The organism is uncultured Amaricoccus sp. (assembly GCF_937891315.1).
Taxonomy (GTDB): Bacteria; Pseudomonadota; Alphaproteobacteria; order Rhodobacterales; family Rhodobacteraceae; genus Amaricoccus.
The window spans coordinates 1-45,544 of sequence record NZ_CALAGI010000158.1 but is presented as its reverse complement, the minus strand read 5'-3'; the positions used below and the strand labels follow the sequence as shown (position 1 = coordinate 45,544).

Below are 45,544 nucleotides of genomic sequence, written 5' to 3'. Positions count from 1 at the left end.
CGTCGATCAACCGGGACATGTTCGCCGCCAGCTACGCCGACGTGTTCAAGGGCGACGAGCGTTGGCGGAACCTGCCGACGCCGTCGGGCAACACCTTCGAGTGGGACGACGCCTCCACCTACGTGCGCAAGGCGCCGTACTTCGACGGCATGAAGATGGAGCCCGAGCCGGTGTCCGACATCACCGGCGCCCGGGTGATGGCGCTGCTGGGCGACTCGGTCACCACCGACCACATCAGCCCCGCCGGCCCGATCAAGCCGGGCACCCCGGCCGCGGACTACCTCGACTCACACGGGGTGGCCCGCAAGGACTACAACTCCCTCGGCAGCCGTCGCGGCAACCACGAGGTGATGGTCCGCGGCACCTTCGCCAACATCCGGCTGCAGAACAAGGTGCTCGACACCATCGGCCTGGAGGGCACCCAGGGCGGCTACACCCGGGACTTCACCCAGGAGGGCGGCCCGAAGGCCTTCATCTACGACGCCTGCATGAACTACCAGCGCGCCGGCATCCCGCTGGTCGTGCTCGGCGGCAAGGAGTACGGTTCGGGCTCCTCGCGCGACTGGGCGGCCAAGGGCACCACGCTGCTGGGCGTCAAGGCCGTCATCGCCGAGTCGTTCGAGCGCATCCACCGGTCCAACCTGATCGGCATGGGCGTGATCCCGCTGCAGTTCCCCGAGGGCGAGAGCGCCAAGACGCTGGGCCTGGACGGCACCGAGACGTTCGACATCGTCGGCATCGAGGAGCTCAACGCCGGCAAGACGCCCAAGACCGTCAAGGTCACCGCCACCAAGGAAGACGGCTCCACGGTGAAGTTCGACGGCGTGGTGCGCATCGACACCCCCGGTGAGGCCGACTACTACCGCAACGGCGGCATCCTGCAGTACGTGCTGCGCAACATGCTGAAGGCCTGACCACCTCAATGCCGAAAGTGAGCGAGGACCATCTGGCCGCACGCCGCCGCCAGATCCTCGACGGCGCCCGTCGCTGTTTTGCCGAGTACGGCTATGACAAGGCGACGGTGCGCCGTCTGGAGGAGACCACCGGGCTGTCCCGGGGGGCGATCTTCCACCACTTCCGGGACAAGGATTCGCTGTTCTTCGAGTTGGCGCGCGAGGACGCCGAGCGGATGGCCGACGTGGCCAGCCGGGAGGGCCTGATCCAGGTGATGCGGGACATGCTCGCCGCACCGGATCAGTACGACTGGCTGGCCACCCGGATGGAGATCGCCCGGAAACTGCGCACCGACCCGGCGTTTCACCGCGGCTGGTCGGAACGCTCGGCCGAGCTGTCGGCGGCCACCAGCGCGCGGCTGCGCCGTCAGCGCGACGCCGGGCGGCTGCGCGAGGACGTGCCCGGCGAGGTGCTGCAGACCTACCTGGACCTGGTGCTCGACGGCCTGGTCGCCCGGCTGGCCAGCGGCGACGATCCCGAGCAGCTGGGCGCGGTGCTGGACCTGGTGGAACAGTCGGTGCGGCAGCAGTCCTGACCGAGCGGCCGGGGCTCAGGCCAGCTCGATGAGTTCCTGGTAGTCCGCCGACCAGTGGTCCTCGGTGCCGTCGGGCAGCAGCACCACCCGCTGGGGCTCCAGCGCCTCGGCGGCACCCGGATCGTGGGTGACCAGCACGACGGCGCCGGTGTAGCTGCGCAGCGCGTCGAGCACCTGCTCCCGAGACGCCGGGTCCAGGTTGTTCGTCGGCTCGTCGAGCAGCAGCACGTTGGCCGTCGAAGCCACCAGCCCGGCCAGCGCCAGGCGGGTCTTCTCACCACCGGACAGGGTTCCGGCCGGCTGCTCGAGCTGCGGGCCGGTGAACATGAATGCACCGAGCAGCCCGCGCAGGTCCTGTTCGCCGGTGTCCGGGGCGGCGTGGCGAATGTTCTCCCAGACGGTGGCGTCGTTGTCCAGGGTGTCGTGTTCCTGCGCGAAATAGCCGATCTTGCAACCGTGCCCGGGTTCCAGCCGCCCCGCATCGGGGGTCTCGGCGCCGGCCAGCACCCGCAGTAGCGTCGTCTTACCGGCACCGTTGAGCCCCAGCACCACCACCCGGGATCCGCGGTCGATGGCCAGATCGACTCCGGTGAACACCTCCAGCGATCCGTAGGTCTTGGTCAGTCCCTTGGCCATCAGCGGGGTCTTGCCGCACGGGGCCGGGGTGGGGAACTTGATCCGGGCCACCTTGTCGGCGACACGCTCGTCGTCCAGGGAGGCCAGCATCCGGTCGGCGCGGCGCAACATGTTCTGGGCGGCAACCGCTTTGGTGGCCTTGGCGCCCATCTTGGCGGCCTGGGCGCGCAGCGCACCAGCCTTGCGTTCGGCGTTGGCGCGTTCCCGTCGCCGGCGCTGCTCGTCGGTGGCGCGGGCGTCGAGGTACTTCTGCCAGCCCATGTTGTACACGTCGGCCTCACCGCGGACGGCGTCGAGGAACCACACCCGGTTGACCACATCGGCGAGCAGTTCGACGTCGTGGCTGATGACGATCAGACCGCCGGTGTGGTTGCGCAGGAAATCGCGCAGCCAGCCGATCGAGTCGGCGTCGAGATGGTTGGTCGGTTCGTCGAGCAGCAGCGTCGTCGATCCCCCGGCCACCCCGGATTCCGAGGCGGCGAACAGGATGCGGGCCAGTTCCACCCGGCGGCGCTGACCGCCGGAGAGGGTGCGCAGCGGCTGGGTGAGTACCCGATCGGCCAGTCCCAGGCTGGCGCAGATCCGTCCCGCCTCGCTTTCGGCGGCGTAACCGCCGAGTGCGGAGAACCGCTCCTCCAGCTGCCCGTAGCGGCGCACCGCCTTGTCCCGGGCGGCCTCGTCGGCCACCTCGGCCATCAGCGTCTGCTGCTTCTCCAGGTCGGAGAGCAGGGTGTCCAGCCCGCGCGCCGAGAGCACCCGGTCGCGGGCCAGCACGTCCAGGTCGCCCTCGCGGGGATCCTGCGGGAGGTAGCCGACCTCCCCGGTGCGGGTGATGGTGCCGGCGTACGGCTCACCCTCGCCGGCGAGGATGCGCATGGTGGTGGTCTTGCCGGCGCCGTTGCGCCCCACCAGGCCGATCCGGTCGCCGGGCTGCACCCGCAGCGCCGGGCCGTCGGCGGCCAGCAGCGTGCGCGCACCGGCGCGGACCTCCAGGTCCGTCGCGGTAATCAACGGTAGGGCTCCATTACTTGTCGTCGGTGAAGACCGGTGCCCGGCCCTCGGCGCGCGCGGCGACCGCTTCCTCGAAGTTTGCGGTGAGCAGGCGCACGTAGAGCTGGCCCAGACCCTCGGCCTGCATATGTGCCTCCAGGCTACCGGCGTCCAGCCCCGACCATAAAGTTCGCTTGGTCAGTTCCACACCCGGCCGGGAGAACGCGGCGATGCGCTCCCCCATTGTGACGCACGCGCCGATCAGCTCCTCGCCCGGCACCACCCGCGACACCAGGCCGATGCGCTCGGCCTCGGCGGCGTCCACGTCGCGGCCGGTCAGCATCATCTCGAAGGCTCGGCTCGATCCGACGGCCCGCGGCAGCAGGTAACTCAACCCCAGTTCGCTGGCGGTCAGCCCGTTGTTGATGCCGGCGGCGCGGAAGTACGCCTCGGTGGACGCGAGCCGGATGTCGCAGGCCAGCGCCAGGCACAGCCCGCCGCCGATCGCCGCACCGTTGACCGCGGCGATCACCGGTTGGTGCAGCCGGCGCAGCCCCAGGATGACGTCGTCGAGGATCTCCATGGTGCGCAACCCGAATGTCGGGCGGGTGAGGCCCTGCACGTGCGGGACCGCTCCGGCGGACTTGTGGTCGGCGCCCGAGGAGAAGCCCCGCCCGGCCCCGGTCAAGATCACCGCGCGGACGTCGTTGTGGTTGCCGATGTCGCGAAGTACGTCGCGCAGCGGCAGCATCACGTCGAACGCCATGGAGTTCATCCGCTCCGGGCGGTTCAGGGTGATCCGGGCGACGCCGTCACCGGGCCGGTCGACGACGACGAATTCAGAGGCCGATGCGCTGGTCACCGACCCACGGTAGCGTGCCCTATTCGGACTGCTGCGCCGCGATGGCGGCGTCGATGTCGAACTCCTTGACCTTGGCGATCAGGTCCTCCAGCGCCGCAGGCGGCAGGGCGCCGGCCTGGTTGAACACCAGCTTGCCCTTCTTGAACGCCATCAGGGTCGGGATCGAACGGATCTGCGCCGCCGCGGCGAGCTGCTGCTCGGCCTCGGTGTCGACCTTGGCGAACACCACGTCGGGGTGCGCCTCGGACGCCTTGGTGAAGGTGGGCGCGAAGGCACGGCACGGACCGCACCAGGATGCCCAGAAGTCCACCAGAACGATGTCGTTGCCGCTGACCAGGTCGTCGAACTCGGCCGCGGTGATGTCTTTGGTAGCCACGTCTCTCCTAACACCGACGGGAACGGCGTTGTTCCCAGAGATATCATACCCCACGGGGTATATGCGGGAGAGGTGTCGAGAATTCGGGGCCCGAAGTCGCTAAACGGTGAAGCCCAGGGCCCGGAGCTGCTCGCGGCCGTCGTCGGTGATCTTGTCCGGGCCCCACGGCGGGTTCCACACCCAGTTCAGCCGGATCTCGCTGACCAGGCCCGCGCCCACCAGCGCGGTGCGGGTCTGGTCCTCGATGACATCGGTGAGCGGGCAGGCCGGGGACGTTAGGGTCATGTCGATCAACGCGATCTTGCCGGGCTCGCCCTGCTCGACGTTGAGCCCGTAGACCAAGCCCAGGTCCACCACGTTGATGCCCAGCTCGGGGTCCACCACGTCGCGCATGGCCTCCTCGACATCGACCAGCAACTGCTCTTCGGGCGTCAGGGTGCTCATTCGGCCGTCTCCTTTGATCGTGTCCGGGCTGCCAGCGCATGTTTTTCCCCGCTGGCCTGGGCCAGCGCATCTTTGAAAGCCATCCAGCCCAGCAGCGCACACTTGACCCGGGCCGGGTACTTGGCGACGCCGGCGAAGGCGACCGCCGGCAGGCCCGGGGCCCCCATCAGCAGGCAGGCGAAACAGGCGGGGGCGGCGAGATGGTCGTGTCCGCCCGCGCCTTCGGCGCCGCGACGGGCTTGGTCGCCGTGTCCGTGCGGCGGGGCGGCGACCTCCGCGGCGGCCGCGAGCGCGGCGACGGCGCGGCCGAGCATCATCCGCTCGTGCTGCGCCGGCGCGATCACGGCCGCGACGGCGATCAGCGCGGCGAGGACGCCGTTCAGCCAGGCCCAGGGCCGGGCCGAAGGTCGGACGATACGTGCCGGCGGCGGCAAGGCTGCACTCCCGCGCTCACTCTCTCTCGCAGCCATCCTGCCATTACCGGCTGCCCGTTTCCTTGCGATTCCGCAACGACCGGGAACCGCGCTCCATAGAACGATCCGGCTGGGTCACGCGGCCGTGAAGACGCGGCGGCCGGCCCGATCCCGCGTGGCGCGCAGGCAAGCGACACCCACGCCAGTCTCGGAGGATCAAGGATGACAATACGAATCGGACTGCCGCCCGGGGCGCGCTCGCGCCTGTGGCGACACTTCGGCCAGGCGTTCCTGGCCGCGCTCTGCCTGATGCTCGTGGCCTTCGCCCTGCCGCGCGCGGCGCAGGCGGAGACGCAGACGCATGGCCACGACGCCGCCGCGACCGAGGCGGCCGGACAGGCGGCTCCGGCCGCGGGCGGAGCCGCCGGCGCCGAGGCGAACGCCGGGGCGCCGACGGGAGGCGTCAGCTACCACGCACCGGTGACCTTCACCTTGAAGACCGGCATCGCCGAGGGGCGGATGGTCTATGTCGGGGTCGGCGGCGTCATCGACGGGCAGGTCAACCCGACGCTGACCGTCTACGAGGGCGAACTCGTCCAGGTGAACCTCATCAACGGCGAGGGTGCCGAGCACGACGTCTTCATCGACGGCTACAACGTCCGCTCGTCGCGGGTGATCGGCAAGAACGCCTCGTCGACCTTCTCCTTCCTCGCCGACAAGCCCGGCGATTTCGCCTATTTCTGCACGATCGCCGGCCACCGCGCCGCCGGCATGGAGGGGATGATCCAGGTCATCGCCGGCTCGCGCGAGGACGCGGACGCCGGCGTCGCCGACGTCGTGCGCGACCCCGGCGACGTGCCGCCGCCGATCGGGCCGCGCAAGCCCGAACTGGTCAAGGTCGAGCTCGAGACCGTCGAGCTGACCGGCAAGCTCGACGACGGGACGAGCTACGAGTTCTGGACCTTCAACCGCAAGGTTCCGGGGCCGATGATCCGCGTCCGCGTCGGGGACACCGTGCAGGTCACGCTGAAGAACGCGCCCGAAAGCGTGATGATGCATTCGGTCGACTTCCACGCCGCGACCGGCCCGGGCGGCGGCGCGCATGGGACGCAGACCGAACCGGGGGCGGAGAACACCGTCACCTTCCAGGCGCTGAAGCCCGGCGTCTATGTCTATCACTGCGCCACGCCGAGCGTCGCCCACCACATTACCAACGGCATGTACGGCATGATCATCGTCGAGCCGGAGGGCGGGCTGCCGCAGGTCGACCGCGAGTTCTACGTGATGCAGGGCGAGCTTTACACCGTCGAGCCCTTCGGGACGCACGGCCTGATGGAGATGGACTATGACAAGCTCATCTCGGAGAACCCGGAATACTTCGTCTTCAACGGCGCGGTCGGGGCACTGACCAAGCGGCATCCGCTCTATGCCAATCCCGGCGAGACGGTGCGCATCTACTTCGGTGTCGGCGGACCTAACTTCACCTCGTCGTTCCACGTCATCGGCGAGATCTTCGACAACGTCTACACCTTCGGCAGCATCACCTCGCCGCCGATCACCAACGTGCAGACGATCACCGTGCCGCCCGGTGGCTCCACCGTCGTCGACTTCAAGGTCGACCGGGCCGGCACCTTCGTCCTCGTCGACCACGCGCTGTCGCGTGCCGAGCGCGGCCTCGCCGGCTACCTGATCGTCGAGGGGCCGGAGCACGACGCGATCATGCACTCCGGAACCGCGGACGCGGCGCCGGCCGAGTAGGCCGGCCCGTCCCTCGGGGTCTGTCCGGGAGGTCGGCGGCGGAGGAGCAGCGGGGGCATTTCGTCGAGCCGAAGACACACCGGCCGGCGAAAGGACCCGATGCTCCGACCCGCCGGCTTTCCGGACAGGCATTTGAGGCGGAACCGGCGGGCCGCGGCCTTCGGGCGGCCCGCCAATCACCGCTCTTCCCCAATCGGGCAGGATCGGCTAACCGGGTATGACCAGCGCCCGGTGATGCCTTGTCCAAGCTCGATGAAAGCCTGCTGACCGGATTGCCCCCCTTCTCGCGCCTGTCGCGGGGAGAGGTGCGGGAGATCCTCGACCAGGCGACGCCGCGCCGCTACCCGGAGGGGGCGGCGGTGTTCCGCGAGGGGACACCGGCGGAGCGGTTTCATCTCCTCCTCGACGGCTTCATCCGGGTCGTGCGCACGACGCCGGAAGGCGAGCAGGTCATCGCGCTCCACATCCCGCCGGGCCAGCTCTTCGGGATCGCCCCGGCGATGGGGCGCGACACCTATCCCGCGACCGCCGTCGCCGCGGCGGAGTCGCTGGCGCTCGGCTGGCCGGTGCGGTTATGGGGCGACTTCAACACCCGGTACGACGGTTTCACGACCGAGACCTTCCGCACCATCGGCGCCCGGCTCGGCGAGTTTCAGACGCGGGTGACGGAGCTGGCGACGCAGGCGGTGGAGCGGCGGGTGGCCTCCGCCCTGCTGCGCATGGCGAACCAGTCGGGCCGCGCGACCGAGGCCGGGATCGAGATCGGCTTTCCCGTGACCCGCGCCGATATCGCCGAGATGACGGGCACGACGCTCCACACCGTCAGCCGGCTGCTTTCGGCCTGGGAGCGCGAGGGAATCGTGCAGAGCGCGCGCCGCCGCATCACCGTGACCGCGCCGCACCGGCTCGTGGTGCTGAGCGGGGCGGCGACGTAGCGCCGGCCGCGGCGCGAAGCTCGGCGCGGAACGCGGCCTCGTCCAGGCGGTACTCGGCACAGGTGTCGAGGACGGTGTGGAACGGCGCGATCGGGCAACCGACGCAGGCGGAGCGGTGGCGCCAGAACACCGGCGCGACGTCCGGCCAGCACCAGAACAGCTCGGCGAGCGACAGGTCGGGGTCGTCGATATTGGCGGTCATGGGCGCGCATCCTCCGTGCGGTCGAGCGTGCCCACGCCGACGGCCAGCTTCTTTGCGCTGGCGCAACGTTGCCGCCTCGCGCCGGCGTTACCCAGAGGGACTGCAACCACCGGGAGTAGGGAGCGGGATGTCGGAATTCCTCACCAAAGCACGGGCGCGGAATGTGTTCTACGGCGGGTCTCTGTTCTTCGCCGGGATCTTCGTGCTGCTGGCCTGGCAAAGCCACCACTACATCGTGACGAAATCGACCGTCGCGCTGCCGCTGACCGACGAGGTCATCCTCGGCAAGCACGTCTGGGAACGCGAGAGCTGTATCAACTGCCACACGCTGCACGGCGAGGGCGCCTACTTCGCGCCCGAGGTCGGCAACGTCACGACGCGCTGGGGCGTCTACGACGACCCCGACGCCGCCTTCGAGGCGATGAAGGGCTGGATCGAGGCGCAGCCCTCCGGCGCCGAGGGCCGCCGGCAGATGCCGCATTTCGCGCTCAGCGACGAGGAGATCCGCGGCCTGTCGGAATTCCTGCGCTGGGCCGACCATAACGACACGCAGGGCTGGCCGCCCAACGACGCCGGGTGAAGGGGAACGAGATGAAGTACCAGTCCCAGAAGGTCGCGCTGGCGTATTTCTACGTCGCGATGGGCCTCTTCGCGATCCAGGTGCTCGGCGGCCTCCTCGCCGGCTGGATCTACGTCTCGCCGAACACGCTCTCCGAGACGCTGCCCTTCAACGTCATCCGCATGATCCACACCAACGCGCTGATCGTGTGGCTGCTGCTCGGCTTCTTCGGCGGCACCTACTACCTGTTGCCGGAGGAGGCGGAGCGCGAGCTGTTCTCGACGAAGCTCGCCTACATCCAACTCGCGATTCTCGTCGTCGGCACCCTCGGGGCCGTCGTGAGCTACCTCGCCGGCATCCACGGCGGTCGCGAGTTCCTCGAACAACCGCTCTGGGTCAAGTTCGGCATCCTCGTCGCGGCGCTGATCTTTCTCGCCAACGTCTCGCTGACCGCGCTCGCCGGGCGCCGAACCGCGATCACCAACATCCTGCTCCTCGGGCTGTGGCTGCTGTCGCTGCTCTGGGTCTTCGCCTTCATCAACCCGGACAATCTCGCGCTCGACAAGATGTACTGGTGGTTCGTCGTCCATCTCTGGGTCGAGGCGACCTGGGAGCTGGTGATGGCGGCGATCCTCGGCTTCCTGATGCTGAAGATGACCGGCGTCGACCGCGAGGTGGTCGAGAAATGGCTCTACGTCATCGTCTCCTGCGCGCTCTTCTCCGGCATCCTCGGCACCGGCCACCACTATCTCTGGATCGGCACGCCCGCCTACTGGCAGTGGACCGGGACGATCTTCTCGATGTTCGAGGTCGCGCCGTTCTTCGCGATGATGAGCTTCGCCTTCATCATGGTCTGGAAGGGGAAGAAGAACCATCCCAACAAGGCGGCGCTGCTCTGGTCGCTCGGCTGCTCGGTCGTCGCCTTCTTCGGCGCCGGGGTCTGGGGGCTGCTGCACACCGTCCACGGGGTGAACTACTACAGCCACGGGACGCAGGTGACGGCGGCGCACGGGCATCTCGCCTTCTACGGCGCCTACGTGATGCTGAACCTCGCGATGATCAGCTACGCGATGCCGGTGCTGCGCCACCACGCGCCCTACAACCAGGTCCTCAACATGGCGTCCTTCTGGCTGATGACGAGCGGCATGGCCTTCATGACCTTCACGCTGACCTTCGCGGGCGTCGTCCAGACCCACCTGCAACGGGTGATGGGCATGACCTACATGGAGGTGCAGGATCAGCTCGGCCTCTTCTACGCGATGCGCTTCGCGGCCGGGTTCACGGTCGTGGTCGGGGCGCTCCTCTTCATCTACAGCCAGGTCGTGCTGCGGCGGGAGGTCATCAAGCCCGGCCCGGTCGCCGTTCCCGGTGAGTGAGGCGAGATGAACGCCGAAGCCCCGCGCCCCGCGATCCCCTTCTACCGCGCGACCACCGACGAGTGCGCCGTCTTCGAGGCGGCGCACCGCCACCGGCTGCCGCTGCTGCTCAAGGGGCCAACCGGCTGCGGCAAGACCCGCTTCGTCGAGCACATGGCCGCGCGCCTCGGGCTGCCGCTCTTCACCGTCGCCTGCCATGACGACCTCTCCGCCGCCGACCTGATCGGGCGCTACCTGCTGCGCGGCGGGGAGACGGAGTGGATGGACGGTCCGCTGACCCGCGCCGTGCGGGCGGGCGGCATCTGCTATCTCGACGAGGTGGTGGAGGCGCGCAAGGACGTGACCGTCGTGCTCCATCCCCTGACCGACGACCGACGGCGCCTCGTCGTCGACCGCACCGGCGAGGAGCTGGCGGCGCCGGCGTCCTTCATGCTCGTCGCCTCCTACAATCCCGGCTACCAGTCGATCCTGAAGAAGCTGAAGCCCTCGACCCGCCAGCGCTTCGTCTCGATCGGCTTCACCTTCCCCGACCCCGAGACCGAGACCGCCGTCCTCGTCGCCGAGACCGGCCTCGACCCCGCCCGCGCCGGCGGGCTGGTGCGTCTCGCCGGGCACATCCGCAAACTCTCGGGCATGGATCTGGAGGAGGGCGTCTCGACGCGCCTCCTCGTCTACGCCGGCACGCTGATCGCCGGCGGCATGACCGTCGACCGCGCGCTCGAAACCGCGATCGTCGCGCCGCTCAGCGACGAGCCCGAGACGCAGCAGGCGCTGCGCGACCTCGCCGCCACGGTCTACGGGTAGGCCGCGATGATCCGGCCGCTCGACCTGATGGAGCCGGAGGAGACGGTCGGCAACCTCTGGCACGACTGGGCGAGCCGCGCGCCGGCCGCCGCCACCGATGTCGCCGTCGCCTTCGAACCGCTCAGGCCGAGCATCGCCGCCGTCTTTCGCGGCCTCGGTGGCGCGGCCTCGACGGAGATCGTCGCGGCCCCCGCGACGAACCCCGGCCACCGCCGGCCGCTGGAGATCGGCGCCAAGCACGAGACGATGCACGTCGCCGACTATTCCGGCGACCGACTGCGCCTGCCGCCGGTCATCGACGCCTTCCCCTCGCGCGCGCTGAACCGCGCCGCCTATCTCTGGCTCGCCGCCCTCGCCGCCTGCGCCCGCCCGCCGGCGCCCGAGCCGGACCCGCTCCGCGCCGATCTCGCCGAGCTCGCAGCACTCGCCGTCGCCGCCGACACCGCGCGCCGCCTCTGCCCCGGGCTCGCCCCGGCCGAGGCCGCGATGGCGGCGGCGGTCCGCTCCGGGCGGCGGCGCGGTCCCATTCCCGCCGCCGAGGCCGAGGTCGAGGCGCTGGTCCGCGCCGTCCTCGGCGGCGGCGCGCCCGACCTTGTCCCGACCGACCTCGCCCCGACCGGCCGGGCGCCGCGCGGCTACCGCACCTGGGCGCCGGTGCCGATCCTGCTCCGCTTCGTCCGCCCCGAAGCCGGCCGCGCGCCCGCGGCCGACGCCGACGACCGGCCGGCGCCGTCGCTGCCCATCACGACGCGCAAGACCGGCAAGCGCGAGGAGCGCGACCAGGCGAATCGCAAGGACAGCTTCATCCTGCACCGATTCGAGTCGATCATGTCCTGGGCGGAGAGCCTGAACATCAACCGCGCCACCGATGACGATGACGCCGAGAACGCCCAGAAGGCGGCGGACGACCACGACCACATCACCCTCTCCGACCATGTGCGCCGCGCCGCCTCGCGCCTGCGACTCCACCTCGATCTCGCGCCACAGGACGCCGATCACGAGCGGCTGGCGGGGCGCTTCACCTATCCGGAATGGAACCACCGCGCGCGGGCGATGATGCCCGACCATACCTGCGTGCTCGAGGCCGAGGGCACGCCGGGGACCGGCTTCGTCCCCGACGCCCGCCTCGTCGCCCGCGTTCGGCGGCAGTTCGAGCCGCTGCACCCGCGGCGCGTGCTCCTCTCGCGGCAGATCGACGGCGACGACCTCGACCTCGACGCCGCGGTGGCGAGCCGGGTCGCGGTCCGCGCCGGCGCCACCGGCTCCGACCGCGTCTGGCAGGCGTCGCGCGCCACCGCGCGCGACCTGTCGGTGGCCTTCCTGATGGACTGCTCGCGCTCGACGGAAGCCGTCATCGGCGATGCCGCGGTGATCGACACCGCCCGCCACGCCCTCGCCGCGCTCGCCGCCGGCATCGACACCGCCGGCGACCGCCTCGGCATCTGGGGCTTCGCCTCGCTCCGCCGGGACCGGGTGTTCCTGACCCGCGCCAAGGCCTTCGACGAGCCGATGTCACCCGCCGTCACCGCCCGGATCGGCGGCTTCCGCCCCGACCACTACACCCGCCTCGGCGCCGCGATCCGCCACGCCTCGGCGATGCTCGGCGGGGAGACGGCCGCGCGGCGCCTCCTGCTCGTGCTGACCGACGGCAAGCCCAACGATCTCGACCATTACGAGGGCACCCACGGCATCGAGGACAGCCGCGTGGCGGTGCGCGAGGCCCGCGGCCTCGGTTTGTCGGTCCACGGCGTCGTCGTCGACGCCGACGGGCAGGACTGGTTCGCCCGCATCTTCGGCCGCGGCGGCTTCACGCTCCTGCCCGACCCCGCGCGCCTGCCCCGCGCGCTGCCCGAGATCTACCAGACCCTGACGATGGAGACCTGACCCCATGCGCCGCCTGCTGCCCCTCCTCGCCCTCCTGCCCGGCTCCGCCCTCGCCGAGGCCTTCACGCCGCCGGTGCCGGAGGCGCAGACCGACGCGGCCGCGGTCTCCTACGCCCTCGCCGCCCTCGGCCTCGTCCTCGGGCTCGGAGCCGCGCAATGGCTGATCGCCCGCCGCTGAACCCGGGGTGGCGCCTGCTCGCCATCATCTATCCCTTCGCCGCTGGCGCGGCGGCGCTGAACCTGTTCTTTCTGTCGCTCGTGGGAAGCTGGGTCGGCTGGCCGGTTCTCACCCCCGGCTGGTCCGTTGTCGGCGGCCTCGTCCTCGGCCTCCCCGCCACCTGGGCCTTCGCCCGCCACATCCGCGGCCTGATGGCCAGGGCCGACGAGGCGCCCTGAGGCGGCCTTTCGGCCGCGAAGCTTGATCTCGCACAATGACCGGCCCGCCGACGCGGGCGAGAAGCGGACATGGAACACCATGAGCGCCTCGCCGCCCTCGGCATCCTCGACAGCCGCGTGCCGCGCTACACGAGCTACCCGACCGCGCCCAACTTTTCGCCCGGCGTCGGCGCGCGGGAACAGGGCGACTGGCTCGCCGCTCTCGACCCCGCGCTCCCGGTCTCGGTCTATGTCCACATCCCCTTCTGCGAGCGGCTCTGCTGGTTCTGCGCCTGCCACACCCAAGGCACCCGGACCCTCGCCCCGGTCGAGGCCTATGTCGAGGCACTGGAAGCCGAGCTCGCCCTCGTCGCCGCCCGCCTGCCTCCGGGCACCCGCATGGGGCGCCTGCACTGGGGCGGCGGCACCCCGACGATCCTGCCCGCCGCCCTCGTGCACCGCCTCGCCACGGCGGTCCGGGCGGCGATCCCGCCGGCGGCGGACTTCGACTTTTCCGTCGAGATCGACCCGACACTGGTCGATCGCGCAAGGATCGTGGCGCTGGCCGAGGAAGGCCTCACCCGGGCGAGCCTCGGCATCCAGGACTTCGACCCGGCCGTGCAGGCGGCCATCGGCCGGCTCCAGAGCTTCGACGCGACCCGCCGCGCCGTCGACGACCTCCGCGCCGCCGGCATCGCCTCGCTCAACGCCGATCTGGTCTACGGCCTCCCCCACCAGACCTCCGCCCGGCTCGCCGCCACGGTGGAGCACGTCCTGACGCTCGCCCCCGAGCGGGCGGCGATCTTCGGCTATGCCCATGTCCCCTGGGCCTCGAAGCGCCAGAAGCTCATCGACGAGGCCGCCCTTCCCGGCGATGCCGCGCGGCTGGACCTCGCGTCGCTGGCCGCGGGCGCGTTCGAGGCGGCCGGTTACCGGCGCATCGGCATCGACCATTTCGCCCGGCCGGGCGACGGCCTCGACCTCGCGGCGCGCACCGGACGGCTGCGGCGGAACTTCCAGGGCTATACCGACGATGTCTGCCCGACGCTGATCGGCCTCGGCGCCTCGTCGATCTCGCGCTTCGCCGGCGGCTACGTCCAGAACGCGGCGGCGACCCCGGCCTGGCACGGGCGGATCGCCGAGGGCGAACTGCCGGGCGCCCGCGGCCACGCGCTCGACGCCGACGACCGGTCTCGCGCGCGGGCGATCGAGATGCTGCTCTGCGACTTCCGCCTCGATTTCGCCGCCCTCGGCCCCGATGGCGCGGCGCTCAGGACCGAGGCGGAGGCGGTCGCCGCTCGGTTCGGCGCGTTCGTGGCGCTCGACGCGGGCGGGCTGACGATCCGGCCCGAGGGGGTGCCGCTCGCCCGGATCGTGGCGAGCGCCTTCGACGGCTATCTCGCCGCCGGCGGGCGGTTCAGCCGCGCCTCATGAAGCGACCCGCTCGACGGTGATCCCGGGCAGCGCCGGCGCGTCCGCGGTCAGGGCGAAGCCGGTCGAGAGGGCGTCGGCCTCGGCCGCGGTCGGGGCGGTGACGGTGATCCGGGAGAAACGGGCCGGGGTGGCGCCGTTGCGCGGGTCGATTATGTGGGTGAAGCGGCCGGCGGGATCAAAGGCGAAGCCGCGCGGCGCCGAGGTGGCGATGGCGCGGTCGGTCAGCGGGACGACCGCGTCGGTGCCGGCGATGGCCACCTGCCACGGGCGCGGGCCGACACCGCGGATCTCGCCCATGTCGACGAGGGTCGAGGTGACGCCGGCGGCGCGCAGGCGGTCGGCGACGCGGTCGGTGATCCAGCCCTGGCCGATGCCGTTGAGCGTCAGCGCCATCCCCGGCCGGGTGAGGGCGACGCGGTCGGGGCTGGCGTGCACGGCGTCGAGACCGACGCGGGAGAGGGCCGCGTCGAGGGCGGCCGGGGCTGGGCCCTCCGCGCCGCCGCCGCCCTGGAAATGGGTGGCATAGAGCCGCCAGAGGGGTTGCACGGTCGGGTCGAAGGCGCCGGCCGTGGCGGCGTGGAAGCGGCGGCAGTCGGCGAGAATGGCGACGAGCTCGGGCGGCGGCGCGGCGAGGGCGCCGGCGCGATTGAGCTCGGAGAGCGCCGAGTCGGGGCGGTAGAGGCTGAGGATCGACTCCAGCCGGTCAAGCTCCACCACGCAGGCGGCGACGAGACGCTCGGCGGCGGCGCGGTCCGGATGGTGGAGGACGAGCGTCGCCGGGGCGCCGAGGGCGCGGCCGTGCCAGGTGACGACCTCGGCCGTGGCCCGGCCGGCGCGCAGGACGAGCGGCAGGCCGGCGGCGGCGGCGAGCAGGCCGAGGGCGCGGCGGCGGGTCAGGCGCTCAGTGGTCATGGGCGGCCTCCGCTTCCGGGACCGCGTCGGTGTCGGCATCGGCGGCGGCGATGATGGCGTCGGGCGGGACGGCGTCGAAGGCGTAGACCTCGCCGCCGTGGTCGCGGGCGAAGGCTTGCGCCGCGGCCTTGTCGGCGAAGGGGACGGCCTCGGCGCCGCCCATGCCGCTCTGGGCGTCGCTGCCGATGACGAAGCTCGCGGTTTTGGCGTCGGTCCAGTTGTCGACGCCGGGCTCGGCCCAGGAGGAGGCGGCGCCCATGTCGGTGACGTAGATCGCGGCGATGTCCTTCGGCTCCTCGGGGAGGAGGGTGAAGGCGAGGGTGTCGCGGGCGGAGGAGAACCAGACCGGCTCATCGACGCCCTTGAGCAGGATCTGGCCCTTCGGGCCTTCGTGCTCGGTCAGCATCATGCCGCAGTAGCGGCCGATCGCGGCGTCGGTGAGGGTGTGGGGCGCCGGCTTCTCGGCGTCCGGCTCGCAGGCGGCGAGCGCGAGGGCGACGAAGGCGAAGGCGAGCGGGCGCATCAAAGCTCCCTCCGGGCGAAGACGAAGGCGGCGAGGGCGAGCGGGGCCGCCGTCCAGGCGAGAAGGACGGCGACGAGAAGCGGCGGGGTCAGCGCGGTGTGGCCGGCGAGGGCGCCGATGCCGGTGAGGCCGCCGGTGCCGGCGGCGCCGAGCGTGAGCAGGCGATAGGCGTCGGTCGGGTTGAGGGCGAGCAGCGTGTCGATCAGGAGCGGCGGCAGCGCGTGCCCGCCCGAGGCCACGAGCAGGCCGAGAAAGGCCATGTCGTAGATCAGCACGAACAGCAGCCAGAGGCCGATGGCGATGCCGCCGGCGGTGGAACGCTGGCGGACGAGGGTGCTGGCGAGCAGGCCGAGGGCGAGGAATACGGCGCCGAGCAGGATCGAGGCGGCGACCATCGCGGCGAAAGCCCCCCACGCGGCGGCGCCGAGGTTCCAGCCGACGGCGAGCGCGGCCGTGCCGTAGCCGACGACGGTGGCGAGGGCGAGGATGGCGAGCTGGCCGAGAAACTTGCCGAAGATGACAGCGCTGCGCCGGATTGGATAGGTGAGGAGGAGGAGGAGCGTGCCGCGCTCGGCCTCGCCCGCGATCGCGTCGTGGGAGAGGAGGAGCGCGATCAGCGGCACGAGGAAGATCGTCAGGCTGGCGAGGCTGACGGTCACCACGTCGAGCCGGCTCGCGCCGACCGTGCCGGTCGGGGCGCTGCCGAGGAGGGCGAGGGTGAGCGCCAGCGCGGCGAGGAGGAGCGTCGTCGCGAGCACCCAGCGGTTGCGGATGCCCTCGCGGATTTCCTTCGCGGCGAGGGTGATGATCGTCGGCATTGCTCTCTCGCGGCGGGCGGCATGGGGGATTGCGTCGGTCATGACGGTCATCAGGCGGCCTCGCGGCGCAGGAAGTGGGCGTAGAGATCGTCGAGCGTCGGCTCGGTGACGATGATGTCGGCGATCGCGCCCGGCACGGCGAGGAGACGCGCGAGGAGCGCGAGCTTGCCGGCAGGCGCGACCTCGGTCTCGAGGCTGCCGTCCGGGAGGCGGCGCCAGCCGTCGGCCGGGAGGGGGGCGCCCGGGCGGACGCGGACATTCACGGGCAGCGCGGCGAGATGGCGCAGCTCGTCGAGGGTGCCGTCGGCGATCTTGACGCCGCGGTTGACGATGACGACGCGGTCGGCGCGGCCTTCGAGCTCGGTCAGGGCGTGGCTGGCGAGGAGCACGGTCGCCCCCTCGGCGGCGCGGGCGGCGACGATGGCGTAGAACTCGCGGCGAAGCGCGGGGTCGAGCCCGCTGGTCGGTTCGTCGAGAATGAGGACGCGCGGGCGGCCGAGCAGCGCTTGGGCGAGGCCGAGACGCTGGCGCATCCCCTTGGACCAGGTGCCGACGGCGCGATCGGCAGCGCCGCCGTCGAGGCCGACGGCGGCGAAGGCCGGGTCGAGATGGCGGGCGTCGAGGCCCTTCAGCCGGGCGTAGAAGGCGAGGGTCTCGCGGCCGGTGAGGGCGAGATGGAAGGAGACGCTCTCCGGCAGGTAGCCGACCTCGGCGCGGGCGGCGAAGCCGTCTCCGGCGGGGTCGGTGCCAAGCAGGCGCACGGTGCCGGCGCTGGGTCGCGAGAGGCCGAGCATCATCTTGATCTGCGTGGTCTTGCCGGCGCCGTTGTGGCCGACGAGCGCCACCACCTCGCCGGCGTGGAGTGCGAGGTCAAGGTCGCGCACGGCGACGATCGGGCCATAGGCCTTGGTGACGCCGGCGAGGGCGACGGTCTCGGTCATGGGGTGACCTCCGGCGGGGACATGAGCGGCGCGGAGTCGAGGACGCCGCCGGGAAGGGTGGCGGGGAAGCGCGACTGCGCCCAGCGGATCACCTGCACGGCCGGGCTGGTGACGAGGAGCCGGGCCTGCGGGGCGGTCCACATCACCCGGTCGATGATGTCGTTCGGGCGGTAGGCGGCATCGGCGATGCCGTCGCCGTCGAGGTCGAAGGCGGGGTTGTCCGACCAGTAGTTGCCGCGGCCGTCGGCGGACCAGTCGAGATTGCGGGTGCCGACGTATTTCACCTGGCTCTGGTTGCCGATGAAGGCGTTGCCGGCGACGGTGTTGCCCTCGGCCCCGGCGGTGAAATGGATGCCGATGGCGCAGCCCTCGAAGGCGTTGTCCTCGATCACGCCCTTGTTGGCGTTGAAGAGGAAGAGGCACTTCTCCGGGCCGACGCGGTCGCCGCCGGCGTGGATGACGGGGGGCGCCTCCGCGGATGCGCCCGAGGCCATGTCGTCGTCGGCGCCCTGCGAGGCGGCGAGCCAGCGCGCGGCGGGGAGCGCGCGGCCGGTGACGCGGTTGCCGCGGACCTGCGTGTAGTTGGAGGAATTGACCATCACCCCGAGGTCGCGGTCGCCGTCGGAGATATTGCCGAGGATCCGCACCCGGTCGGAGAACATGATCGCATAGCCGACGGTGTTGTCGATCGAGACGTTGCCCTCGATGACGCTGTCGGTGGTGTACATGTAGTGGATGGCGAAGCGGGTCTTCTCGAAGCGGTTGCCGCGGAAGATGTCCTTCTTCGAGACGCGGGTGAAGATGCCGTCGCGGCCGAGGCGGACATGGTTGCCCTCGATCAGCGCGCCGCGGGCGTTCCAGAGCATCACGCCGTTGCCGGCCTCGGCCTGGCGGCCGGCGCGGCCGGTGATGTCGTTGCCGCGGACCGTGACGTCGGGCGAGCCCTGGAGGACGATGCCGTGCAGGTTGTCGGCGAGGGTATTGCCCTCGACGAGCGCGCCCCTGGCGGCTTTGGTCAGGAACACGCCCGCGTCCATCGCCACGCGATCGGAGCCGGAGGCGCGGATGGTGAGGCCGGTGACGGTGGCGCCGGGGGCGTCGACGGTCAGCACGCTGCCCGCGCCGCCGCCGTCGAGGATGGCGCCGGGCTCGCCGCTGAGCGTCAGCGGGCGGTCGAGAGTGACGCGGCCGGCGTGGGTGCCGGCCGCGAGGACGAGCGTATCCCCCGGCGCCGCCGCCGCCACCGCCCGGCCAAGGTCGTCGCCGGGCGCGAGCGTGCGCGTCTCGGCGGCGGCGAGGCCGGGCAGGAGCAGGGCGGCGAGGAGGACGGCGCGGATCATGCGGCGGCGGGCTCCACCAGCATCCGGCCCTTCATCTCCATGTGCATCGCATGGCAGAACCACGAGCAGTAGTACCAGTAGACTCCGGGCTTGTCGGCCTTGAAGGTGACCGAGGCGGTGGCCTGGGGCGCGATCTCGAAGTTGATGCCGTAGTTGATGATCGAGAAGCCGTGGGTCAGATCCTCGATCTCGTCGATGTTGGTGACGACGACCGTCACCTCGTCGCCCTGCTTGACCGTGAAGCTGTCGAGGCTGAAGGCCGGGGCCGAGGAGGTCATGTAGACGCGGACCTTGTCGCCGTCGCGGATGATGTCGCCGGCGACCATGAGATCGATGCCGTCGGCTTCGGCCATCTTCACGGTCTCGGCGAAGAACGGATCGGCGCGGTCCCAGATCGAGATCGGGTTGATCTTGGAAGCGTGGACGATCGTCGCGTCATGCGGCTCGGCGAAAGTCGGGTTGTCGTGGACGAGCTTCATCTCGTCGCCCGAGATGTCGATGAGCTGGTCGCATTCGGGCTTGAGCGGGCCGACGTTGAGGAAACGGTCCTTCGAGAACTTGTTAAGTGAGATCAGCCACTTGCCGTCGGCTTCCTTGGTCTGGCCCATCGAGGAGTGGTTGTGGCCCGGCTGGTACTGCACGTCGAGCTTCTGGCGGATGGGATCGACCTGCTCGCCGGCGAAGGCGCGCTTGGCGTCCTCGATGTTCCACTTGCAGACCTGGCTGTCGAGAAAGAGCGTGGTATAGGCGTTGCCCCGCCCGTCATAGGCGGTGTGGAGCGGCCCGAGGCCGAGCTCCGGCTCGGCGACGACGGTGTCGCGCGGCTGGATCTTGTCGTCGAAGAGGTCGTCGAACTTGCGCACGTCGAAGACGGTGACGGTGGGCGAAAGCTTGCCGTTGGCGACGACGTGAATACCGTCGGGCGCGGTGTTGATACCGTGCGGGCTGTTGGCCACCGGGATGTAGCGAGTGAAGGCCGAGCCGTGGGTGCCGTCGAGCACGGGAACGCCGTTGATGATCTCGGCCTTGCCGGCGGCGACCGCCTCCTCGATGCGCTTGAGGTTGAAGACGACGACCCAGTCCTCGTCCGAGGCCATCATGTCGGCGAGCGTGACCCCGCCCTCGGAATTGTAGCAGGTGGCGAAGGCGTACTTGCCCTGGTAGTCGGCATCGACGTTGTCGAGGTTGCCATCGACCCGGATCTGCCAGGCGACCTCCATGGTGTCGCCGTCGACGGCCGAGAAGATCGACCAGTACTGTTTGGGATCGTCGAGGATCTTGCCGTCGTTGGGCAGCGGCACGCCGTCCTCGCCGTTCGCGAAGACATAGCCGGTGCGCGGATACTTCTGCACGCGCAGGCCGTGGACGGTGTGCTGGTTCGGGATCTGCACGATCTTGTCGCAGCGCATCACGTCGAGGCGGACCCGGCAGACCCGGGTGTTGGCCTTGTCGTTGGCGAAGAGATAGCGCCCGTCATAGGTGCCGTCGGTCTGCGACGGGTGCGGATGGTGCAGGTCGCCGTTCTGGTAGGTGCCGCCGCGGGGCGCGAGGAACTCGCGGGTCTCGGGCAGCAGGCCGTCGGTCAGCACGCGCAGGCTCTCGTTGGTCTGGCCCCAGCCGGTGGCGCTCTCGCGGTTGAAGACCGGGATGCGCATCAGTTCGCGCATGGAGGGCAGGCCGACGATGCGGATCTCGCCCGAGTGGCCGCCCGAGGTGAAGACATAGTATTCGTCGAGTTCGCCCGGCGCGACGTTGGACGAGCCCGCCGCCTCCGCCGCGCGGGCGGGGGTGCCGAGCAGGCCGAGGCCGCCGAGGCCGCCGCCGCCGGCGACGGCGACCGCCGCCGAGGAGCCGAGGATCTGGCGCCGGTTGAGTTTCAGGCTGTCGTCGGTCGACATCGTGGTTCCTTTCAGCTGGCGTGGGAATGGGCGGGTTTCGGGCGGGGACCGGGCGGGATCTTCAGGCCCGGTCCGCCCGAGCCGGCGATTTTGTCGCGGCGGGCCTTGACCACCATCATGTGCGGGCACCGCGTCTCGGAGTGGTAGAGCTCCTGACAGTGCATGCAGTAGATGCACTCGTTGACGTTGATGTTGCCCTCGGGGTGGATCGCCTGCACCGGGCATTCGTTGGCGCAGCGGTGGCAGGGCGAGCCGCATTCGGGCCAGCGCTTCAGCCACTCGAACATTCTGAGGCGTCCGGGGATCGCCAGCGCCGCGCCGAGCGGGCAGACATAGCGGCAGAAGAACCGCTCGATGAAGAGGCCGGGCAGCAGCCAGAGCAGCGCGATGCCGACGAACAGGAGCTCGCGGTTGAACTTGAGGATGATCGCGGTCTTGAAGGGCTCGACCTCGGCCAGCACCTCGGCATGTGCCAGCGAATAGAGCGAGAGGCCGAAGAGGCCGAGAAAGATCATGTACTTGATCGGCCAGAGCCGCTCGTGGATCGCCCATGGCACCTGGACCTGGGGGATCCGGAGCTTCTTCGCCGCGAGGCTCGCGAATTCCTGCAGCGCCCCGAACGGGCAGAGCCAGCCACAGAAGGGGCCGCGTCCCCAGAACAGGAGCCCGGCGGCGACGGCGGCCCAGAGGATGAAGATGAGGGGAGCGGAGAGGAAGAACTCCCAGGAGAACCCGGTGACGAGCGCGTTGAGGAAGGTGAGAACGTTGACGACCGAGAGCTGGGTGTTCGCGTACCAGCCGAGCCAGACCAGCGTGAAGGCGAGGTAGGTGTAGCGCACGCCCTTCAGCCATCGCGGCCGGCGGGCGAGCGTGTTCTGGAAGAAGAAGATGCCGCTCAGCGTCGCGATCGCGGCGCCGACGACGGTAATGTTGACGCGGTTCATCTGCCAGATCGACACCCAGAGCGGCGGGCCCTGCTCCTCGTCGGCGAGGCCGGCGGGCGCCGGCGCGGGCGCGGCGGCCGGGACGGGCGGCGCGGGCAGCAGATAGGCTTCCGGCAGCGTATAGCCGAGGTCGAAGGGGATCGTCGCCTTGTCGCGACCCTCGGTGCCGCGCTGGACGAGGAGCTGGAGGTCGAAGGGCGCGGTCACGTCGAACGCGAAGTCCTCCGGCACGACGAAGAGCCCGATCTCCTTCAGATGCGGCGCCCCGCTGGCGGCGATGTCGTTCAGCCGGGTGTGGTTGCGGTCGCGGAAGCGGGTCCCCTGCCCGTCCTGGATCAGCTCGATGCGGTCGAAGATGCCGCCCCGGACGTAGGCCGAGCCCTTGAACGAATAGGCGCCGTCGCCCGCGACGAGGAACGCCGCCTGACCCGGCTTCAGCTTCTCGGCCAGTCGCGCGTAGGCGGTGTCGCCGAGCAGGCTGCGGCCGATCGTCGGCACCGAGACCGGCGCGACGTAGAACTCGATGAACCGGTCGTCGGGGCTGGGCGTCTCGGGATGGCTGGCGGCGGCTGGCTGTCCCGCATCGGCGAAGGCCCGGGAAACCTCGCCGATGGTCAGTCGCAGGCTCCGCACCGACCCGTCGCCGAGCAGTGCCTGCCAGTCACGGATCTCGCTCTTGCCCGTGTCGATCTCGCGCGCGACCGCGGCGGGCGCCGTCGCGGTCGCGGCTCCGCCCGAGAGGCGGCCGCCGCGGATGAGCTTGACCGCCGAGCGCACGACGCTGTCGCCCATGACGAGCACGGTGACGGTGGCGCCGGAGACGATGTCGACCTGCGGCGGCTTGGCCGTCCCGGCGGCGACCGAGCCGAGCTCCTGCCCGATCAGGCCGTTGAGCGCGGCCATGATCTTCGCTTCGGGGATGCCGATGAGCACGATCGGCTCGTGGTGCTCGACGAGCTTCAGCCCGCGCACGGTGCCGGCGTCGTCGATGCCGACGAGGATGCGGATCGGCTTGCCGGAATAGCCGATCGAGGTCGTGAAATCGGTGTTGAGATAGACCCAGCCGATCCGCGCCCCGCCGGCGTCGAGGACCGGCGCCAGCGCCGGCTCGCCCTCGGGCGCGCCGAAGCTCGCGGCGCCGGGAAAGAGGTCGGCCGGGGCGGCCTCGGCGAGGAACTCGGGAAGCGTCCTTGCCTGCGCGACGCCGGCGAGGAGGACGAGGACGAGCGCGACGAGCAGGGCCGTCAATCGCCCGATGGCAGTCTCCCTCCGCACCCCATTCTCCCTCGCGTTCGTCCGTGCCCTCCTGTCTGCTCCGCGGCGCGGCGGCGTTCTTTGCGCCAGCGCAAACAGGCGACCACCGGCCGGGTCCGCGGCGGCCGCCGGAATTCACGCCCCGAAATCGTGCGAAGTTTGCGCCGGCGCAACGTCGCGACGGCCGGCATTCCCTACATCGACCTCGCGGAAAGGGGTTCGCGAACGCCAAGGCGGGGTCTCGGACGGCTCCGCGAAAACGGGAGACTGGGGACAATGAGACTCTACGGGATGCTCGCGGCTGCCGCCGCCCTTGCCACGATCGCCGGCGCCGCTTCGGCGGCCGACATCGAGGTGAAGATGCTGAACAAGGGCGCGGAAGGCGCGATGGTCTTCGAGCCGAGCTTCGTCCAGGCCCAGCCTGGCGATGTCGTCCATTTCATCGCCACCGACAAGGGCCACGACGTCGAGAGCGTCAAGGGGATGCTCCCCGACGGCGTCGAGGGCTTCAAGGCGAAGATGAACGAGAACTTCGACCTCACGGTCACGACCGAGGGCGTCTACGGCGTCAAATGCACGCCGCACTTCCCGATGGGGATGGTCGCGCTCGTCGTCGTCGGCGATCCGTCGTCGAACCTCGAGGCGGCGAAGGCGGTGAAGAACCCGAAGAAGGCGCAGGAACGCTTCGACGCGGCCTTCGCCCAGATCGGTCAGTAACGGCGATGCGGAGGGCGGACGGCCTGGCTTCAGGCCTTCTCGCCCTCGGCGACGCGCCCGAGCCCGGCGACGTCGCGCACGACCAGCCGGGCCCGGCCGCGGCCGACGATGCCGCGGCGGCCCCAGGCCGAGACGATGCGCGAGACGCTGTGCAGCGTCGCGCCGGTCAGTTCGGCGATGTCCTGGCGGGTGATCGGGAAATCGATCCGGATGCCCTCCGGCACCGGCTCGCCGGCGCAATGAACAAGACGCAGCACCGCGAGTGCGACGCGGCGCTCGACCTCGGCGGTCGAGAGCTCGGCGATCCGCGCATGCACCTCGGCGACGTGACGCCCGAGCGAGCGGGTCGCGTCGAGCGCGACCGCGGGATGGGTCTCGATCATCACCGGCCAGTAGCTCGTCGGCCAGGCGATCGCGCGGCTCGCGACGATCGCCTGGGCCGCCGCCGGATAGTCCGGCCGGGCGAGGACGAGGGCGAGGCCGCAGAAGTCACCGGGAAAGACCAGGCGCACCAGCACCTGCTTGCCCTCCGGCATGATCATCGAGACCTTGAACCGGCCCTCGGTGACGAGAAAGAAGCGGTCCGCCGGCGCGCCCTGCTCGAACAGGGCCTCGCCGGGCGCGAGCCGGCGCGCGCTGGCGTGGCGCGCGACCTCGGCGAGCGCGCAAGGCTCCAGCCCGCGAAATGGCTCTGCCTGTTGCAGCATGATATCGAGCATCGCAGACCTCCCCCGGCCAGCGGACGCGCCCGCCCCGCCCGGCGGCGCAGCGGCGGGCGGCTGCGACGGAAAGACTAACGGAGACCCGCCATGTCCACAACCCGACCGGCCGCGCCCGTCGCCGAAGCGCCGCGACGCCACGGCATCCCGCGCGGTCTGCGCCGCACCGGGCCCGCGTTCCTCTCCTACGGCTTCCGGCCGTTTTTCCTCGGCGCCGGAACCTTCGCGGTGCTGGCGATGGCGCTGTGGATCGCCGCCCTGACCGCCGGCCTGCCGCTCGGCGGCGCCTACGGCATGGTCGCCTGGCACGGGCACGAGATGCTGTTCGGCTTCGGCGCGGCGGTGCTCGCGGGCTTCCTGATGACGGCGATCCCGAACTGGACCGGGCAGATGCCGTTGTCGGGGCCGCCGCTCGCGGTGCTCGCGGCGCTGTGGCTCGCCGGGCGCGTGGCGATGCTCGCCGTGCCATGGATCGGGGTCGGGGCGGCGGTGACGGTCGATGCGCTGTTCCTGCCGGTGCTGGTCGTGGTCTGCGGGCGCGAGCTCGTCGTCGGGCGGAAGTGGAAGGACATGAAGATCCTCGTCGCGATCGCCGTGATCGGGACCGCGAACCTCGGCTTCCACACCGAGGTGCTGACCACCGGCGCCGCCGCGGTCTCGGCGCGGGTGGCGCTCGCCGGGTTCGTGCTCCTCGTCATGATCGTCGGCGGGCGGATCGTGCCGAGCTTCACCCGCAACTGGCTGGCGCAGCGCGGCGAGACCCGGCTGCCGGTCGCCTTCAACCGGCAGGACGGAATCGCGATCCTCGCCATCCTCGCCGCGCTCGTCGTCTGGGTCGTGGCGCCGGTCGGCGCGCCGGCGGCGGTCGCGGGCGTCGCGGGCGCCGGCGTCGTCGCCTGGCGGCTCTCGCGGTGGCGGGGGCTCGCGACGGCGGCGGAGCCGCTGCTTCTCGTGCTCCATGTCGCCTTCGGCTTCGTCGTCCTCGGCTTTCTCGGCCTCGCCGCCGGCGCCGTCGGCTGGCTGCCGCCGGCCGGAGCGATGCACCCGATGCTGGTCGGCGGGATCGCCGGGATGATGCTCGCGGTAATGACGCGGGCGACGCGCGGCCACACAAGGCGCGCGCTCACCGCCTCGCCCATGACGGTCGCCGCCTATGCCTGCCTGTTCGCCGCCGCCCTCGCCCGGCCCGCCGCCGACATCTTCGGCGCCCCGGCGCTGCTCGACCTCGCCGGCGGCCTCTGGATCGCGGCCTTCGGCCTCTTTCTCATCGAGTACGGACCGATGCTGCTCGGCGCGCGCCAATCGTGACATGTCGGCCCGGGCTGCTCCGCGGCGACCGCGGGCGTTGCCGACGCGCGCTCCCGTCCACCGGTGCGCCTCATGCCACTTTTCGCGACCGCAGCTCGTCGAGCAGGATGCCGCGGAAGATGCCGCCCCCGATGCCCAAGGGGCGGGCGCGGCGGTGGATGACGTAGCACTGGTTGGTGTAGCGTCCGGCCGGCATGGCGATCTCGCGGATCGAGCCCTTGCGAACCCAGTATTGCGCGAACTCCACCGGGGCAAAGCCGAGGTAGCGCGACGAGATGATGAGCAGCATTCGCGACAGGATCGTCGGCGCCGCGGCGCGGATCCGCAGGCCACCGACAAAGGCCGTGACCTCGGGGCCTTGCGTCACCTCGGCCGCGACGAAATCGTAGCGGCGGAGGTCGTCTTCGGTGAGGGCCTCGTCGGCGACGCCGAAGAGCGGGTGACCGCGACCGCAGAAGAGGCCCATCTCCTCGAGACCGACCGGCACCGCCTCGAATGCCTCGCTCGGGCGGATCAGCGCGGTGAAGCCGAGGTCGGCGCTGCCCTCCAGCACTGAGGCGAAGATTCGATCCGGCGCGGTCATGCGCAGGTTGAGCTGGAGTCCGGGGAAGTGTTCGTGCACGCGGGCGATGGTGCGGGCAAGTGGCGTTTCCAGCTCGAAGGCGAAGCTGTCGTCGGCCATGACATTGATCGCGCCCTCGATCTGGCGGGTGGCCGCGCCGACGAAATCGGTGAAGCGGCCGATCTCGGAAAACAGAGCCAGCACGGCCGAATGGACCAGTTCTCCCTGCTCGGTCAACCGGAAGCCGGAGCGGCCGCGCTCGCAGAGGCGAAGGCCGAGACGGCTCTCAAGTTTGGTCAGGCCGAGACTGATCGCCGACTTGCCCTTGCCGAGCCGGGCCTCCGCGGCGGTGATGCCGCCCGCCGAGACGATCTCGGAGAAGTCGCGCAGCAAGGCGAGGTCGATATCGGAGAGGGTTCCACTGAACGGACGTGGGAGAGGAATCATTTCGCGCTGCTCCGACATGAAGGTTTTGCGATTGCCAAACCTTAGTCAAGCATGTCCCTATCGAAAAGCCCCGGACCGCGGGCTATCCAGATCCCTGCCTAAAACTATGACGGAAAGCACTAAGTGCCTATTTATGATGCAATCATCGTGGGCGCGGGAATCGTTGGGCTGGCAACGGCCTACCATCTGCACGGCGCCCGGCCGGGTATCCGCCTTCTCGTCATCGAGAAGGAGGACGGGCCGGGGCAACACCAGACCGGTCACAATTCCGGCGTCATCCATGCCGGCGTCTACTATGCGCCGGGCAGCCTCAAGGCGCGACTCTGCACCGCCGGGTCGGCGCGGACACGGGCCTTCTGTGCCGAGAACGGCGTGGCCTACGCTTCCTGCGGCAAGCTGATCGTCGCGACGGAGCCGGACGAGCTGCCGCGGCTGGAAGCCCTGATGACCCGGGCGACGGCGAACGGCCTCGACCTGCGGATGCTCGACGCGGCGGAAATGGCGGAAATCGAGCCGAAGGTCGCGGGGTTGCGCGCGATCCTGAGCCCGGACAGCGGCATCGTCGACTATGGCGAGATCTGCCGGGCGCTGAAGGCGCGGCTCTGGGCCGAGGGCGTGGACTTCCGCTTCGGGACCAAGGTCACCGGCCTCGTCGAGGCCGCCGGGGAAATCCGGGTCGAGACCGCCGGCGGCGACATCGCCGCGCGCGTCGCCATCGCCTGCGCGGGCCTCGCCGCCGACCGGATCGCGGCGCTGTCCGGCCTCGCCGACGACTTCCGCGTCGTGCCGTTCCGGGGGGAATATTTCCGCCTCTCGCCGCGGGCGGGCGACCTGGTGCAACGGCTGATCTATCCGGTGCCGGACCCGTCGCTGCCTTTCCTCGGTGTGCATCTGACCAAGATGATCGGCGGTTACACCACCGTCGGGCCGAACGCGGTCTTTTCCTTCGGCCGCGAGACCTATGACGGCAACCGCTTCGTCGCGCGCGACGCCTTCGACAGCCTGAGCTTCCCCGGTTTCTGGAAGCTCATGGCCCGCTCGCTGCGGCCCGGCCTGCACGAGCTGAAGGGCTCGCTGTCCAGACGCGCCTATCTCGAACGCTGCCGCCGCTACTGCCCCGAGCTGACGCTCGACGATCTCGAGCCGCATGCGCCGGGCATCCGCGCGCAGGCGGTCGGGCGCGACGGCAAGATGATCGAGGATTTTCTCGTTCGCGAGACGCCGCGGACCGTCCATGTCTGCAATGCCCCGTCGCCCGCCGCGACCTCCGCCTTCCCGATCGGGGAGGAGATCGGCGCGAAAGTCCTTGCCAAGCTCGCCGCCTGATGCCCCTTCAACAATAGCAATCAACAGGACAGGAAATGACAATGACCCGACTGACCCGCGCCACCGCGCTCCTCGTCGCCGCGACAGCCCTTTCGGGGAACGCGGCACTCGCCCGCGACCTGACCGTCGTCAGCTTCGGCGGCGCGCTGCAGGACGCGCAGCGCGAAGCCCTCTTCAAGCCTTTCATCGCCCAGTACGGTCCGCTGACCGACGAGGCCTATAACGGCGAGCTCGCCAAGATCAAGGCGATGGTCGAGGCGGGGGACGTCACCTGGGACGTCGTGCAGATGGAGGCCCCGGAGTTGGAGAATGCCTGTTCCGACGGCACGGTCGAGCGGCTCGACTGGGACAAGCTCGGCAGCACCAAGGACATCATTCCGGCCGCCGTGATGGGCGATTGCGGCCTCGGCTCGATTCTCTATTCCGTCGTCCTCGCCTACGATCATGCCAAGCTCGGCGACGACGGCCCCACGACCTGGGCGGATTTCTGGAACACGGAGAAGTGGCCGGGCAAGCGCGGGCTCCGCAAGTCGGCGAAGTTCACGCTCGAAATCGCGCTCCTCGCCGATGGCGTGGCGCCGGATGAGGTCTACGAGGTTCTCGGCACGCCGGAGGGCGTCGACCGCGCCTTCGCCAAGCTCAACGAGATCAAGGGCAACATCCAGTGGTGGGAGTCGGGCGCGCAGCCGCCGCAGTGGCTGGCCGCCGGCGACGTCGTGATGTCGAGCGCCTACAACGGCCGCGTCTCGACCGCGATCAAGGAAGGCCAGGATTTCCGCATCGTCTGGGACGGGCAGGTCTACACCGTCGACGGCTGGGCGATCATCAAGGGGACGCCGAACCTCGACAGCGCCTATGACTTCCTGAAGATCACCGTCGATCCGAAGAACCAGGCGGTTCTGTCGACCGCGATCCCCTACGGCACATCGAACGTCAACGCGCCGTCGCTGGTCTCGCCCGAGGTGCTGGCCTGGCTGCCGACCGCGCCCGACAACATGAAAGGGGCCGTCCACCAGGACGATTCCTTCTGGATCGACAATATCGAGGAGCTGAACGAGCGTTTCAACAACTGGGCGTCGAACTGACGCGATAGAAGCCGGAGACGCCCCATGACCGACCTCACTCTCACGACCGCCGGGGGGATCACCCCCGGCGACGCCGGCGAAAGTCGTCGTCTGAAACGCGCGCTCCGGCGGACCCGCCGACGCGAAAGCTGGAACGCCGTGCTGCTGCTCCTGCCGCTGGCGCTGGTGACGGCGATCTTCTTCCTGCTGCCGATCGTCTCGCTTCTGACCGGCGCGGTGCACAGCCCGGACTATGCCGCGAGCTTCCCGCGGTCGGCCGCGCTGGTCGCGCAGGGCACGACCTTCGACGACGACTTCTACGCCGCCTTCTTCACCGACATCACGGAGGCCGACGCCGCGCAGAACTCGGGCGCCGGCGCCCGCCGCCTCAATCAGGACATGGCGGGTTTCACCACCATGCTGAAGAAGACGACGCGCCAGGCCCGCGAAGGCGCGCCGGCGCCGGGCGAGGCCCGCGCCTGGTTCGAGAACGTCGATCCGCGCTGGGTCGATCCCGAGTATCAGGCCGCCATCGCCCGGGCGGCGGCGACCAACACCGATTTCTTCCTGCTGAAGTCGGTCGATCTGCAACGTGACAAGGCCGGCAACATCACCGCCGTTCCGGACGATCAGGCGCTGTTCCGCCGGGTGCTGCTGCGCACGCTGACGATCAGCCTCGGGGTGACGTTCATCAGCTGCGTGCTCGGCTATCCGCTGGCCTGGGCGCTGGTCAATGCCAGCCCGGGGTGGCGGCGGATCATGCTGACGGGGGTGCTCTTTCCCTTCTGGACCTCGCTCCTGGTGCGCAGCGCCGCCTGGGTCATCGTGTTGCAGAAGGAGGGGCCGATCAACAAGCTGCTGTTGACGCTCGGCGTCATCTCCGAGCCGCTGACGCTGGTCTTCAACCGCTTCGGCGTCATGGTCGCCCTTACCCACGTGCTGCTGCCCTTCCTCGTTCTGCCGCTCTATTCGGTGATGCGCGGCATCCCGCGGGACTACCTCCGAGCGGCGAAGAGCCTCGGCGCCAGGCCGACCCGCGCCTTCCTGACGTCCTACGTCCCCCTCACCCTGCCCGGCCTCGGCGCCGGCGCGATCCTGGTGTTCATCATGGCCATCGGCTACTATATCACACCCGCGCTGGTCGGCGGCCCGAACGACCAGATGATCAGCTATTTCATCGCCTTCTACACCAACAACACGATCAACTGGGGGCTCGCCTCGGCGCTGGCGCTGAACCTGCTCGCCGTGACGCTCGTGCTCTATGCGCTCTACCGCCGACTGACCGCCCCCGCTGGCGGGATGGGGGGTGCGTGATGTTTGACCAGTCCCTCACCCGCTTCGAGCGCATCTCGGTCACCCTGACCTTCGCCTTCTCGGCCCTCGTCATCGGCTTCCTGGTCTTGCCGATCCTGACCATCGTGCCGCTGTCCTTCAATGCCGACAGCATCCTCGCCTATCCGATCAAGGAGTGGAGCCTGCGCTGGTATCGGGTTCTGCTCGACAACCCGATCTGGGGAACGGTGCTCCGGAACAGCCTCTTCATCGGCTTCTTCGCCACCATCATCTCCACCGTCCTCGGCACGCTGGCGGCGGTGGGGCTCAACCGGCGCGCCTGCCCCGGCCGGGGGATCATCACCGCGATACTGATGCTGCCGATGATCGTGCCGGTCATCATCACCGCGGTGGCGTCCTACTTCTTCTACAGCCGGCTCGGGCTCGCCAATTCCTACACCGGGATCATCCTCGCCCACGCCATCCTCGGCGCGCCCTTCGTCGTCATCACCGTGGCCGCGACGCTGGAGCAGTTCGACAACAACCAGGTCCGCGCGGCATCGAGCCTCGGGGCGAAGCCGCTCCACACCTTCTTCACGGTGACGATGCCGCAGATCGCCCCCGGCGTGGTCTCCGGCGCGCTTTTCGCCTTCGTCGCCTCCTTCGACGAGGTGATCGTCGCGATGTTCCTGACCGGCAGCGAGCAGATCACCCTGCCCCGCCAGATGTTCGCGGGCATCCGCGAAAACCTCGACCCGACTATTGCCGCCGTCGCCACCATCATGATCGTCGTCTCCCTCGCCATTCTGATGCTCGCGCAGGTCATGGCGGACCGCCTCAGGAAAAGGAACGCCTCCAATGCATGACTTCGTCCAGTTCTCCGGCGTGCAGAAGACCTATGACGGCGAAACCCTCATCATCAGGGAGATGGACCTCGACATCGCCAAGGGCGAGTTCGTCACCCTCCTCGGCCCCTCCGGCTCGGGCAAGAGCACCGCGCTGATGCTGCTCGCCGGTTTCGAGCAGCCGACGGCGGGGACCATCCGCCTGGGCGGGCGGACGCTGAACAGCGTGGCGCCGCATGACCGCAACATCGGCATGGTGTTCCAGAGCTACGCGCTGTTCCCGCACATGACGGTGGCCGAGAACATCGCCTATCCGCTCAAGGTGCGGAAGATGCCCAAGGCGGAGATCACCGAGCGGGTGAAGCGCGCCCTCGACTTCGTCCAGCTCAACAGCTTCGCCAACCGCTATCCCCGGCAGATGTCGGGCGGCCAGCAGCAGCGCGTCGCCGTCGCCCGCGCCCTGGTCTTCGATCCGGAGCTGGTGCTGATGGACGAGCCGCTCGGCGCGCTCGACAAGAAGCTCCGCGAGGGAATGCAGGTCGAGATCAAGCATATCCACGAACGGCTCGGCATCACCATGGTCTTCGTCACCCACGACCAGGACGAGGCCCTGACCATGTCCGACCGGATCGCCGTCTTCAATGACGGACGGATCCAGCAGATCGACGCTCCCGCCGCCCTTTACGAGCGTCCGGCGAACCAGTTCGTCGCGGGCTTTCTCGGCGACACCAACATGCTCGCCGGCAAGATCATCGGCGAGGAGGCGGGCACCGTGGTCGTCACCCTCGCGAACGGCAGCCGCGTACGCGCGACGGCGGTCGACCGGATCGGACAGGGTGGCGGCGCGGTTGTCTCGATCCGGCCCGAGCGACTGCTCGTCAACCCGGGCGCCGATGTCGAAGGCCAGTTGCCGGTGAAGCTGGTCGAGACGATCTATCACGGCGCGACGGCCAGGATGGTCTTCCATCTCGAGGGCGGGGCCCCGATCACGGCCCAGTTGCGGGCGGGCAGCCCCCTGCTCGCGCTGGAACGCGGAGCGACGGCGCATGTCGCCTTCAACCAGGCAGACGCCCGGGCCTTCGCCCACCCCTGATCCTCAAGAGAACATCAATGACCGCCGCATCCGATACCCCGAAGCCCGTCGTCGCCGTCACCGGCGCCAGCCGCGGCATCGGTCACGCCATCGTGCGCCAGTTCTACGCCAGGGGCTGGGACGTCATCACCCTCGCCCGGACACCCTTCTCGACCGTCTGCCCCTGGGCCGAGGGCATCGTGAAGCATATCGAGGTCAATCTCTCGGATCTCGACTCGGTGCGCGCCGCGGCGGCGGCGTTGCGGGGCCAACTCGACCAGCGCGGACTGTCCGCGCTGGTCAACAACGCCGGCATCTCGCCCAAGACGCCGGGCGGCGGCCGCATGGACGCGATCTCGACGCCCGTCGACACCTTCTACGACGTGACGACGGTGAACCTCATCGCCCCGCTCGTGCTCTGTCAGGAACTGATCGAGCCGCTGAAGACCGCCAAGGGCGCGATCGTGAACATCAGTTCCATCGCCGGTTCCCGCGTACATCCCTTCGCCGGCGCCGCCTATGCGGCGTCCAAGGCCGCGCTCTCGGCGCTGACCCGCGAACTCGCCCACGACCTCGCCCCCTTCGGCGTGCGGGTGAACGCGGTGGCGCCGGGTGAGATCGCGACCGACATCCTCTCCCCCGGCACCGAGCGGATCGTCGAGGAACAGGTTCCGATGAGGCGGCTCGGCCGCCCGGAGGAGGTGGCCGAGGTCGTCGCCTTCCTCGCGGGGCGGCAATCCTCCTATGTCACCGGCTCCGAGATCCCGATCAACGGCGGCCAGCACATCTAGTCCCCCCTACACCACGAGACCAGAATCATGAGCGACATGCGAAATTTCGACAGCTCTCCCGAAGCGCGGGACGCCGCCTATCACTTCCACGGCTACACCGAGGCCAAGCGGCATCTCGAAGTCGGCCCGATGATCATCGAGCGCGGCGAGGGCATCCATGTCTTCGACAACCAGGGCAAGCGCTACATCGAGGGCCTGTCCGGCCTCTGGAGCGTCGGCGTCGGCTTCAACGAGCCGCGCCTGATCGCCGCCGCCACGGCCCAGCTGCGGAAGCTGCCCTTCTACCACAACTTCGGCCACAAGTCGCACGGACCGGCCATCGACCTGGCCGAAAAGCTGATCTCGATCGCTCCCGTGCCGATGAGCAAGGTCTACTACACCAATTCGGGGTCGGAAGCGAACGACACCGTCCTGAAGATGGTCTGGTACCGCTCGAACTCCCTCGGCCTGCCGGAGAAGAAGAAGGTCATCGCCCGCAACCGCGGCTATCACGGCGTCACCATCGCCGCGGGCAGCCTGACCGGCCTGCCGAACAACCACCGCTCCTTCGACATGCCGATCGACCGGGTATTCCACACCACCGCGCCGCACTACTGGAAAGAGGGCCGGCCGGGCGAGACGGAGGAACAGTTCGCCACCCGCTGCGCCGAGGATCTCGACGCGCTGATCCAGCGCGAGGGCCCGGACACCATCGCCGCCTTCTGGGCGGAGCCGGTGATGGGCGCGGGTGGCGTCGTCACCCCCCCGGCGACCTACTGGGAGAAGATCCAGGCGGTTCTCGCCAGGTATGACATCCTGCTGGTCGCCGACGAAGTGATCTGCGGCTTCGGGCGCACCGGCAACATGTTCGGCTCCACCACCTACGGGATGCGCCCCGACGTCATGGTGCTGTCGAAGCAGATCACCTCCTCCTACGTGCCCTTCTCGGCCATCCTCGTGAATGACCGGGTCTTCGGCCCGATCGCCGACGAAAGCGAGCGGATCGGCGTCTTCGGCCACGGCTACACCGGCGGCAGCCATCCGCTCGGCGCGGCGGTGGCGCTGGAGAACATCGCCATCATCGAGGAGCGCGATCTGGTCGGCAACGTCCGCGAGGTCGGCGGCCGGTTCCTGTCCAGTCTCGAAACCCTGCTCGATCATCCGCTGGTCGGCGAGGTCCGGGGCGTCGGCCTGATCGCGGCGGTGGAACTCGTCAACGACAAGGCTGCGAAGTCCGTCACCGGCCCGGTCGGAAAGCTGGGCGGCGCGATGAACGCGGCGTTGCAGAGGAACGGGGTGATCTCGCGCAATCTCGGCGACGCGGTGGCCTTCTGCCCGCCGATGATCATCACCGCCGAGCAGGCGGACGATCTGTTCGACCGCGTCAAGACATCCCTCGCGGACGTGGAGGCCGAGGTCTGAAATGAACGACGTGCTCCTGAAGACCAGGGAAAAGCTGAACTTCATCGCCGGCGAGTGGGTCGGCGGCGCGGACGCGGCCGAGAACCGCAGCCCGTCCGACACCGATGACGTGATCGGCCTCTATACCCGCGCCAGCCGCGAGCAGGCGGAGGCGGCGATCGCCGCCGCCAGCGCCGCCCTGCCGGTCTGGGGGGCCACCACCCCGCAGGCCCGCGCCGATATCCTCGAGGCCGTCGGCGTCGAGCTTCTGGCGCGGCGGGAGGAACTCGGCGAGCTTCTCGCCCGCGAAGAGGGCAAGGTCCGGGCCGAGGCCATCGGCGAGGTGGTCCGCGCCGGCCAGCTCTTCAAGTTCTACGCCCAGGAAGCCCTGCGCGTGGAGGGGATCGCCATCGCCTCCACCCGCCCCGGCGTCCGCGTCGAGGTGCGCTACGAACCCGTGGGCGTGGTGGGGATCATCACCCCGTGGAACTACCCGATCGCCATCCCGGCCTGGAAGATCGCCCCGGCGCTGGCCTACGGCAATACGGTCGTCTTCAAGCCCGCCGACCTGACGCCCGCCTGCGGCTGGGAGCTGGCGGAGATCCTGTCGCGCGCCGGCCTGCCGGCGGGAGCCTTCAACCTCGTCATGGGCCGTGGCTCGGTGGTCGGCGACGTCATCGCCCGGTCGCCGGGCGTGGCGGCGGTGACCTTCACCGGCTCGGAGAGCACCGGCCGCGGCATCCGCGAGATCGTCGCCGGCCGGGGCGCGAAGATCCAGCAGGAGATGGGCGGCAAGAGCCCGCTGGTCGTTCTCGACGACGCGGATCTCGCCAACGCCATCGATTGCGCCATCGGCGGCTCGGTCATGTCCACCGGCCAGCGCTGCACCTCCAACACCCGGATCATCGCGACGCCGGGCATCCACGACGCCCTTGCCGAAGGCATGGCGGAGCGGACCCGCGGGCTGCGCGTCGGCCATGCGCTGGACGCGGCCAGCCAGATCGGCCCGGTCGTCGACGACAAGCAGATGCGGGTGAACCTGCGCTACCTCGGCATCGCCGATGGCGAAGGGGCGAGCCGGCTCTGCGGCGGCGAGGTGCTGGAGCGGGAGACCAAGGGCTTCTTCCTGTCACCGGCGGTCTATGCCGGCTGCGACAACAGCATGACCCATGTGCGCGAGGAGATCTTCGGGCCGGTGGTCAGCGTGCTGAAGGCGCCAGGCTATGACGCGGCGCTCGCCATCGCCAACGACTCGCTCCTCGGCCTGTCGTCCGGCATCTGCACGCGATCGCTGAAATACGCCGAGGACTTCAAGACCCGCTCCACCTCCGGTATGGTCTTCGTCAACCTGCCGACGGCGGGTGTCGACTACCACGTGCCGTTCGGCGGCAAGAAGGGCTCCTCCTACGGCAGCCGGGAACAGGGCCGCGCGGCGCGGGAGTTCTTCACCGCCTCGAAGACCACCTACACCAACCCGCTCTGACGAGAGCATCGCTCGGCACCGGCGGGCCGCGAGCCCGCCGGCGCTCCCTCCGACGAACGAAACCGACATGCACAGTGAAATCCGAAGCCTCGCGGCGGAGGCGCATCGGCCAGGCCACGCGGGCGGGCTGCTCGAGATCGACCTCGGCGCGATCGCGGCCAACTGGCGTCTGCTCGCCGGGCGCCTCGGCGCGGCGGGCTGCGCCGCGGTGGTGAAGGCCGACGCCTACGGCCTCGGCGCCGACCGGGTCGCCCCCGCCCTCTTCGACGCGGGCGCGCGGCAATTTTTCGTCGCCCATCTCGACGAGGCACTGGCGCTGCGGCGGGTGCTTCCCGGGGCGGCGGAGATCTTCGTGCTGAACGGCCTGCCGGCGGGGGCGGAGGCCGACTGCGCCGCCGCGGGCGTGCGGCCCGTCCTCAACAGCCTGCCGGAAATCGAACGCTGGACCAGGCTCGCCCGGGCGCAAGGCGGCGCGCTGCCGGCGGCGGCGCAGGTCGACAGCGGCATGTCGCGCATGGGCCTGCCGGCCGCCGAACTCGACCGGATCGCCGCCGATCCGTCGCTGCTCGAGGGCGTGACGCTCCGGCTCGTCATGAGCCATCTCGCATGCGCGGACGAGCCGGCGCATCCAATGAACCGCTCCCAGCTCGCGGCCTTCGAGGCCGCGCGGCGCCGACTGCCGGCCGCGCCGGCCAGTTTCGCCAACTCGTCGGGGATATTCCTCGGGCCCGACTACCATTTCGATCTCGGCCGTCCGGGCGCGGCCCTCTACGGCCTCAATCCCGTCCCGACCGAGGCCAATCCCATGCGGCCGGTGGTGCGTCTGCTCGGGCGCATCCTCCAGATCCGCGACATTCCGGCCAATGCCAGGGTTGGCTACGGCGCGTCCTGGACCGCGACCCGACCCAGCCGCATCGCCACCGTCGCGGTCGGCTATGCCGACGGCTTCCTGCGCGGCCTGTCCGGTCGCGCGACCGCCAATGCCGGCGACATCCCCGTACCGATGGCCGGGCGCGTTTCGATGGACAGCATCACCTTCGACGTCACCGACGCGCCCGAGGCGCGGCCCGGTGGCTTCCTCGAACTGATCGGCCCGCGCACGTCCGCCGACGCCCTCGCCGCCGCGGCCGGAACGATCGGCTACGAAATCCTCACCTCGCTCGGCGCGCGCTATGCGCGGACCTACCACTCCCCCCAATCCCGGGGTTCCAGGGCATGAAGGTCGTCATCGCGGCGGTTTTCGCGCGCGTGCTTGCGCCATGCGTCCCATGCCCAATCGACCGCCACATGGCCCAGCCTCGACAACGTTCGCGTCAGGCGATCGGGATCGGCATGAATGTCGGGAATGATATCGCAGTGCGTTGTCAGGCGAAGTGCCCCCAGAAGCCGGACTTCCGGCCGTGCTCGCTCTTCAGGCGCGCGGCATAGGCGTCATGCGTCTCGACCGGCGCGAAGTTCTCGATCCGTCCGGCAAGGTCGGCGCAGCTGGCCAGATGCCGCGCCGCGTAGCCGTAGCGCTTCGACCTCGCCTTGCTCAGCGTGAAGTCGATCATCGCCCGCAGCGCCAGCGTCGCGGCCAGCGGGTGCCGGTCGGACAGTGCCTCGGCCGCGGGAACAAGGAACTCGTAGTGGTCGCCGTCGATCTCCCCGTGCCGATCGATGAGCAGGCGCGCGGCATGGTCCGGGGACGGCCAGTCGAGAAAGAATCCCAGCGCCGGAAGCAGGCCCGGATGCGCGGCGGCATGCGCCATCGCCCGTTCCTCGGCCTCGATGTCGTCGAAGTCAGGCAGCCGCTTCAGATAGGCCCGCAGGTGCTCGACCGACAGGTCGCGCGCGAAGCACGCCCAGCGGAAGGCCTGCGCCTCATCCTTGCGATCCAGCGCCTCCAGCACCCCGAGCCGGGCGTCCTGCCACTCGGCCGGGATCCAGCGCGCTTCCTTCACCTCTGCCCGCTCGATGAAGCCGAGCGCTTCCGCCGCCCTGCCGGCCGCCAGCAGGCGCCGCGCGATCTCGGCGGCGATCTTCGGCACCTTGCGGGTCTTCGGATCGTACTGCGCGATGAAACCGTCGACGTCGCCCTGCGCGTCGGCGATGTCCTTCAGCGCCATCTCGACCGTGCTCCGCCGCGCGTGTTCCTCCATCTCGTGGGCATAGCGGGTGCCGCCGCTGCCCCAGCCGACCGCATGCCATTCGCTCTTCGGCGGCACCGGTACGGGCGTTCGTCCGAGGTCCTCGACCAGCTCTTTCAGCCGCGCGACGCCCCCGGGTCCCAGCGCCGGGGCGATGATGTCGATCAGCCCGTCGTACTGACCAAAGCCGTTGCCCCGCAGCGCATCGAGAACCTGCCGCGCCAGCGCCTCCGGATCCGGCGCGGCCGCCCTGGCGACCTCGCCCAGATCGGCGCAGGCCTGGTGGAAGATGTCGATGACGATGCCGCTACCGTCGTCGCAGCGTTCGAATATGGGCGTGGCCAACCCCATGAACCGCCAGAGAAGGGCCAGCGCCTCGCGGGGATCCCGCGGGGCGATCTGTTCCATGATGGCGCTGCGCTGCGTCTCGAGATCCTTCACCAGCGGCTTGCGGTTCTGCCAGTCCACGAAGGCGCGGGCGCGCGCGATGCTGGTCAGCCGCTTGGTGATTTCCCGCGCCGCCTCCTTCGGACCGTGCGTCCCGGCAAGCGCGAGCCGCAGTCGCCGCTTCGCCGCGGCATCGCCGGTGCTGATCTCGATCAGCAGTTGCGCCAGCCGTTCGGCGCCCAGCGCCTCCAGGTTCTTTGCATTCAGGGTGGTTTTTGACGCCATCGGGATTCCGCTTCTTTTCGCCGACTGTAACCGCGCGGCGGAACGACCGGAACCCGCGCCGTGATTCGCACCACCCGCCGGTTCCGCTCGAACACGCGATCCAACACCTGCGCACCTCCACGCAGAACTTCCTTTCCATTCGCAATATCAATGTGTTCGTTGACCGGCAGCGAGCATTGCGCACTGTGGAAGCCAGATAACCGAGAAGCCGATTTCCCATGCCCAAGCTCACCAAGCGCATCGTCGACACAGCAGAGGCCCGGCCCGCTGAATATTTCGTCTGGGACAGCGACATTCCGGGCTTTGGGCTCCGCGTGCGGCCGAGCGGGCGCAAGGGCTACGTGGTCCAGTATCACGCCGGACGCCGATCCCGGCGGATCAGCCTCGGGCCGAGCACGGTCCTGACCTGCGAGCAGGCGCGAACCCGCGCCATCACCATTGTCGCCGCAGCCCGCAATGGCGCGGACCCCGCCGCCGAACGGGACGCCGGGCGCAAGGCGATCACGGTGAAGGAACTGGCCGAGCGGTTCGACAAGGAACACATCGTCATCCGCGTGAAGGCGAGCACCGGCGAGGAATACCGCCGGAACCCGCGGCGCTTCATCCTGCCCGCGCTGGGGCAGTTCACAGTCACGGGGATCACCCGGGCGGATGTGGCAAAGTTCCACCACGACCCGCGTCTGCCGGATTCCAGGACCGGGGCCAAGGTCGTCCACCTCAGGCAACCCCATGAGCAGCAGATTGTTCCGCTGAACCGGGAGGGCATGCATGAAATTCATGGATAGGCTGTCTCGCCTCCTGGGTCGCCATCCGGATAGCCTCAAGACCGAAGCAGACAGACCCCAACATCAGAGCGATCATACTGCGACGAGCGACATCGAAATCCACGGCGCTCACAATGGTTCATCACGCCACGCGGGCGCCCTCGTCGTCCCGGCCAACATCTCCCTCGTCCCGCCGCCGCCGGCCTCCTCGTGATGACGACGGGATCCAGCTCTTCGTCTTCCCCGAGGGGTCGCCCGACCGCATCCTCTGGGCCGCCTGCCTCCTCCTCGTCCTCAGCCGCGGTCCGGCACCATCTCCGCCGATCGTCTCGCCGCTGTCACCCTCCACCGACCGTCCATGGGGTGACGCTCGCGGGTCGATCGAATATCTCTCGATCGAGGCTCATTCCAGCGCGCCCCGAATAGGGCTTGTCGCGGACTTTGAAGATCGGGCGAGGTAGGCGAATGTCGCGAGTTGTTTCTATCAGACCTTCGCGCCCCGACGAAGGCGAGCGCGCCATCGAGATCTGGCGCCGCGCGGTCGATGCGACGCATGATTTTCTGACATCCGAGGATCGTGCTGCGATCGATGAGGAAGTATGCGCCTTCCTGCCTCACGCCCCGCTTCTGTTCGCGGTCGATGCAGAGGATCGTCCCTTGGGCTTCATGCTGATCGAGAGCGGGAATATGGAGGCGCTGTTCGTGCACGCGGACTATCGTGGAACGGGTGTCGGGGCGGCTCTCGTGCGTCACGGCCTGGCGCTTCACCCGATGATGAGGACCGACGTCAATGAACAGAACGGTCAGGCGATGGGGTTCTATGCCCGAATGGGGTTTCATCCGACGGGACGCTCGCCTCTGGACGGACAGGGGCGACCCTATCCGCTTATCCACCTGATCCATCGGGGTTAGTTCGAGCAAGAAGCACGCCGCGAAGCGCCCGGGCCTGGCATTGCGAGCCGGTCACCGGTCAACGGAGCGCAAGGCACATCGCGCAGCGCGGCTCGCTCGGCAATCCCCGTTCGGCATCCTGCCGCAGCCGCTCAGCCAACCTCGTGCCGATCGCTGTGCCATCGACGATCCGGAAACCGGAACGCGCGTAGAATGGCGCATTCCAGGCGACATTCCGAAAGGTGGTGAGCGTAACGGCGGCAAGGCGCAGGCGCCGAGCCGCCATGACCGCCGCCTTGAGCAAGGCACCGCCGATGCCTTGCCCCTGACGCTCGCGCAGGACGCCGAATTCCCATACATGCAACGCGTCGCCCTCGACGCTCGCGCAAAGAAACCCAACCGGATTGCGTTCGCATTCGGCCAGCCAACTCGCTCCACCTGCGATCAGTTCGCGGTAGCGGCTGACAGGCAGGTCCTCGCCATCGGCGAGCCATGCGAGGTCCGGCAATTCGCGAAACAATGTGCCCGCCGAATTTTCGATGGCTGGCAAGCTCGGTGCATCAGCGTAGACCGCCCGCCGGATCGTCACTGGTGAATTCATGATCATGTCGCCTTTCGTGCCGTGCCGGATCGGCTCGACGAGTCCTGCTTCCTGCTCCCCGCTTTCAGCTGGCGGCGCTCGGCTCGATCGCCGCCGGGCCGGGAAGCTCATGTGAGCGAGGACGTCGACCTCGCTCACGTCCATCAGGTCAGTACGCTTCAGACACTCAGTTCAGTGGGGCGCGGCCGCCGCGAAGTCCTCCTGGAATTCCTTGAGTTCAACCGGATTCAGGTCCGATACGGCCCAGAAGTTCAGTCCGGCCTGCGACCATTCGATGAGGTTGTAGCCCTCGCGTTCGAGCGAGGCGCTGGCAGGTCGCATCTCGGGCCAGGTGAAGAGATTGATCGTGTGGCCGTCGCGCCGGTAGACGAGCACGGCGACCACGCGGCCGCCGACGTAGTCGACCCGGCCGCCGACGAGCGGGAAGCCTTGCGCCGCGAGGTCGACGACCGGCGGCGAGTAGTCGACGCGGCCCGCGAACCAGGGCTTCACCGTGTGCCGGTTCGAGGTCGCAACGTCGGTCAGATGGTCGGCCAGCAGCGAGCGGACATGGCTCGCCACGAGCTCGTCCTGAAGCGATCGATCCTGCCCAGGAGAGAAGACCAGAAAGAGCGCGGCGGCGAGCATCGCGGCCGACGGCACGAGGCTCCACGCCCGCAGGTAGTCGAAGGCCGCCTGGAGCGCGCCCCACCGGACGACCGGCCGCGGAGTGGCGCCCGCCGCCCCGTCGGCGATGGCAATCACCCGCTCGCGCAGCCCCTCGGGGACCGGCCAGCGGACGTCGTCCCGCCGGAGCGTGCGGCGGAGCGCCTCGAGCGTGCGCAGCTCGGCCGCGCAGCCCGCGCAACTCGCGAGGTGGCGCTCGATCTCGATCGCGTGCGCCGCGTCGAGTTCGCCGTCGACGAGGCCGTGCAGCCGCAGGCGCCACTCTGGGCATGGCTCGGGGCGGGTCATGCGAAGTCCTCTGATCCGTGGGATCTGCACCACTCGGCGCGAAACAGGTCGCGCGCGCGCGCCAGCCGCGACATCACGGTTCCGATCGGCACCGCGGTGACCTCCGCGATCTCCCGGTAGCTGAGGTCGGCGAGCTCGCGCAGCACCATCACCTCGCGGAACGGCTCGGGCAGGGCCTCGATCGCGGCGCGGACGTTCGCCGCCTCGTCGCGGCGCAGGAGCTGCGACTCAGGAGTGTCGGCATCGGTGAATCCGGGGGCGAGCGCGGCATTGTCGAGGCCGCCGTCGGCGCCGTCCGCCTCCGGCATCGGCTCGGTGCGGCGGGCGGCCGTCGTCGTGTCGGCGCGCCAGGTCCGGTAGCAGTTGCGCACGATCGTCAGGACCCAGGACCTGGCATCGCCGCCGCGGAACTGCTCGAAGCCGCGCCAGGCCCGCAGAAAGGCGTCCTGCACGATGTCCTCCGCCGCGTCCGCGTCGCGGCTGAGGAAGCGCGCCAGATTGTAGGCGGCGTCGAGGTGGGGAAGCATTGCGCCGTGGAAGTCCCCGGCGCCGACGGCCATGCGTTCGCCGCGCGCCCGCGACGCCGCGCTGGCGTCGCCGCGGACCATGGCGACGGGGCGGAAGCCCGCCCCGCCGAGGCTGCGCAGGAGGGCGAGTATCGCTGGCAGACAGTCGCCGGGCGCGCGCCACGCCAGGCCGCCTGTCGCAGTCATGCCCTGTTGCATGGTGCCTCCGCGCCTAGTCGGCGCCTGTGGCGACGACGACCTTGCCCGTCATATGCGGGTGCAGCGAGCAGAAGTAGTCGAAACTCCCGGTGCTCGAAAACGTGAAGGAATAGCTGTCGTCGGTGTCGAGCACCTTCGAGCGGAAACTCTTCGCCGTGTCGGCCACGACGTGCGGGATGTCGTCGTGGTTGATCCAGGTCACGGTCGTGCCGGGGGCGACGGTGACCTCGGCCGGCGAGAACGTGAAATTCTCGATCGCGACCGTCACCGCGGCGGGGGCGGCCATCGACGCGCCCCCGGTCGAGGCGAGCGCCGTCAAGACGGTGGCGGCGAACAGGAGCGCGGGTCGGTTGGGCAAGCGATTCATCGGGATTGTCCTTGTTCGGGGAGCTGCGATCAGCCGATGAGCGGCTGATCGACGATGGCGAGCGGCTGGTCGCCGCGCACGAAGTCGACGCTGGCGGTACCGAGATACTTGCCGAGCTCGCCGGCCGGGACGGTCACCGGACCGGGCGAGGGCGCGGCGCCCGGCGCCGGTTGCGGAAAAGCCGTCGAGCGCGCGGTGTGGAAGGCGATGTTGCCTTCAACCTTCTGCATCACCTGGTGGATGTGGCCGTTCAGCACGGTCACGGATCCGAACCGCCGGAGGTAGGAAAGCGCCCGGATGCCGTCGGACGTGCCCCAGCCCCATTCGGGATAGACGGTCCAGAGCGGGATGTGGGCGAAGACGACGATCGGGGTGCTGGATGCGAGGCCCGCGACGTCCGCCTCCATCCATTCGAGCTGCTCGTCGCCGAGGTTGCCGAGCCCGCCGGCCTTCAGGTTCACGACGTTGACAAGACCGATGAAGTGCACGCCGCTGTGGTCGAAGCTGTACCAGCCGGCACCGCGGGAACCGGCGCCATAGCGGTCGAGGTAGGCTTTGCCCTGGCCATCGTCGAGCAGGTCATGCTCGCCGGGCACGTAGAGCACCGGCAGCCCGGCTTCACGAATGATCTGATCTGCGTCATCGAATTCCTGGTCCTTCGAGAGATGGCTGATATCGCCGGTGTGGATCATGAAGGCGGGTTTGCTCGGCAGCGCGCGGATCCGGTCCACCGCCTGGCTCAAGGTCGCGAGCGCGTCCGGGTTGGCGGACTTGCTGAAACCGACATGGCTGTCGCTGATCTGCAGGAAGCTGAACGCCGACGTGGGCTCGGCGGCGAGCGCCGCGCCGAGGCCGACGCTTCGCGGCAGGCCGCCGGACAAGGTCCAGAGGACTCCCGTGCCGGCCCAGGTCATGCAGTGGAGGAAGCCGCGGCGGTCGATGCCGTCGGCGTCCGGCAAGGAATCGTCATCTGATTGCATGGTCTGCTCCGAGTTGAGGTTCGGGGACGTGACGTCTCCCACCAATCCAGACCGGGCGAGGCGCGGGTTTATTCGCCCGCGACATGAAAAAAAGGCGGCGGTTCCCGTACGGGTCATGCTCGGCGAGGAAATCGTTGATGGCGGCCTGGCGGCTGCGGCCCGTGCGCCTCCGGATTGACCGGTCGCGTGGGATCTCCTCGACCAGCCGAAAAAGGCACTGGCCGAGCGGGCGCTGACCGCCGAGACGGACCATCGCCTGGCCAATGGCGAGCGCGGCAATGGCCGCAACGGCATCGGTCACAAGACGGTGAAGCGTCGACGGCATGGAAGGAGGAGGCGGGTCGCTCCGGACCACGGGAGAGAGACCGGGGATGAAGCGAAGCAGGTTCACCGAAGAGCAGGTCATCGGGGTGCCGCGGAGGAGCGAGGCGGGGGCGACCGTCGCCGAGCTCTGCCACAAGCATGGCATGTCGTCGGCAACGTGCCACAGCCCGGAAAGCGACGTTCGGCGGGATGGACGTCTCCGATGCGAAGCGGCTCAGGGCGCTCGAGGACGAGAACGCTAAGCCGGAGCGCCTCCATGCGGACGCGCTGCCCGATAACGGCCGTCACTTCCGGGTGCTGACGATCATCGACGACGTCGCGAAGGAATGCCTGGCCGCGGTCCGCGACACTTCCTCTACCGCCACGCCGAAGCGCAACGGCGGCTTCCCGGAGTGTGGCAGGATTCGGGCTCGCCGCCAGAAGCGGCGGCGAGCGGGGAAGCCCCGGCGCGGTTCAGCGCCCCTTGGGCGATGCTCTTGTCGCGTCAGTCCGCGAGGATCCTCTCGAACTGCTGCATCTTCTCGCTCGACCTGTAATCGCCCGACTGGCCGATCATCGTGATCCCCGCCAGCTGCGACACCGTGAGGCTCGTAACATCGACGTTCGTGATGCCAACGTCGCGCAGCTCCTTCTGTGCCGAGAACTCCAGCATCGAGTGGGCGTTATCCGCGGCGTAGGCGAAAACCGGGGCCGCGAGGCCGGCGCCGGAGGCGAGGACGAGGGCGAACGCAAAGCGCTTCATGGTCAGTCTCCTTGGGTTGGATGAGGTTATTGCCGAATTGTGGATCGGGGACGTGACGTCTCCCACTGATCCAGACCGGGCGAGGCGCGGGTTTATTCGCCCGCGACATGAAAAAGGCGACGGGCGGGTGACATGGTGTAGGAGGCGGAGGGCGAAGCCTCCGGCGCAGCGCAGCGCGCGGCCGGCGGTATCGTTGGGCGGCCATTCGCGGCGCCACCGAAGATCGTGTCGCCCCCCGTGCC

General features: G+C 69.7%; 45 protein-coding genes and 2 pseudogenes. 25 read left to right on the top strand and 22 right to left on the bottom strand.

Annotated elements, in window-relative coordinates:
- Both Q0480_RS16060 and Q0480_RS16055 read left to right on the top strand, forming a co-directional pair.
- Window positions 1-914, top strand: a pseudogene (locus Q0480_RS16060) (aconitate hydratase); the annotation flags it as partial.
- A gap of 8 nt (window positions 915-922) precedes the next feature.
- A complete protein-coding gene (locus tag Q0480_RS16055) occupies window positions 923-1,489 on the top strand; it encodes a TetR/AcrR family transcriptional regulator (protein ID WP_083030478.1) in 567 nt (188 codons plus the stop codon).
- Window positions 1,490-1,504: 15 nt separating this feature from the next.
- Here Q0480_RS16055 and Q0480_RS16050 read toward each other — a convergent pair whose 3' ends face one another.
- The 5 genes from Q0480_RS16050 to Q0480_RS16030 all read right to left on the bottom strand — a co-directional run bounded on the left by Q0480_RS16050 (window position 1,505) and on the right by Q0480_RS16030 (window position 5,231).
- A complete protein-coding gene (locus tag Q0480_RS16050) occupies window positions 1,505-3,136 on the bottom strand; it encodes an ABC-F family ATP-binding cassette domain-containing protein (protein WP_299134427.1) in 1,632 nt (543 codons plus the stop codon).
- Between the two features lie 13 nt (window positions 3,137-3,149).
- Window positions 3,150-3,977, bottom strand: a complete 828-nt coding sequence (locus Q0480_RS16045) for an enoyl-CoA hydratase (protein ID WP_083030480.1) — start codon at window positions 3,975-3,977, stop codon at window positions 3,150-3,152.
- A gap of 19 nt (window positions 3,978-3,996) precedes the next feature.
- Entirely contained in the window at window positions 3,997-4,353 is a 357-nt protein-coding gene (gene trxA, locus Q0480_RS16040) for a thioredoxin (RefSeq protein WP_083030481.1), read from the bottom strand.
- A 99-nt stretch (window positions 4,354-4,452) separates the two neighbouring features.
- Window positions 4,453-4,797, bottom strand: a complete 345-nt coding sequence (locus Q0480_RS16035; RefSeq protein WP_083030482.1) for a metal-sulfur cluster assembly factor — start codon at window positions 4,795-4,797, stop codon at window positions 4,453-4,455.
- Complete coding sequence (locus tag Q0480_RS16030) at window positions 4,794-5,231, bottom strand: hypothetical protein (protein ID WP_299134424.1); 438 nt, start codon at window positions 5,229-5,231, stop codon at window positions 4,794-4,796. Before Q0480_RS16030 ends, Q0480_RS16035 begins: the two co-directional genes overlap by 4 nt.
- 201 nt (window positions 5,232-5,432) lie before the next feature.
- Here Q0480_RS16030 and nirK point away from each other — a divergent pair, with 201 nt between their 5' ends.
- Together nirK and Q0480_RS16020 are read left to right on the top strand one after the other, a co-directional pair.
- Entirely contained in the window at window positions 5,433-6,968 is a 1,536-nt protein-coding gene (gene nirK, locus Q0480_RS16025) for a copper-containing nitrite reductase (protein WP_299134423.1), read from the top strand.
- 239 nt (window positions 6,969-7,207) lie between these two features.
- Complete coding sequence (locus tag Q0480_RS16020) at window positions 7,208-7,903, top strand: Crp/Fnr family transcriptional regulator (protein WP_299134421.1); 696 nt, start codon at window positions 7,208-7,210, stop codon at window positions 7,901-7,903.
- On the opposite strand, the gene Q0480_RS16015 is transcribed toward Q0480_RS16020, so the two are convergent.
- On the bottom strand, window positions 7,851-8,105 hold the full coding sequence (locus Q0480_RS16015) for a DUF1858 domain-containing protein (RefSeq protein ID WP_299134420.1): 255 nt from the start codon (window positions 8,103-8,105) through the stop codon (window positions 7,851-7,853). The two genes, Q0480_RS16020 and Q0480_RS16015, sit on opposite strands and share 53 nt — an antisense overlap.
- Window positions 8,106-8,232: 127 nt before the next feature.
- On the opposite strand from Q0480_RS16015, the gene Q0480_RS16010 reads away from it, so the two are divergent.
- The 7 genes from Q0480_RS16010 (at window position 8,233) to hemN (ending at window position 14,537) form a co-directional block, all read left to right on the top strand.
- Window positions 8,233-8,685, top strand: coding sequence for a cytochrome c (locus tag Q0480_RS16010; RefSeq protein WP_299134418.1), 453 nt, complete (start codon window positions 8,233-8,235; stop codon window positions 8,683-8,685).
- Window positions 8,686-8,696: 11 nt separating this feature from the next.
- Complete coding sequence (locus Q0480_RS16005) at window positions 8,697-10,040, top strand: cbb3-type cytochrome c oxidase subunit I (RefSeq protein WP_299134416.1); 1,344 nt, start codon at window positions 8,697-8,699, stop codon at window positions 10,038-10,040.
- 6 nt (window positions 10,041-10,046) lie between these two features.
- Complete coding sequence (locus tag Q0480_RS16000) at window positions 10,047-10,844, top strand: CbbQ/NirQ/NorQ/GpvN family protein (protein WP_299134415.1); 798 nt, start codon at window positions 10,047-10,049, stop codon at window positions 10,842-10,844.
- Between the two features lie 6 nt (window positions 10,845-10,850).
- The gene (locus tag Q0480_RS15995; RefSeq protein ID WP_299134413.1) at window positions 10,851-12,728 is read left to right on the top strand and encodes a nitric oxide reductase activation protein NorD; all 1,878 of its coding nucleotides are present in this window, start codon (window positions 10,851-10,853) and stop codon (window positions 12,726-12,728) included.
- Between the two features lie 4 nt (window positions 12,729-12,732).
- Window positions 12,733-12,906 carry a protein NnrT gene (locus tag Q0480_RS15990; protein ID WP_299134412.1) on the top strand — a complete coding sequence of 58 codons (174 nt, stop codon included), beginning with the start codon at window positions 12,733-12,735 and terminating at the stop codon, window positions 12,904-12,906.
- Window positions 12,885-13,124 (top strand): NnrT protein, encoded by a 240-nt coding sequence (locus tag Q0480_RS15985; protein ID WP_299134410.1) that lies wholly within the window; start codon window positions 12,885-12,887, stop codon window positions 13,122-13,124. The genes Q0480_RS15990 and Q0480_RS15985 overlap by 22 nt, the downstream gene beginning before the upstream one ends.
- 69 nt (window positions 13,125-13,193) lie before the next feature.
- Complete coding sequence (gene hemN, locus Q0480_RS15980; protein ID WP_299134408.1) at window positions 13,194-14,537, top strand: oxygen-independent coproporphyrinogen III oxidase; 1,344 nt, start codon at window positions 13,194-13,196, stop codon at window positions 14,535-14,537.
- Here hemN and Q0480_RS15975 read toward each other — a convergent pair.
- From Q0480_RS15975 to Q0480_RS15945, 7 genes are read right to left on the bottom strand one after another with little or no spacing between them, the layout of a single operon-like run.
- A complete protein-coding gene (locus Q0480_RS15975; protein ID WP_299134406.1) occupies window positions 14,532-15,449 on the bottom strand; it encodes an FAD:protein FMN transferase in 918 nt (305 codons plus the stop codon). The two genes, hemN and Q0480_RS15975, sit on opposite strands and share 6 nt — an antisense overlap.
- The gene (locus Q0480_RS15970) at window positions 15,439-15,972 is read right to left on the bottom strand and encodes a nitrous oxide reductase accessory protein NosL (protein WP_299134404.1); all 534 of its coding nucleotides are present in this window, start codon (window positions 15,970-15,972) and stop codon (window positions 15,439-15,441) included. Before Q0480_RS15970 ends, Q0480_RS15975 begins: the two co-directional genes overlap by 11 nt.
- On the bottom strand, window positions 15,972-16,841 hold the full coding sequence (locus Q0480_RS15965; protein ID WP_299134403.1) for an ABC transporter permease subunit: 870 nt from the start codon (window positions 16,839-16,841) through the stop codon (window positions 15,972-15,974). The genes Q0480_RS15970 and Q0480_RS15965 overlap by 1 nt, the downstream gene beginning before the upstream one ends.
- Entirely contained in the window at window positions 16,841-17,731 is an 891-nt protein-coding gene (locus Q0480_RS15960) for an ABC transporter ATP-binding protein (RefSeq protein WP_299134400.1), read from the bottom strand. The genes Q0480_RS15965 and Q0480_RS15960 overlap by 1 nt, the downstream gene beginning before the upstream one ends.
- Window positions 17,728-19,071 (bottom strand): nitrous oxide reductase family maturation protein NosD, encoded by a 1,344-nt coding sequence (locus tag Q0480_RS15955; RefSeq protein ID WP_299134398.1) that lies wholly within the window; start codon window positions 19,069-19,071, stop codon window positions 17,728-17,730. Before Q0480_RS15955 ends, Q0480_RS15960 begins: the two co-directional genes overlap by 4 nt.
- Entirely contained in the window at window positions 19,068-20,969 is a 1,902-nt protein-coding gene (gene nosZ, locus Q0480_RS15950) for a TAT-dependent nitrous-oxide reductase (protein ID WP_299134395.1), read from the bottom strand. The genes Q0480_RS15955 and nosZ overlap by 4 nt, the downstream gene beginning before the upstream one ends.
- Window positions 20,970-20,980: 11 nt before the next feature.
- Window positions 20,981-23,188, bottom strand: coding sequence for a NosR/NirI family protein (locus tag Q0480_RS15945; protein WP_299134393.1), 2,208 nt, complete (start codon window positions 23,186-23,188; stop codon window positions 20,981-20,983).
- A 255-nt stretch (window positions 23,189-23,443) separates the two neighbouring features.
- Between Q0480_RS15945 and Q0480_RS15940 the strand changes: the two genes are divergently transcribed.
- On the top strand, window positions 23,444-23,884 hold the full coding sequence (locus Q0480_RS15940) for a pseudoazurin (RefSeq protein ID WP_299134391.1): 441 nt from the start codon (window positions 23,444-23,446) through the stop codon (window positions 23,882-23,884).
- A 29-nt stretch (window positions 23,885-23,913) separates the two neighbouring features.
- Here the strand turns inward: Q0480_RS15940 and Q0480_RS15935 are convergent, their stop codons facing one another.
- Window positions 23,914-24,603, bottom strand: coding sequence for a Crp/Fnr family transcriptional regulator (locus Q0480_RS15935; RefSeq protein ID WP_299134390.1), 690 nt, complete (start codon window positions 24,601-24,603; stop codon window positions 23,914-23,916).
- A gap of 90 nt (window positions 24,604-24,693) precedes the next feature.
- On the opposite strand from Q0480_RS15935, the gene Q0480_RS15930 reads away from it, so the two are divergent.
- Window positions 24,694-25,911, top strand: a complete 1,218-nt coding sequence (locus Q0480_RS15930; RefSeq protein WP_299134389.1) for an NnrS family protein — start codon at window positions 24,694-24,696, stop codon at window positions 25,909-25,911.
- A 70-nt stretch (window positions 25,912-25,981) separates the two neighbouring features.
- Here the strand turns inward: Q0480_RS15930 and Q0480_RS15925 are convergent, their stop codons facing one another.
- Window positions 25,982-26,920, bottom strand: a complete 939-nt coding sequence (locus Q0480_RS15925) for a LysR family transcriptional regulator (protein ID WP_299134388.1) — start codon at window positions 26,918-26,920, stop codon at window positions 25,982-25,984.
- 123 nt (window positions 26,921-27,043) lie between these two features.
- Here Q0480_RS15925 and lhgO point away from each other — a divergent pair, with 123 nt between their 5' ends.
- The 9 genes from lhgO to alr all read left to right on the top strand — a co-directional run bounded on the left by lhgO (window position 27,044) and on the right by alr (window position 37,372).
- Complete coding sequence (lhgO, locus tag Q0480_RS15920) at window positions 27,044-28,246, top strand: L-2-hydroxyglutarate oxidase (protein ID WP_299134387.1); 1,203 nt, start codon at window positions 27,044-27,046, stop codon at window positions 28,244-28,246.
- A gap of 41 nt (window positions 28,247-28,287) precedes the next feature.
- Window positions 28,288-29,331, top strand: coding sequence for an ABC transporter substrate-binding protein (locus Q0480_RS15915; protein ID WP_299134386.1), 1,044 nt, complete (start codon window positions 28,288-28,290; stop codon window positions 29,329-29,331).
- Window positions 29,332-29,355: 24 nt separating this feature from the next.
- On the top strand, window positions 29,356-30,624 hold the full coding sequence (locus tag Q0480_RS15910) for an ABC transporter permease (protein WP_299134384.1): 1,269 nt from the start codon (window positions 29,356-29,358) through the stop codon (window positions 30,622-30,624).
- Window positions 30,624-31,448, top strand: a complete 825-nt coding sequence (locus Q0480_RS15905; RefSeq protein ID WP_299134381.1) for an ABC transporter permease — start codon at window positions 30,624-30,626, stop codon at window positions 31,446-31,448. The genes Q0480_RS15910 and Q0480_RS15905 overlap by 1 nt, the downstream gene beginning before the upstream one ends.
- Window positions 31,441-32,520, top strand: coding sequence for an ABC transporter ATP-binding protein (locus Q0480_RS15900; RefSeq protein WP_299134379.1), 1,080 nt, complete (start codon window positions 31,441-31,443; stop codon window positions 32,518-32,520). The genes Q0480_RS15905 and Q0480_RS15900 overlap by 8 nt, the downstream gene beginning before the upstream one ends.
- A 17-nt stretch (window positions 32,521-32,537) precedes the next feature.
- Window positions 32,538-33,290 (top strand): SDR family oxidoreductase, encoded by a 753-nt coding sequence (locus tag Q0480_RS15895; RefSeq protein WP_299134377.1) that lies wholly within the window; start codon window positions 32,538-32,540, stop codon window positions 33,288-33,290.
- Between the two features lie 27 nt (window positions 33,291-33,317).
- The gene (locus Q0480_RS15890; protein WP_299134376.1) at window positions 33,318-34,691 is read left to right on the top strand and encodes an aspartate aminotransferase family protein; all 1,374 of its coding nucleotides are present in this window, start codon (window positions 33,318-33,320) and stop codon (window positions 34,689-34,691) included.
- A 1-nt stretch (window position 34,692) separates the two neighbouring features.
- A complete protein-coding gene (locus Q0480_RS15885; protein WP_299134375.1) occupies window positions 34,693-36,153 on the top strand; it encodes an aldehyde dehydrogenase family protein in 1,461 nt (486 codons plus the stop codon).
- 67 nt (window positions 36,154-36,220) lie between these two features.
- Window positions 36,221-37,372, top strand: coding sequence for an alanine racemase (gene alr, locus Q0480_RS15880; protein ID WP_299134374.1), 1,152 nt, complete (start codon window positions 36,221-36,223; stop codon window positions 37,370-37,372).
- A gap of 145 nt (window positions 37,373-37,517) precedes the next feature.
- On the opposite strand, the gene Q0480_RS15875 is transcribed toward alr, so the two are convergent.
- Window positions 37,518-38,954, bottom strand: coding sequence for a DUF6880 family protein (locus Q0480_RS15875; protein ID WP_299134373.1), 1,437 nt, complete (start codon window positions 38,952-38,954; stop codon window positions 37,518-37,520).
- A gap of 218 nt (window positions 38,955-39,172) precedes the next feature.
- On the opposite strand from Q0480_RS15875, the gene Q0480_RS15870 reads away from it, so the two are divergent.
- On the top strand, window positions 39,173-39,739 hold the full coding sequence (locus tag Q0480_RS15870; protein ID WP_299134371.1) for an integrase arm-type DNA-binding domain-containing protein: 567 nt from the start codon (window positions 39,173-39,175) through the stop codon (window positions 39,737-39,739).
- Between the two features lie 444 nt (window positions 39,740-40,183).
- Window positions 40,184-40,630 (top strand): acetyltransferase, encoded by a 447-nt coding sequence (locus Q0480_RS15865; protein ID WP_299134369.1) that lies wholly within the window; start codon window positions 40,184-40,186, stop codon window positions 40,628-40,630.
- Between the two features lie 58 nt (window positions 40,631-40,688).
- On the opposite strand, the gene Q0480_RS15860 is transcribed toward Q0480_RS15865, so the two are convergent.
- Genes Q0480_RS15860 through Q0480_RS15840 form a run of 5 tightly spaced genes read right to left on the bottom strand, consistent with a single transcriptional unit; the run spans window position 40,689 to window position 44,236 of the window.
- The gene (locus Q0480_RS15860; protein WP_299134368.1) at window positions 40,689-41,354 is read right to left on the bottom strand and encodes a GNAT family N-acetyltransferase; all 666 of its coding nucleotides are present in this window, start codon (window positions 41,352-41,354) and stop codon (window positions 40,689-40,691) included.
- A gap of 27 nt (window positions 41,355-41,381) precedes the next feature.
- Window positions 41,382-42,164, bottom strand: a complete 783-nt coding sequence (locus tag Q0480_RS15855) for an anti-sigma factor (protein WP_299134366.1) — start codon at window positions 42,162-42,164, stop codon at window positions 41,382-41,384.
- Window positions 42,161-42,889 carry a sigma-70 family RNA polymerase sigma factor gene (locus Q0480_RS15850; protein ID WP_299134364.1) on the bottom strand — a complete coding sequence of 243 codons (729 nt, stop codon included), beginning with the start codon at window positions 42,887-42,889 and terminating at the stop codon, window positions 42,161-42,163. The genes Q0480_RS15855 and Q0480_RS15850 overlap by 4 nt, the downstream gene beginning before the upstream one ends.
- 13 nt (window positions 42,890-42,902) lie before the next feature.
- Window positions 42,903-43,247, bottom strand: a complete 345-nt coding sequence (locus tag Q0480_RS15845; RefSeq protein ID WP_299134363.1) for a cupredoxin family copper-binding protein — start codon at window positions 43,245-43,247, stop codon at window positions 42,903-42,905.
- 38 nt (window positions 43,248-43,285) lie between these two features.
- Window positions 43,286-44,236: a metallophosphoesterase gene (locus Q0480_RS15840; RefSeq protein ID WP_299134361.1), complete on the bottom strand. Its 951-nt coding sequence runs from the start codon at window positions 44,234-44,236 to the stop codon at window positions 43,286-43,288.
- Between the two features lie 371 nt (window positions 44,237-44,607).
- Here Q0480_RS15840 and Q0480_RS15835 point away from each other — a divergent pair.
- Window positions 44,608-44,839: pseudogene (locus Q0480_RS15835) on the top strand (transposase); the annotation flags it as partial.
- A 205-nt stretch (window positions 44,840-45,044) separates the two neighbouring features.
- Here the strand turns inward: Q0480_RS15835 and Q0480_RS15830 are convergent.
- Complete coding sequence (locus Q0480_RS15830) at window positions 45,045-45,302, bottom strand: hypothetical protein (RefSeq protein ID WP_299134359.1); 258 nt, start codon at window positions 45,300-45,302, stop codon at window positions 45,045-45,047.
- Window positions 45,303-45,544 lie beyond the last annotated feature (242 nt).

Excerpts from the sequence above, each read along its gene's own strand:
- alr (WP_299134374.1), top strand. The coding sequence starts at position 36,221 with ATGCACAGTGAAATCCGAAGCCTCGCGGCGGAGGCGCATCGGCCAGGC.
- Q0480_RS16000 (WP_299134415.1), top strand. The coding sequence starts at position 10,047 with ATGAACGCCGAAGCCCCGCGCCCCGCGATCCCCTTCTACCGCGCGACC.
- Q0480_RS15850 (WP_299134364.1), bottom strand. The coding sequence starts at position 42,889 with ATGCAACAGGGCATGACTGCGACAGGCGGCCTGGCGTGGCGCGCGCCC.
- Q0480_RS15940 (WP_299134391.1), top strand. The coding sequence starts at position 23,444 with ATGAGACTCTACGGGATGCTCGCGGCTGCCGCCGCCCTTGCCACGATC.
- Q0480_RS15925 (WP_299134388.1), bottom strand. The coding sequence starts at position 26,920 with ATGATTCCTCTCCCACGTCCGTTCAGTGGAACCCTCTCCGATATCGAC.
- Q0480_RS15915 (WP_299134386.1), top strand. The coding sequence starts at position 28,288 with ATGACCCGACTGACCCGCGCCACCGCGCTCCTCGTCGCCGCGACAGCC.
- Q0480_RS15840 (WP_299134361.1), bottom strand. The coding sequence starts at position 44,236 with ATGCAATCAGATGACGATTCCTTGCCGGACGCCGACGGCATCGACCGC.
- Q0480_RS15865 (WP_299134369.1), top strand. The coding sequence starts at position 40,184 with ATGTCGCGAGTTGTTTCTATCAGACCTTCGCGCCCCGACGAAGGCGAG.
- Q0480_RS15905 (WP_299134381.1), top strand. The coding sequence starts at position 30,624 with ATGTTTGACCAGTCCCTCACCCGCTTCGAGCGCATCTCGGTCACCCTG.
- Q0480_RS16010 (WP_299134418.1), top strand. The coding sequence starts at position 8,233 with ATGTCGGAATTCCTCACCAAAGCACGGGCGCGGAATGTGTTCTACGGC.
- Q0480_RS15875 (WP_299134373.1), bottom strand. The coding sequence starts at position 38,954 with ATGGCGTCAAAAACCACCCTGAATGCAAAGAACCTGGAGGCGCTGGGC.
- Q0480_RS15895 (WP_299134377.1), top strand. The coding sequence starts at position 32,538 with ATGACCGCCGCATCCGATACCCCGAAGCCCGTCGTCGCCGTCACCGGC.
- Q0480_RS15955 (WP_299134398.1), bottom strand. The coding sequence starts at position 19,071 with ATGATCCGCGCCGTCCTCCTCGCCGCCCTGCTCCTGCCCGGCCTCGCC.
- Q0480_RS15855 (WP_299134366.1), bottom strand. The coding sequence starts at position 42,164 with ATGACCCGCCCCGAGCCATGCCCAGAGTGGCGCCTGCGGCTGCACGGC.
- Q0480_RS15965 (WP_299134403.1), bottom strand. The coding sequence starts at position 16,841 with ATGACCGTCATGACCGACGCAATCCCCCATGCCGCCCGCCGCGAGAGA.
- Q0480_RS15960 (WP_299134400.1), bottom strand. The coding sequence starts at position 17,731 with ATGACCGAGACCGTCGCCCTCGCCGGCGTCACCAAGGCCTATGGCCCG.
- Q0480_RS15970 (WP_299134404.1), bottom strand. The coding sequence starts at position 15,972 with ATGCGCCCGCTCGCCTTCGCCTTCGTCGCCCTCGCGCTCGCCGCCTGC.
- Q0480_RS15935 (WP_299134390.1), bottom strand. The coding sequence starts at position 24,603 with ATGCTCGATATCATGCTGCAACAGGCAGAGCCATTTCGCGGGCTGGAG.
- nirK (WP_299134423.1), top strand. The coding sequence starts at position 5,433 with ATGACAATACGAATCGGACTGCCGCCCGGGGCGCGCTCGCGCCTGTGG.
- Q0480_RS15900 (WP_299134379.1), top strand. The coding sequence starts at position 31,441 with ATGCATGACTTCGTCCAGTTCTCCGGCGTGCAGAAGACCTATGACGGC.
- Q0480_RS15890 (WP_299134376.1), top strand. The coding sequence starts at position 33,318 with ATGAGCGACATGCGAAATTTCGACAGCTCTCCCGAAGCGCGGGACGCC.
- hemN (WP_299134408.1), top strand. The coding sequence starts at position 13,194 with ATGGAACACCATGAGCGCCTCGCCGCCCTCGGCATCCTCGACAGCCGC.
- Q0480_RS15930 (WP_299134389.1), top strand. The coding sequence starts at position 24,694 with ATGTCCACAACCCGACCGGCCGCGCCCGTCGCCGAAGCGCCGCGACGC.
- Q0480_RS15990 (WP_299134412.1), top strand. The coding sequence starts at position 12,733 with ATGCGCCGCCTGCTGCCCCTCCTCGCCCTCCTGCCCGGCTCCGCCCTC.
- Q0480_RS15985 (WP_299134410.1), top strand. The coding sequence starts at position 12,885 with ATGGCTGATCGCCCGCCGCTGAACCCGGGGTGGCGCCTGCTCGCCATC.
- nosZ (WP_299134395.1), bottom strand. The coding sequence starts at position 20,969 with ATGTCGACCGACGACAGCCTGAAACTCAACCGGCGCCAGATCCTCGGC.
- Q0480_RS15910 (WP_299134384.1), top strand. The coding sequence starts at position 29,356 with ATGACCGACCTCACTCTCACGACCGCCGGGGGGATCACCCCCGGCGAC.
- Q0480_RS15860 (WP_299134368.1), bottom strand. The coding sequence starts at position 41,354 with ATGGACGTGAGCGAGGTCGACGTCCTCGCTCACATGAGCTTCCCGGCC.
- Q0480_RS15830 (WP_299134359.1), bottom strand. The coding sequence starts at position 45,302 with ATGAAGCGCTTTGCGTTCGCCCTCGTCCTCGCCTCCGGCGCCGGCCTC.
- Q0480_RS16015 (WP_299134420.1), bottom strand. The coding sequence starts at position 8,105 with ATGACCGCCAATATCGACGACCCCGACCTGTCGCTCGCCGAGCTGTTC.
- Q0480_RS15995 (WP_299134413.1), top strand. The coding sequence starts at position 10,851 with ATGATCCGGCCGCTCGACCTGATGGAGCCGGAGGAGACGGTCGGCAAC.
- Q0480_RS16035 (WP_083030482.1), bottom strand. The coding sequence starts at position 4,797 with ATGAGCACCCTGACGCCCGAAGAGCAGTTGCTGGTCGATGTCGAGGAG.
- Q0480_RS15885 (WP_299134375.1), top strand. The coding sequence starts at position 34,693 with ATGAACGACGTGCTCCTGAAGACCAGGGAAAAGCTGAACTTCATCGCC.
- Q0480_RS16005 (WP_299134416.1), top strand. The coding sequence starts at position 8,697 with ATGAAGTACCAGTCCCAGAAGGTCGCGCTGGCGTATTTCTACGTCGCG.
- Q0480_RS15975 (WP_299134406.1), bottom strand. The coding sequence starts at position 15,449 with ATGACCACTGAGCGCCTGACCCGCCGCCGCGCCCTCGGCCTGCTCGCC.
- Q0480_RS15870 (WP_299134371.1), top strand. The coding sequence starts at position 39,173 with ATGCCCAAGCTCACCAAGCGCATCGTCGACACAGCAGAGGCCCGGCCC.
- Q0480_RS16055 (WP_083030478.1), top strand. The coding sequence starts at position 923 with ATGCCGAAAGTGAGCGAGGACCATCTGGCCGCACGCCGCCGCCAGATC.